Source organism: Sporosarcina sp. CAU 1771, assembly GCF_054482775.1.
Map to the genome: position 1 here is coordinate 1 of NZ_JBTLRN010000027.1, position 42,181 is coordinate 42,181.

General features: G+C 38.0%; 42 protein-coding genes. 12 read left to right on the forward strand and 30 right to left on the reverse strand.

Features of this window, described 5'->3' with window-relative positions; translation table 11 throughout:
• The first annotated feature begins 241 nt into the window (after window positions 1-241).
• Entirely contained in the window at window positions 242-1,441 is a 1,200-nt protein-coding gene (locus tag ACXYMX_RS14405) for an MFS transporter (protein WP_459044951.1), read from the forward strand.
• Window positions 1,442-1,721: 280 nt separating this feature from the next.
• Entirely contained in the window at window positions 1,722-2,153 is a 432-nt protein-coding gene (locus tag ACXYMX_RS14410) for a hypothetical protein (protein WP_459044952.1), read from the forward strand.
• 340 nt (window positions 2,154-2,493) lie between these two features.
• Here ACXYMX_RS14410 and ACXYMX_RS14415 read toward each other — a convergent pair whose 3' ends face one another.
• The 4 genes from ACXYMX_RS14415 to ACXYMX_RS14430 form a co-directional block, all read right to left on the reverse strand.
• Window positions 2,494-3,342, reverse strand: coding sequence for a DegV family protein (locus tag ACXYMX_RS14415; RefSeq protein WP_459044953.1), 849 nt, complete (start codon window positions 3,340-3,342; stop codon window positions 2,494-2,496).
• A gap of 210 nt (window positions 3,343-3,552) precedes the next feature.
• Window positions 3,553-4,083 (reverse strand): peptide-methionine (S)-S-oxide reductase MsrA, encoded by a 531-nt coding sequence (gene msrA, locus ACXYMX_RS14420; RefSeq protein WP_459044954.1) that lies wholly within the window; start codon window positions 4,081-4,083, stop codon window positions 3,553-3,555.
• Window positions 4,084-4,276: 193 nt separating this feature from the next.
• Entirely contained in the window at window positions 4,277-4,375 is a 99-nt protein-coding gene (locus ACXYMX_RS14425; protein WP_459044955.1) for a YjcZ family sporulation protein, read from the reverse strand.
• Window positions 4,376-4,530: 155 nt separating this feature from the next.
• Complete coding sequence (locus ACXYMX_RS14430; RefSeq protein WP_459044956.1) at window positions 4,531-5,097, reverse strand: biotin transporter BioY; 567 nt, start codon at window positions 5,095-5,097, stop codon at window positions 4,531-4,533.
• Between the two features lie 236 nt (window positions 5,098-5,333).
• Here ACXYMX_RS14430 and ACXYMX_RS14435 point away from each other — a divergent pair, with 236 nt between their 5' ends.
• The 3 genes from ACXYMX_RS14435 to ACXYMX_RS14445 all read left to right on the forward strand — a co-directional run bounded on the left by ACXYMX_RS14435 (window position 5,334) and on the right by ACXYMX_RS14445 (window position 8,090).
• Window positions 5,334-6,293: an LCP family protein gene (locus tag ACXYMX_RS14435; protein ID WP_459044957.1), complete on the forward strand. Its 960-nt coding sequence runs from the start codon at window positions 5,334-5,336 to the stop codon at window positions 6,291-6,293.
• A 27-nt stretch (window positions 6,294-6,320) separates the two neighbouring features.
• Window positions 6,321-7,532 carry an AI-2E family transporter gene (locus ACXYMX_RS14440; RefSeq protein ID WP_459044958.1) on the forward strand — a complete coding sequence of 404 codons (1,212 nt, stop codon included), beginning with the start codon at window positions 6,321-6,323 and terminating at the stop codon, window positions 7,530-7,532.
• A 144-nt stretch (window positions 7,533-7,676) separates the two neighbouring features.
• Complete coding sequence (locus ACXYMX_RS14445) at window positions 7,677-8,090, forward strand: MarR family winged helix-turn-helix transcriptional regulator (RefSeq protein ID WP_459044959.1); 414 nt, start codon at window positions 7,677-7,679, stop codon at window positions 8,088-8,090.
• 669 nt (window positions 8,091-8,759) lie between these two features.
• On the opposite strand, the gene ACXYMX_RS14450 is transcribed toward ACXYMX_RS14445, so the two are convergent.
• The 4 genes from ACXYMX_RS14450 to ACXYMX_RS14465 form a co-directional block, all read right to left on the reverse strand.
• Complete coding sequence (locus ACXYMX_RS14450) at window positions 8,760-9,902, reverse strand: glycosyl hydrolase family 18 protein (protein ID WP_459044960.1); 1,143 nt, start codon at window positions 9,900-9,902, stop codon at window positions 8,760-8,762.
• Window positions 9,903-9,952: 50 nt separating this feature from the next.
• Window positions 9,953-10,294 carry a hypothetical protein gene (locus tag ACXYMX_RS14455; RefSeq protein WP_459044961.1) on the reverse strand — a complete coding sequence of 114 codons (342 nt, stop codon included), beginning with the start codon at window positions 10,292-10,294 and terminating at the stop codon, window positions 9,953-9,955.
• Between the two features lie 204 nt (window positions 10,295-10,498).
• The gene (locus ACXYMX_RS14460; protein WP_459044989.1) at window positions 10,499-11,149 is read right to left on the reverse strand and encodes an MOSC domain-containing protein; all 651 of its coding nucleotides are present in this window, start codon (window positions 11,147-11,149) and stop codon (window positions 10,499-10,501) included.
• Between the two features lie 10 nt (window positions 11,150-11,159).
• A complete protein-coding gene (locus ACXYMX_RS14465; protein WP_459044990.1) occupies window positions 11,160-11,351 on the reverse strand; it encodes a cysteine-rich CWC family protein in 192 nt (63 codons plus the stop codon).
• Window positions 11,352-11,512: 161 nt separating this feature from the next.
• On the opposite strand from ACXYMX_RS14465, the gene ACXYMX_RS14470 reads away from it, so the two are divergent.
• The 4 genes from ACXYMX_RS14470 to ACXYMX_RS14485 all read left to right on the forward strand — a co-directional run bounded on the left by ACXYMX_RS14470 (window position 11,513) and on the right by ACXYMX_RS14485 (window position 13,883).
• Window positions 11,513-11,983: a hypothetical protein gene (locus ACXYMX_RS14470; protein ID WP_459044962.1), complete on the forward strand. Its 471-nt coding sequence runs from the start codon at window positions 11,513-11,515 to the stop codon at window positions 11,981-11,983.
• A gap of 158 nt (window positions 11,984-12,141) precedes the next feature.
• Window positions 12,142-12,516, forward strand: coding sequence for a hypothetical protein (locus tag ACXYMX_RS14475; RefSeq protein WP_459044963.1), 375 nt, complete (start codon window positions 12,142-12,144; stop codon window positions 12,514-12,516).
• Between the two features lie 191 nt (window positions 12,517-12,707).
• Entirely contained in the window at window positions 12,708-13,493 is a 786-nt protein-coding gene (locus ACXYMX_RS14480) for an LAGLIDADG family homing endonuclease (RefSeq protein ID WP_459044964.1), read from the forward strand.
• Between the two features lie 18 nt (window positions 13,494-13,511).
• Window positions 13,512-13,883, forward strand: a complete 372-nt coding sequence (locus tag ACXYMX_RS14485) for an rRNA methyltransferase (protein WP_459044965.1) — start codon at window positions 13,512-13,514, stop codon at window positions 13,881-13,883.
• A 202-nt stretch (window positions 13,884-14,085) separates the two neighbouring features.
• Here ACXYMX_RS14485 and ACXYMX_RS14490 read toward each other — a convergent pair whose 3' ends face one another.
• From ACXYMX_RS14490 to parE, 4 genes are all read right to left on the reverse strand, one after another.
• Window positions 14,086-14,223: a hypothetical protein gene (locus tag ACXYMX_RS14490; RefSeq protein WP_459044966.1), complete on the reverse strand. Its 138-nt coding sequence runs from the start codon at window positions 14,221-14,223 to the stop codon at window positions 14,086-14,088.
• 56 nt (window positions 14,224-14,279) lie between these two features.
• Complete coding sequence (locus ACXYMX_RS14495; RefSeq protein WP_459044967.1) at window positions 14,280-15,491, reverse strand: MFS transporter; 1,212 nt, start codon at window positions 15,489-15,491, stop codon at window positions 14,280-14,282.
• A gap of 101 nt (window positions 15,492-15,592) precedes the next feature.
• Complete coding sequence (gene parC / locus ACXYMX_RS14500; protein ID WP_459044968.1) at window positions 15,593-18,028, reverse strand: DNA topoisomerase IV subunit A; 2,436 nt, start codon at window positions 18,026-18,028, stop codon at window positions 15,593-15,595.
• The gene (parE, locus tag ACXYMX_RS14505) at window positions 18,025-19,980 is read right to left on the reverse strand and encodes a DNA topoisomerase IV subunit B (RefSeq protein ID WP_459044991.1); all 1,956 of its coding nucleotides are present in this window, start codon (window positions 19,978-19,980) and stop codon (window positions 18,025-18,027) included. The genes parC and parE overlap by 4 nt, the downstream gene beginning before the upstream one ends.
• Window positions 19,981-20,253: 273 nt before the next feature.
• Between parE and plsY the strand changes: the two genes are divergently transcribed.
• Window positions 20,254-20,856: a glycerol-3-phosphate 1-O-acyltransferase PlsY gene (gene plsY, locus ACXYMX_RS14510; protein WP_459044969.1), complete on the forward strand. Its 603-nt coding sequence runs from the start codon at window positions 20,254-20,256 to the stop codon at window positions 20,854-20,856.
• Between the two features lie 39 nt (window positions 20,857-20,895).
• Window positions 20,896-21,192 carry a HesB/YadR/YfhF family protein gene (locus tag ACXYMX_RS14515; RefSeq protein WP_459044970.1) on the forward strand — a complete coding sequence of 99 codons (297 nt, stop codon included), beginning with the start codon at window positions 20,896-20,898 and terminating at the stop codon, window positions 21,190-21,192.
• Window positions 21,193-21,250: 58 nt separating this feature from the next.
• Here ACXYMX_RS14515 and ACXYMX_RS14520 read toward each other — a convergent pair whose 3' ends face one another.
• The 15 genes from ACXYMX_RS14520 to ACXYMX_RS14590 form a co-directional block, all read right to left on the reverse strand.
• Window positions 21,251-22,726: an AMP-binding protein gene (locus tag ACXYMX_RS14520; RefSeq protein WP_459044971.1), complete on the reverse strand. Its 1,476-nt coding sequence runs from the start codon at window positions 22,724-22,726 to the stop codon at window positions 21,251-21,253.
• A 13-nt stretch (window positions 22,727-22,739) separates the two neighbouring features.
• Window positions 22,740-23,480 carry a 3-oxoacyl-ACP reductase FabG gene (fabG, locus tag ACXYMX_RS14525; RefSeq protein ID WP_459044972.1) on the reverse strand — a complete coding sequence of 247 codons (741 nt, stop codon included), beginning with the start codon at window positions 23,478-23,480 and terminating at the stop codon, window positions 22,740-22,742.
• A gap of 6 nt (window positions 23,481-23,486) precedes the next feature.
• On the reverse strand, window positions 23,487-24,377 hold the full coding sequence (phaZ, locus tag ACXYMX_RS14530; protein WP_459044973.1) for an intracellular short-chain-length polyhydroxyalkanoate depolymerase: 891 nt from the start codon (window positions 24,375-24,377) through the stop codon (window positions 23,487-23,489).
• A complete protein-coding gene (locus tag ACXYMX_RS14535; RefSeq protein ID WP_459044974.1) occupies window positions 24,374-25,402 on the reverse strand; it encodes a 3-oxoacyl-ACP synthase in 1,029 nt (342 codons plus the stop codon). The genes phaZ and ACXYMX_RS14535 overlap by 4 nt, the downstream gene beginning before the upstream one ends.
• Window positions 25,402-26,406, reverse strand: a complete 1,005-nt coding sequence (locus ACXYMX_RS14540) for a branched-chain amino acid ABC transporter permease (protein ID WP_459044975.1) — start codon at window positions 26,404-26,406, stop codon at window positions 25,402-25,404. Before ACXYMX_RS14540 ends, ACXYMX_RS14535 begins: the two co-directional genes overlap by 1 nt.
• Before the next feature lie 4 nt (window positions 26,407-26,410).
• A complete protein-coding gene (locus tag ACXYMX_RS14545) occupies window positions 26,411-27,271 on the reverse strand; it encodes a branched-chain amino acid ABC transporter permease (protein ID WP_459044976.1) in 861 nt (286 codons plus the stop codon).
• Window positions 27,272-27,283: 12 nt separating this feature from the next.
• Entirely contained in the window at window positions 27,284-27,991 is a 708-nt protein-coding gene (locus ACXYMX_RS14550) for an ABC transporter ATP-binding protein (RefSeq protein WP_459044977.1), read from the reverse strand.
• Window positions 27,969-28,742 (reverse strand): ABC transporter ATP-binding protein, encoded by a 774-nt coding sequence (locus ACXYMX_RS14555; RefSeq protein WP_459044978.1) that lies wholly within the window; start codon window positions 28,740-28,742, stop codon window positions 27,969-27,971. Before ACXYMX_RS14555 ends, ACXYMX_RS14550 begins: the two co-directional genes overlap by 23 nt.
• A 185-nt stretch (window positions 28,743-28,927) precedes the next feature.
• Window positions 28,928-30,211: a substrate-binding domain-containing protein gene (locus tag ACXYMX_RS14560; protein ID WP_459044979.1), complete on the reverse strand. Its 1,284-nt coding sequence runs from the start codon at window positions 30,209-30,211 to the stop codon at window positions 28,928-28,930.
• Window positions 30,212-30,321: 110 nt separating this feature from the next.
• Window positions 30,322-33,522, reverse strand: a complete 3,201-nt coding sequence (locus tag ACXYMX_RS14565) for a BTAD domain-containing putative transcriptional regulator (protein WP_459044980.1) — start codon at window positions 33,520-33,522, stop codon at window positions 30,322-30,324.
• A gap of 198 nt (window positions 33,523-33,720) precedes the next feature.
• Entirely contained in the window at window positions 33,721-34,029 is a 309-nt protein-coding gene (locus ACXYMX_RS14570; RefSeq protein ID WP_459044981.1) for a hypothetical protein, read from the reverse strand.
• Window positions 34,029-34,454 carry an acyl-CoA thioesterase gene (locus tag ACXYMX_RS14575; protein ID WP_459044982.1) on the reverse strand — a complete coding sequence of 142 codons (426 nt, stop codon included), beginning with the start codon at window positions 34,452-34,454 and terminating at the stop codon, window positions 34,029-34,031. The genes ACXYMX_RS14570 and ACXYMX_RS14575 overlap by 1 nt, the downstream gene beginning before the upstream one ends.
• A gap of 94 nt (window positions 34,455-34,548) precedes the next feature.
• Window positions 34,549-37,266: an aconitate hydratase AcnA gene (gene acnA, locus ACXYMX_RS14580; protein ID WP_459044983.1), complete on the reverse strand. Its 2,718-nt coding sequence runs from the start codon at window positions 37,264-37,266 to the stop codon at window positions 34,549-34,551.
• A gap of 171 nt (window positions 37,267-37,437) precedes the next feature.
• A complete protein-coding gene (locus ACXYMX_RS14585; protein ID WP_459044984.1) occupies window positions 37,438-38,760 on the reverse strand; it encodes a D-arabinono-1,4-lactone oxidase in 1,323 nt (440 codons plus the stop codon).
• The gene (locus ACXYMX_RS14590) at window positions 38,748-39,911 is read right to left on the reverse strand and encodes a type III PLP-dependent enzyme domain-containing protein (RefSeq protein WP_459044992.1); all 1,164 of its coding nucleotides are present in this window, start codon (window positions 39,909-39,911) and stop codon (window positions 38,748-38,750) included. The genes ACXYMX_RS14585 and ACXYMX_RS14590 overlap by 13 nt, the downstream gene beginning before the upstream one ends.
• A gap of 227 nt (window positions 39,912-40,138) precedes the next feature.
• Here ACXYMX_RS14590 and ACXYMX_RS14595 point away from each other — a divergent pair, with 227 nt between their 5' ends.
• Complete coding sequence (locus ACXYMX_RS14595; protein ID WP_459044985.1) at window positions 40,139-40,393, forward strand: GlsB/YeaQ/YmgE family stress response membrane protein; 255 nt, start codon at window positions 40,139-40,141, stop codon at window positions 40,391-40,393.
• 65 nt (window positions 40,394-40,458) lie between these two features.
• On the opposite strand, the gene ACXYMX_RS14600 is transcribed toward ACXYMX_RS14595, so the two are convergent.
• The 3 genes from ACXYMX_RS14600 to ACXYMX_RS14610 all read right to left on the reverse strand — a co-directional run bounded on the left by ACXYMX_RS14600 (window position 40,459) and on the right by ACXYMX_RS14610 (window position 42,028).
• The gene (locus tag ACXYMX_RS14600) at window positions 40,459-41,133 is read right to left on the reverse strand and encodes a lytic transglycosylase domain-containing protein (protein ID WP_459044986.1); all 675 of its coding nucleotides are present in this window, start codon (window positions 41,131-41,133) and stop codon (window positions 40,459-40,461) included.
• 31 nt (window positions 41,134-41,164) lie between these two features.
• Window positions 41,165-41,794 (reverse strand): SCO family protein, encoded by a 630-nt coding sequence (locus ACXYMX_RS14605; RefSeq protein WP_459044987.1) that lies wholly within the window; start codon window positions 41,792-41,794, stop codon window positions 41,165-41,167.
• Between the two features lie 105 nt (window positions 41,795-41,899).
• Window positions 41,900-42,028 carry a YvrJ family protein gene (locus ACXYMX_RS14610; RefSeq protein WP_459044988.1) on the reverse strand — a complete coding sequence of 43 codons (129 nt, stop codon included), beginning with the start codon at window positions 42,026-42,028 and terminating at the stop codon, window positions 41,900-41,902.
• Window positions 42,029-42,181: the final 153 nt, after the last annotated feature.

The window sequence follows — 42,181 nt, forward strand, 5'->3', positions numbered from 1 at the left end:
CCCTAAAGGGGCTTCAAGGTTTTTAAATTGTGAAATCAGCACTTTAACAATGGAAAAACAGCTAATGAAAACGCATTCACTAAAAACTATATGAACAAAGAAATATGCCCCCTAAAAATAACTCCCACAAAAACTTGACTCAATCTCTGCACTAGCTCTTATAAAATTTTCCGTTTACTATGATAGTATAAACTTAAAGTGTTGATAAATTGACACGGAAATGTCGAAGGAGATATTTTTTATGACTAGTAGGGAAGAGAAGAAGCAAGCATTTATAATAATCATCACGATATTCTTATTATCGATAAACCTCCGACCGGCAATAACCTCAATAGGTCCGATGCTTGATATTATTCGGGAAGATTTAGTACTTTCAAATACACAAGTGACTTTACTGACAGCACTACCCGTAATTTGTATGGGGATTTTTGCATCGCTCGCTCCTGTGTTGAATCGAAAGTTTGGTCTTAAGACCGTTATTTACGTAATGCTTACAATCATAGGGCTAGCGACAGCCTCACGGGGTCTTATTGGAGGTTATGCAGTATTAATTATTTCTGCACTCCTAGTAGGAATTGCAATCGCAGTTATTGGCCCACTTATTTCAGCGATGATAAAGCAACATTTTCCCGATCGAGCGGCTACTGTCATTGGTGTTTATTCGCTCGGAATGGGGGTTGGTTCCGCTGCGAGTGCCGGGCTGACTGTTGTTTTTTTTGAAATGACAGGTTCCTATCTGTTTGCACTTAGTATATGGTCCGTACTTGTTCTAGTTGTATTAATTTCATGGTTCTTCGCGATGAAAAGCCAAATAGAAGTTCGTCAGCAAGCACCTGAGATTGTAAAGGCCAAGCGTGGCCAAGCGTTGTCTCCATGGAAATCAAAGAAGAGTTGGCTCTATTTATTATTTTTCGGTTTGCAATCATCGGCATTCTTTTCAATAATTACATGGCTTGCCCCAATTGCAACTTCAGCAGGAATGACCTTATTGCAAGCGGGTTCACTTCTTAGTCTAATGACGGTTATTCAAATTGTCTTGAATATTACTTTACCGTTACTAATGGAACGGTTTCCTGCGCGAAAGTTTTGGTTGTTCTTCATGACAATCGCTGGAATGCTTGCTGTCGTCCTATTTTGGACAGGTATTCATCCACTCATGTGGGTAGGCGCATTCCTCATGGGAATCCCCCTTGGCGGTTTGTTCCCAGTTGCGTTGCTCTTACCATTAGACGAAACTGAGACGGCTGAGGAGGCTAGTACATGGACGGCAATGATGCAGACAGGGGGGTTCATTATCGGGGGACTCCTGCCACTCCTAATCGCCCTTGTCTTTGACTGGACGGCAAATCATAATTTTACGTTCATCATATTTATGGCATTATACATGATGATGTTTTTACTTTCCTTTATTATTGGGGACAAAAAGACTTCGACTACTTAATTTAAATAGAAATGGGTAATGGCAATTTGAATTACACGTAAGGAAACAAAAAAAGCGAGTAGGCTATATGAATTAGCCCGTTCAGTTCACTGGTACAAAAGTTGAATTAACAAGCGAAATAACATTGATTTAAAACAATGATCAGCATCCCAAATAGCGGTGCTTTTCTATATTAAAAAGGATTTATGTGGAAATAATGGTATAATACCTAGGTTAAATATATATTTACCATTCAACAAACGGGCCATTTTGTGAAAGTAAGCTACGGGGAGGTCGTTTTATGTATCGTTTATTGAGCACATTTGTTTTGTCAATATTCTTATTAGTGGGTTGTCAAACTGATAAAGACATTTCATCAACTACTCCTGAAGGGGCTTTGGATCAAATCCATTCTAAAGGATCTTATGCGAAACCTTCAGAAATTTACCAGGTTATTGAAATTGAAGAAGGAAGAGTTATTGCTGTATACAAAGGAGAAATAGATAATGCGGAAGATATGTATGTTGCCAATATCGAAAGTGACGATGGAAAATGGTTGGTAACTGACGCAATGAATATTGGTATGCCCTCTGCTGAAAAACTTGAACAAAGCTCTTTGACTGATAGGTTTGAAGCAGGTTATACAACAGATAAAATTAGCTCAAGTGGGGATATTCGAATAGTTAAATTTAATGATAGTGATTTTAATGTTTGGATTAAAGTATTCAAATAACATTTTTAAACCGTGCAAATCTTACAGTGATATGCTGTTAACGGGCGCGTTTGTGGAATAGTAAAAGTAAAAAAGGACCTTATGGTCCTTTTTTTATTTGGATAAGAAATGTAATATTGTGTTTTAACACACAAATTAACAATGGTATTAACACTTACATTAGCAGGGTTGTCAGTAAGGTGTCTAAAATAGGTGTGTTTTATTCACGAACGTTGATGCATAGGTAAAAGGAAAGAGTCCAATTCATATGTGATTTTGGACTCTACTAGTGTGTTTAATTGATGTTTTGTACCACTCAACTGAACGGGTTACTATATGAATAGCTTCTCGCTTTTTTGTATTAATAAGTAACCCAACTTAACCCGGTTGTTCCTTCGCCTGCATGAACACCCACACACACACTAAGTGATTCAACGTGTACCTTTAAATTCGGAAACTCTTTTAGAAGTTCGCTTTGCCAAATGGTTGCGTCTGTCGAATTGTTGCAATGAATTACAGCAACTTCTGGAACTTTACCTACTAGCATATCTTTGCGTAGTAAACTTGTCACATTGTTTTTAGCGCGATCATTCGTTCGAACTTTTTGTTTCAGTAAAGGTTTGCCATTTTCAAAACTAATCACAACTTTTATGTTCAACAAATTACTAATAAATGTTTGGGTGCCGGAGACACGGCCACTCTTATGCAATTGGTTAAGACTCGCGGGTATAAAGGATAATCTCGATTTAGAAGCCATATCTGTAATAGAAGCAATAACTTCTTCTGGATTTTGACCTTTGGCAAATAATTCATTTCCGTGTTCGATCATTTTCGTCATAGGAAAAGAGCCGATTTTTGAGTCGATTGTATATACTTTTAACTCAGTCATTTCAGATGCTGCTTGTGCACTCTCGAACGTGCCTGAAATTCCGCTCGATACGTGCAAGGCAACTACGACGTCGTAACCTTCCAATTGCAACTGGTCATATAAAGCCAGCCTCTCTCCAATAGCCGGCTGCGAAGTTTTAGGTGAGACTTTAGTTTTTTGCAATTTTTCGTAAAACTCTTTTTGTGTTAACTCAATTGATTCTTTATAGGATCCATCTGGAAAAACAACACTGAGGGGCAGGATATGTACATTATTCAACTTGATGAAGGCATCGTCTAGTTGCGCTGCAGTATCAGTAATCCAAGCTATTTTCTTACTCATAAGAACTTCTCCTCTTAATGTAATTTATTATCAGCATAATCGTACTACTATCGATAACTTACACTACTGAATAAGAGACTACTAGTGACAGTTGTCATATAAAGAAGAAATCCCAAAGTAACTGTCATAATTTGAACATATTCTGCATAACAATTTAACCTTACTTGAAAAGCTACACCCAACATTCTGTTTTTCATACATACTTATTCGTTAAGACCAGTGACTTTCAATGAATTCATCTCTTCCAGAACGGGCACGGTCTTCTTCATAATGCTCTTTTTCTTTTTCATAATAATCTTGATGATATTCTTCAGCTTTGTAAAACGTTACTGCTGGACGAATAGGGGTAACGATTGGCTTAGAAAAGAGTCCACTTGCCTCTAACTTTTCTTTAGACGATACTGCGAGTTCGCGTTGCTTATCGGTGTAGTAGAATATAGCAGTTGAATAGGAATGTCCACGATCTTGAAATTGACCATCTGCATCCGTAGGGTCTATTTGTTGCCAATAAACATCTACTAGTTTTTCAAAAGGAAATATAGTTGGATCATATGTAATTTCAACTACTTCCAGATGACCTGAGTCACCTTTTTTCACATCTTCGTATGTTGGATCTTTCACATGCCCACCCATATATCCCGACACAACGTCATGGATGCCTTCCCATTGTTTAAAAGGCTTGACCATACACCAAAAACACCCTCCAGCAAACGAAACTTTTTCTATCTTCTTTTCAGTCATCAATACCAGCTTCCTTCCATTCATCTTTATAGAAATATCATAACATATTGAATGGGTCTTCATAAATAAATGATGTACTACTCAAATCCAAAACAATAAAAACTGTCTGGATAGTCAGAAAATCTGACCTTCCAGACAGTCGCTTTGTTAGTAGGTGCCGGTGAGCGGCGGAGATTAGTTTAAAAGCAGCTGATTAATAGAGATAGCTCGCACCTATGATAATTAAAAGGATGAATAGTACTACAATCAAAGCGAACGAAGAACCTGCACCACGTCCATGTTCGTAACTCATATAAAACACCGCCTTTCTTTAAGAATCTATCTATAGCATATGCAGAACTTTCAGAAGGGAGTGGGGAATAGTCAGGTTGAATAATTGGAGTGTATTCTTAGTTAATAGAAAAATACCACTCTCATTGAATTATGAAAGTGGTATAATTATGAAGTTTACTTAGTTGTAGCCCATGCTGTTAACATGCTAGTTGATTTTAATCGATTTCTTACGGCAATACCTGCCCATGCTGCCATTCCGGCTTTAAGTAATCCTACGATTATAAATGGTGCAAAACCACCAGCAAAAGCCGCTGCCCATGAAAGATTTGCGCTAAACATAAGCCAAGCTGTCCCGAAAATTAATGCAATAAAAGTACCGATTATATTAGCAATAAGTGCGTTTTTCATATTAAACTTCGTTTTTTCTAAAATATAGCCAATAACAAAAGCTGTAGGTATAAATCCAATTAAATAACCACCTGTTGGTCCGAAGAGAATCCCTAATCCGCCTTTCATTTGTGCGAAAACAGGAAGTCCGATTGCGCCTAAACTTAAATATACTAGAACAGAAAGAGTTCCATATCTCGATCCTAGTATCGTAGCAGCGAGACCGATTGCAAGTGTTTGTCCCGTAATTGGAACAAGTGGTAATGGTACCGTAACTTGAGCTAATACACCAATGATTGCGGCGAAAAGTGCAGAGATAATCATCATTCTTAATTTGTAACTAGATGCTGTCATTTTCAATTCCTCCCTTTATTGTGTTAACCACAAAAATTTAATGGTTAACACAATTTAGTATATATCATATTATTGAATTTCGTCAACATTAAAAATAAACTTCGTACATATCTGAAGGAGAAAGACACAAACTATAGATGGAAAGAGTTTTCAAAGGTATACTTGGGACTATGGAGTGCAACCAATCCGATTTCACGGCGTCCTAAAAAGGAAATCATTTCTTGGAGGAATTACTTATGGAAAACTTTAATGATGAACCGATACCAAAAAGAAGAAGGAAAAGAAAACTACGCCTAGGTAGAGTCGTAATAACATTAATGACACTCGTTTTCATAGTGGCTGGATTTTATTCCTTTGTTCAATATAATGCAGGTAAATCCATTGCAGAAGGGAATCTGATTGATCCTGGTTTATTTAAAGGCGACGCAATCCACCCTAAATATCCTTCTGTTGAAAACTATTTATTACTAGGAATCGATGATGATGGCAGTGGTAAATCTCGTACAGATACGATGATGGTGTTGTCTTGGGATAAAGGAGATGGGACAATGCATGTCATTTCGTTTATGAGGGATATTTATGCCGAAATTCCAGGCTATAAATCGTATAAGCTAAATACTGCATACTATCTGAATGGCGTTCAAACTGCTAAAGACACAATTACTGGTATGTTCGGCATTCCGATTCATCATTATGCAGTTGTTGATTTTAATAACTTTGAATCGATTGTTGATATCGCATTTCCAAACGGAGTTGAAATTGACGTTAAAAAAGAAATGTCTGAGTATATTGGAGTTACATTAATGCCAGGGAAAAAAAGACTGAACGGTCAAGAATTACTTGGTTATGCTAGATTTCGTGCAGATAGTGAAGGAGATTTTGGACGCGTAGCACGTCAACAAGAGGTATTGTCGGCTATGAAGGAAGAAGCAATGCGACCAGGAATGATTGTTGCCGCCCCTAAACTTGCAGGAGCAATCTCTGGATTCGTATACACTGACCTTTCTTCTAAAGATGAAATTTCACGAGCAATCTCACTTATACTGAAAAAAGGTGCTGAGATACAGACGATGACAGTACCTATCGAAGGTACATATTCATTTAAGACATATTCTCACGCGGGTTCAGTTATCGAGCTTGATAAAGAAAAGAATAAAGAAGCGATTTCTGACTTTCTAAATTTACCCCTGAATTAACAATACTCTAGTGAAGGTGGAATAGAGATGGATGTAAATAATGAAAAGCAATCACAAAGAAATGGCAAGTTTACTACTAATATCATTAGTTTTCTTGGTGGACGCAACACATTATTCATCTTAGCATCAATCCTGCTAATCGGACTTATAATTCTAGTTTTCGATCAAATATCATTTGTATTCTATCCACTTAAAGTCTTTTTTTCTACTGTTGTTTTACCAGTTATCCTGGCAACCATATCCTATTACTTGTTGCGCCCCATTTTACGATTGCTCGAAAGATTACGCATTCCAAGAATTTGGGGAATATTGATTATTTTCTTAGGCGCGATAGGGTTAATTACATTGCTTACATTTCTAGTTTTGCCTTTTCTAAAATTACAGTTTACTAATCTTGTTGATGATTTCCCAACATATTTCAAAGAATTAATGATTACAATCGATAACTTCTTAAGCGCTTCATTGTTCTCCTCTTATTATGAAGCGCTTAATATAAATATTCCTGTCTTAATAGAAACACTTCCCGCAAATATAGGAAATATTTTTACTGATACAATTGGAGGTATCGCTGTCGGTGTTACTTCTTTTGTATCAGCATTAACCGGATTTATTCTTGCAATTGTAACAGTACCTTTCATCTTGTTTTATTTGTTAAAAGATGGCGAAAAGCTTCCGCAGTACTTTTTAAAAATATTGCCACCACGTATGCGAGATGATGCGAAAAACATTTTAAAAGATGCAGATCACCAAATTAGTTCCTATATACTTGGCCAGATTTTAGTAGCTATATCTATTGGTATAATGGTTTCGATTGGCTTTAAAATCATCGGTATGGAGTATGCTCTATTGCTAGGGGTTATTGCCATGTTTACAAGTGTAGTTCCTTACCTAGGTCCACTCATCGCAATTACACCTGCTGTTATTATTGCGATTGTATCTTCACCTTGGATGATTGTTAAGTTGGCAATTGTATGGACAGTTGTTCAATTAATCGACGGGAAATTTATATCTCCTCAAATAATGGGGAAATCACTTCAAATCCACCCGATTACGATTATATTTGTACTCTTAACTGCAGGCTCTATTTTCGGTGTGCCAGGGGTAATTTTGGGAATCCCTGGATATGCATTACTAAAAGTTTTTGTGACACACTTATTTAAGTTGTATAAAGGACGTTACAATAAGTATGAATCAAGCTCGGTTTTTTATTATGAAGATACTGATATTCCTAAACTTTAAGTCTAGTTATGAAAACAAAAGGTCGTAAAAACGAATAACGCTGTTTTTGTTGGATTGCTACTTGTCTAAGGTGTACGCACTCGTATAGCCCGGGTGCGTTTTTTATATGTATAATAAAAAGCAAACTGGCAGGGGGAATAGGCAATGGATAAAATGGTTCCGATTTTTCATTCTCTATCAAAAAGTCTTTATAATATACAAAAAAATAGTTGTGAAGATATTTCAGTTGTTCAGAGTTCGATCTTGTATCAGATTGACAAACATACAAAAGCCTCTATGCAAAAAGTGGCGGAGACTGTAGGAATGGATATTACGACTTTTTCAAGACAAATTGGAACGCTAGAAAAGAAAGAGTATGTAACTAGAACCCCATTAGAAGAAGATCGACGCATAAACATATTGTCGTTAACTCGAAAAGGAAAAGATGTTGTTGTTGCAATGAACGACCGCATCTCGTTGACGCTCGAGAAAGAGTTTAGTTCTTTGAGTGAATTTGAACGTGAAATCGTAAAACTTTCTATGAGTCTAATGGCGAAAAAGCTACGAAAAGGTGACTGACCAAGAATGAATAATCAGAAGAAAGACAATGCTTGCACCTTGCAAACAAGATTCCGAAAGATTGGTTGCAAAGTGCAAGTGTGGTCAGATTGTTTATTACAAGTTAAAAAAGTGAGTCTAGAGACACTTGATTCCTATGAACATTAACTCATCGTTTGCAAGTTGCAACTAAGTTTTTAACGATTCAAGTTGACATAACTATATTATGTTGCTTACGGAGGCATAATCTCTTACAGGCTTTACCTGTAGATTATGCTTTTTAAAATGTATAACCCTAAATTCATTATTATTTTTATAAAAAGAGCCCTGGAAAAAATGTTTTACGAATAAATACGTCACTTTTCCATATTCCATCATTTAATAAAGAGAACGAATAAGTTTCTTTAAAGGGGTGGATGGGTGTGACGAAAAGAAACAGAGGCAAAATATTAAATAAGCTACCTTCAAGCGGACGGGGATCCTGTCCATTATGTACGAGAGGCGGAGTTAAGTTATTGTATACCTGAAAAACGGATTCAAATGAGGTCGTTCAAGTATGCAAGTTCTGCCGAGAAAGAGACCACCAAGTGCATCAATGAGGACGGAACTCTTATCAAAAGTACATCACCAAAGTCTTTAAGTGATGTACTTTTGTTTTACCTTCACTATTTAAAGAGTACTTTTGGATTTCTACACTTTTTTTCGTATGATAAAGTTATCTTCGAGCAACAACCAGTTTTGTGGAAATGGATAACCAAGCACCCAGTAACTGATTCCTCGTAATTTGTACTCTTTTACGATGTTAAACTTCGCTTGTGCGCTACGCGCATCTTCAAACCATACTTCATGTTCACGACCTTCTTCATCTAAATATCTGAAATAGGGAGACTCAGCAACCGACTCATATTGAATCGCTACTTTATTCTTTATCGCTCTTCGCAAAGCTTCTTGCTGACTGAATGTTTCTGCTTCCTGTCCGTCCTTATGGGGAAGTAGCCAATCGCGTGCATAAATTTGAAAGCCGAAAAGGATTTTATCTCTTGGTATTACTGTCACAGCATAATCAAGAACTCGTTTTATTTCATTGAGTGGTGAAATTGCTTGAGGAGGGCCCAGTCTATACCCCCACTCATAGGTCATCAAGACAACAAAGTCTACGATTCTTCCATGTGCTTCGTAATCATGCGCCTCATATAACAGACCTTTTTGATCGCCACTAATCTTTGGTGCCAGAGCCGATGAAACAAAATAGCCCTCAGGATGTAGCTTTTCCACAGCCAACTTTAGAAACTGATTGTAATTTTCACGATCTGCTGGGAAGACGTTTTCGAAATCAACATTTAAGCCCTTATACCCTTTTTCTTTCATGACAGTTAGAATGTTTGCAAGTACTTTCTCCTGCAACTCCCGACTCGATAAGACAGTATGTGCAAGATTGGATCCAGCAGTAGTCGCACTGAAATTCGTTATGGCCATTACAGGAATAACCTTTTCTGCGGCGGCAACTTTTAAAAGTTCACTATCATCTAAGGTTGTTAACTCACCATTTTCATTTATGCCATAAACAAATGGCATGAGATAAGTCATGTCTGCGCCTACTTCTTGAACTTCTTTCGCTCCTGTTTCACCTGCATTGATAGTATACGCATTCACATCAATTACTGGCTTGGGAAGAGTGTTTTGAGCCTCTGTAGGGATTACAAGTGCCTGACCGACAACTAGCTCATTTGGATATTCTAATGCATTTGCTTCAATAATTTTATTGGTTGTTAACCCGTAGTGGTGGGACAGGGCGGATAATGTATCTCCTTTTTGTACTACATAAACCTGCACATCGTTTCTCTCCTTGTAATTCAATTCGATACACAAAAGAGCAGAAGTCATTACCATTGAAGCATAATATACATTCGGCAACATTCCCCTAGACGTTCCGAGTTGTCTAGTTCAATTCGAATACCAGATGGAGTGAAAGATGCTTTCACTTTTGATGTAATTCCTGTGGAGGTTATTAACTTCTCTACATTTTCTGTGTTTGAAAGTTGGGCTTCATTCATAAGTTTTACTGCAAAGTCGTCAGAATCTGCGATTTTTTCTATTAATAAATTAGCTTGACTCATTAACTTTTTAAACCTTCTGACAGACACATGAAACTTTTTCGTATCAACGTGTGGGAAAACACTCAGGGAATTGGTATCCAAATTCTTTTGGAGATGTAAATAATGCAATTGGAATACCTCCTTTTTATCTATACTATGTCTAATAGGATGAATAGAATGTATTTAAGAAATATATGATAGCGAGAGTATGTATAAATTAGTGAATGGGATAATTCACAATGAAATACCCCATCCTTGAGTTTTCACTCGCTAGATGGGGTATTTCACTTGATTACTTATTTGAATGCAACCTAAGGGATGAAACTTAATAATTTATTTCGTTAATTGGTTTAACCGCTTCTCTAATCGATCTCGCCAATCACTGGCTAATTCTTGTACGCTTAACACTTTATTTATCCCTTCACTATCCGTTCGATTGTGAAAGTATATTTGATTGGCATAGGAAACTGATACACGACTTGGATGCGGATTGATTAAAGTGATCTTGGAATCTCTTCTAACAGTTCCTTCCTCCAATACGCGACATAGATAACCCGTATATCCCGTCTCTATAATTCTTGCAAGAAGGAGAGGGATTTGTGTTCGCTTTGTAATTGTACTGCAAGGAATTCTACCTTGTGTAATTTGAATAAGCGCATCACCCAAACGAAAGGTGTCGCCAATATGGACCTGATGCTCATTCATATTCGTCACTGTAAGATTTTCTCCAAAGGCGGAGTGGGGGAGGGTAGTCTCAAATTCTTTATTCCAAAGCGAATAATGTTCTTGTGAATACACACATACTGCACGATCTGGACCGCCGTGAAAACGTATATCAGCAACACCATCACCTTGAAACCCCTGCTTTGTTAAGAAAGCTTCTTCAACAGTATCCTTACAAATAGCAGATTCTATTTCTTTTCCATTAGCGTAATCCATTTTTTTCGGTAAACCTATCGAAAAATTAATTAGTTTAATCATAATAAGCATAAACTCACTTTCCATTAGGATGTTTAAAACGTTCTAAACACTCTTTGCATATGCATGTTTTTCGTAAATGATCTACCGGAATTATTTCGAAGATATCCTTTGGGAATACCTCTTTGCTGCACCAACAAATACCGAGTGATTTATCCGTTGAGTTGCAGCAATTGTTATTTTGAAGACAAAGTGGACAGTATTCCATACTTTTTAAATTTGTAGGCAAGTTCTATCACCTTTTCTAATATATATAGTAGAAGCAATCTTTGATTCTTTTAGTATAACAGAAGTTCATTCGTATTCTTTACCTAATTTTAACCTTTGAATTTTATAATAAACAGACTACGATAAAAGAGGAGTGATCTTATGATTCAAGAGGTATTTAAACAGAACCTAATACTGGTACTTATAGCGCCTGTTGTTGCTTCTGTCGTTGCTTCTGTCGTCTTTGTATACTTATTTATGACTATTCCAGATTTTCCATTATGGGCAGCGCTTTTTTTCTTAATACCAATCATACTTTTAATTGCCGGTCTTCGAACAAAACTGATAGTAGAAAAAGACACACTGTTTTTTCAACGAGTTTTCGGCAGTGACAAAGCAATGGTGATGGATGTAGCTCATTTTGCATCAAGAGTAGACGTAACCTATGATAGTGATAACAAATCGAGTTCCAAGTTAGTTGTCGATGTGCACGACAAAACAGGTAATCGCCTTTTCTCATTTCCCGCAAATCTCATTAAAGGGAATAATAGACGGCGGTTCGAAGAAGTGATGACATCTGTTAATCCAGATATTAAGTTTGGTTGGACAACATTTAAAACCTTAGATAGATAATGTGTAACGATAAGTAAATATTGAAAGTACCAAAGGGATTCCATATTAGGAATCCCTTTTTGGTATACTTATACAATCAGAATATCAAAAGGAGCAATTCTTATTGAATAGGCGGCGCTCTAGCTAAAGAGGATTATATGTATAAAAGGGGTAATCAAATGAAGCTTATCATTCCTAAAGGCTGTAACAATGCACCTAGGAAACAAATAGTTTTAGACTTTACCGTTGCTGTATTAATGAAACAAAACGACGTCATAACAGAGTATGCGGATGAAACAATCGTATGGTGGAATATAAAAGACAATACAAAAATAGAAGGTCGTTCTTCATTAAGTTCTGCTTGGCAATCTACTGATAATGATCTTATTGACGTTATCGAAATTTACCAAGTAATAACTCACGGAAAATTTGCTTCAGTAAATGGATTGATTTCATTAACAAATGGTTCGAAAATCGATTTCTGTGATGTATATACGTTTAGCAGTGCTGCAAAATCTGGAAGAGTTATGGAAGTTAAGTCATACAGAGTCTAATTTCCAAAAAACATTGTTACGTATACTAACATAGGCGAATAGCCATTTTATAAGGTTTCTTTGGTTTCAAAATAACTTTAAAGTCTTATCTTCATTCTAAATATGCCCTTTTTGACAACTTGAACATTTGTTCGTATAATTAAGTGAGACTTATATTAATACGATAAACATCAAGTAGGGGAGGGCGAAGAATGGCAAGAAATCCCGGAATGACAGATGATGTAATCATTAAAATGTACAAGAGTGGTATGCCTTTTAAAGAAATGGCTCCAATCGTTGGGATTTCTGACCGAGGCATTAGAGATATCATGTACAAACACGGCGTGCCTATGAACCGTAAACAATATTCAGGACAACCAAGAAAGAACAAAGTAAATGAAGATTACTTTAAAATATGGTCTCATGAAATGGCCTGGGTGTTAGGACTATTTATTACAGATGGCCATGTTAATAACAAACTTCACACAATCTACTTTTCACAAAAAGATGAGAGAATACTTAAGTTAATTTCAAAATATATGGAAGCAGATTACATTCTAGCTCCTACTGGATCAACGAGAAATACACCTACATTAATTATTAATTCGAAGATAATAAAAAGTGATCTTGAGAAACTAGGTATTGGACCGAACAAATCAATGACAATAAAATTTCCGAATGTGCCAGATGAATTTTTATCTTCATTTGTTCGTGGTGTAATTGACGGGGACGGCTGGGTACAGAAAACAGGATATGTAATGAACATTACAACTGGTAGTAAAATTTTCGCTACTGAACTATTAGCATTATTTAAATCTTGGGAATTAAGATCCGAAATAACTAAAACAACTAGTCAAACAGGTCGCACAATTTATCGTACCTGGGTAAAAGGAAAAAATGATTTACCAAAACTCGCAAAGATAATATATCATAATATTTCATCTGATAATTATGTTATTGATAAAAAAATAAGAATGTCTCAACGACTGGACCAATAGAAAGGGAGAATTATTACTATGTGGAAAATGGTAAATGGAAAACTCGTACAAACAACTGATCAATCTAGAGTTAAGTTTAGAACAAACATTAGTGAAGAAGTTTTAGAAAAATTAAAGGTTATAGCTAATGAAAATAATACGCATGTTAATTACTTAATAGAAACAGGTTTAAAAGCCGTTTTAGAAAAAGATACAATATTATTCGATAAAAACTTAAGACCTAAAGATAGAATACAATTCAAAACAACATATGATAAAGAGTTGCTTGAAGATATTAAGAAATTTGCAAAACAAAACAACTATTTTTTAAACGATGTAATTGAGTACAGTGTAAATTATATTGACATTGATAGAAGCAAAAATAGTAGTTATAAACACAGGGTGGAGTAGAACAAGTAATTACTCCACCCCATAGAACGCCCCGAACATAATATAAATTATCGGAAGCTGCATATCATTCATAAGTATACTAGAGATAGTGAGATAAAACGAATAAAACCAATAAATCTATATGGATAAATTGTTGTGTGTATTTGCTGATTTGGTTAGCAAATTGCTGAGTCTAAAGTAATGATTCGCCGATAAGTTTGTTCTAGGCGTCGATATCTGCTCGTTGATCGTCGATAAATCCAACGAATATGACGATATCATCCGACTGAACGCCGATATACAGTGCTGAACCGCCGATATCCATTATCTTACTTAATCTAAACCAATACTTTCCGTACAATCAAAAAAACGATCCATTCTCTATGAATGAATCGTTTTTTGTTATTACTAGATTACTTAAATAGCTTCAGCTTGTGGCTCATCCAGGTTAATATTTCGCTTTTTCATTTGGACAAAAAATAATGCTGTCAAACTTAGGCTAATTACACCGAATACAATAACTACCAGTTGCAGTCCAATGATATCTAGCAAAGCTCCAGCGGATAGTAATACAACTTGGAATACTAAACGTTCTAACATGTTTCGAAACGAGAAAAATCTTCCATGAAACTCTTTTGGCATTTGCTTTTGAAAAATCACCATTGCTGTTGGGAAAAAACAACCTAATGCAAAACCTAATACCGAAAACGCAGTCAGTGTTATAACTGTACTTTCAGCAAAAAAGAGCATAAATTCAGCTACAGCTACCATTGTTGCAAAGAAGAATAAAATGGTCGTTGTTTTCCACTTCTTCCCTATATATTTAACAACAAAAGCTCCTAGCATGAAGGCAATTCCCTCAAATGTGTAGACGAGTCCTTTAATAGAGGCAGAATCTTGTATTTCACTTAAATTTATTACAATCAGATTAAATGATCCAATAAAAAGAAGTGGAATTAACGTCATAACAAGAGTCATACCAACTGCTGGGTAGGCTTTGAGTACTGGAAATACTTCCATAAAGCCCCCACTGTTTGACAAGTTCCTTACTCGGGCCTCGCTCCCCTTCTCTTCATCGATTTTCAGCATCATTGTAAAGAAAAACAATGCCGCATATGCGATCATTGAAGCTACATAAAGTGAGGTTAAAGACCAATACACAAGCATTATTCCTGCAAGTGCCGTACCTAAAACACGAGAAATTGTTGCAACGTTCATATGCAAACCATTCATCGTTAATAATTCTTTATCTTTAACAATTAATGGGATCGTCGATTGCAATGCTGGGAAATAAAATGTGGCCGCGAGCTGAATACTAATCAAATATGCAACCATCCACCATATTGAACCCGTGGCTATTGCGATAAGCATGAAAACTGTACTCAGTAACCTTCCTAAGCCAGATATGATAAGCACGGTTTTCTTCCGGGAGCGATCAATCACTTTACCCGCGAGTGGTCCTACTAGTAATCCTGCTAGCAATCCGAGAGACAATATTAAAGCTTTCACAAAGTCTGATGGAATTTTTTCTTGCATAAATTCAAGATTTCCAATAACTCCGGTCCATAATCCCAATCCTGCAATCATTTCACCTGATAAAATGATCCATATGTTTCTGTTTTTCCACATACATCTATCCCCGTTCTATTATTTCGCTTATCGAATTAGTATAAATGAGTAGAGAAAAAAAGTCACGAGGCAGAACTCTCGTGACAATCAATATTTTATATTTAATTTTCGATGATAGCTTTTGGATCCTTATATATGTGAGTTATATTGCCATCTGTTTTCTCATCTGCTATAAAACTTCCGTTTGAATAGCGATCCACAGGCCTTAATGATCCTGCTAACACTGGTATCTTATGATCTTTTTCTGACGCAAGTACGATTATTTCATCATTTGTAACGATTTTAGCGCCTATCACACGGTGTGGGTTGGACTTTAACTCTTTCAACACAACAACACCACGTTGAGCTCTTGAGGCTGGCTCAAATTCTTTTAAGCCCATTCGTTTAACTGAGCCACGTTGAGTAGCTAGTACGATGGATGTACTTGCCTCATCACCAACAACTTCCATAGCTACGAGTTGGTCATCTTTTTTCAAGTTGATGCCTCTGACACCTGCTGTCCGAATTCCTGTAACTGCAATTTCAGACATCGGGAAACAAAGTGCATATGCTTGATGAGTAAAGAGAATAATATTTTCATCGCCTCGAATTAACTTTGCGTCAATCATCTCATCTCCTGCTTTGATACCCATACCCCGAAACGTTCTTGTAAAGCGTTTTACTGGATAATCCGCAAGCTTTGATTGTTTAATTAAACCATTTGCAGAAACGGTTACGATTTGAGCTTCCTCATCAAAATTCTCAAGACCAATCACCGCTATAATAGATTCGTTTTGCTCTAATGGAATGATACTTGAAATATGTTGACCAAGGTCTCTCCATCGAATGTCAGGCAGTTCATGAACTGGTTGATACATATAATTACCTAATGAAGTAAACAGCAGGAGATGATGCTGTGTGTTCATTGGTGACTCGTACAACATAAAGTCTGATTCTTTCATATCATGTCCAGTTCCGTTCGATGCACTGTATGAGCGAACGCTCGTGCGTTTAATATAGCCATCTTTAGTTACAGAAACAACTACTTCCTCACTTGGAACTAAAATATCCAAATCAACTTTAATTTCTTCGATTTTACTTTCAATGTCTGATCTACGTGGCTCTGCAAATTGCTTTCGGATAGCCAGAAGTTCTTTTTTAATGACATTAGAAAGTTTTTTATCACTTTTCAATATTGCGTCGAGTAATTCGATAGATTTACGAAGTTCCTCATCTTCTTTCTGTAATTCAGTAATATCTGTATTGGTCAATCTATAAAGTTGCAAGGATACAATCGCTTCAGCTTGGATTTCTGAAAAATCGAAGCCTTTGATTATATTATTCTTTGCATCTCTCTTATCTTTAGATGCACGGATTGTTTTAATGACTTCGTCTAAGACAGACAAGGCCTTCATAAGACCTTCAACAATATGCAAGCGATCTTTCGCTTTACCAATATCAAAACGTGTTCTGCGCGTAACGACATCTTTTTGATGGCCGATATAAGCATCGAGAAGCATTGGAAGCGACATTAACATCGGTCTGCGTCCAGAAATTGCAATCATATTAAAGTTGTAGGTAACTTGTAAGTCCGTATTTTTCAGCATATATTGCAAGATACCATTCGCATCTGTATCTTTTTTAAGTTCAATAACTACTCTTAGACCTGTTCGATCTGATTCATCACGAACTTCTGCGATACCGTCTAGTTTTCGGTCGAGTCGTAGCTCGTCCATACGCTTTACCATATTCGCCTTGTTGACATCATAAGGTATTTCAGTAATTACGATTTGTGATTTTCCACCTTTTAGCGGCTCAATAAAGCTTTTTGCACGAATAATACATCTACCTTTACCCGTTTCATAGGCTTGTTTAATGCCATCTGTCCCTTGGATTGTTGCTCCTGTAGGAAAGTCAGGCCCTTTTATAACCGTCATTAATTCGTCTACAGATACATTTGGCTTATCCATACGCATTAATACAGCATCTAGAACTTCATGTAATGCGTGTGGTGGAATATCTGTTGCATATCCAGCAGATATTCCTGTTGAACCATTGACCAATAGATTTGGAAATCTTGAAGGCAATACAGTTGGCTCTGGTTCTGTCTCATCAAAGTTTGGTATGAAATCAACCGTTTCTTTTCGAATATCACGAAGCATTTCTCCAGCGATTGCCGACAATCGTGCTTCTGTGTAACGCATTGCTGCTGCAGAATCACCATCTACGGAACCATTGTTTCCATGCATTTCAATCATCATATGACGAAGTTTCCAGTCTTGACTCATCCTTACCATAGCTTCATAAACTGAAGAGTCACCATGAGGATGGTAGTTACCAATTACGTTACCGACCGTCTTTGCAGACTTTCGAAACGCTTTTTCATGTGTGTTCCCTTCATGAAACATTGCATATAGAATACGTCTTTGAACCGGTTTTAAGCCATCTCTAGCATCAGGTAATGCCCGATCCTGAATAATATATTTACTATACCTTCCAAATCGATCGCCTACTACTTCTTCTAAGGAAAGGTCTTGAATACGTTCAGTTCCTGTCACTCAAAATCCCCCTCAACATGTATAAATTCATTGTCTAATATGTTGTGATCTTCGGATTGTCCAAAATCAACATTCTCTTCGATCCAACGACGTCTTGGTTCTACTTTATCACCCATAAGTGTAGTAATTCGACGTTCAGACCTTGCTCCATCATCAATAGTAACTCGAATAAGGGTACGGGTTTCGGGATTCATTGTAGTATCCCATAATTGATCGGCATTCATTTCCCCTAGACCTTTATATCGCTGGATTAGGTAATTTGCTCCTACTTCTTCAATTGCTCCTTCTAAATCGGTTTCAGTCCAAGCATAAGCAAACTTTTCCTTCTTTCCGACTCCTCTAGAAACTTTAAAGAGTGGTGGGAGCGCAATAAATACTTTTCCTGCATCCATTAGCGGTTTCATATATCGGTAGAAAAATGTCAGAAGTAGGACTTGGATATGAGCTCCATCAGTATCCGCATCGGTCATAATAATGATTTTATCGTAAGCAATGTCTTCGACTGAGAATTCTGAACCAACACCGCCGCCTATTGCATGAATTATCGTATTGATTTCTTCGTTTTTCAATATATCTTCCAACTTGGCCTTTTCAGTATTCAGAACTTTACCACGTAATGGTAATATCGCTTGGAATACTCGGTCCCGACCTTGTTTTGCGGATCCTCCAGCAGAATCACCCTCGACCAAATACAATTCATTTTTTGCTGCATTTCGTGACTGAGCAGGTGTTAATTTTCCTGAAAGAAGTGTGTCCGATTTTTTTCTTTTCTTCCCAGATCTTGCATCTTCACGTGCTTTTCGCGCAGCTTCTCTTGCTTGCTGTGCGCGGATTGCCTTTCGGACAAGCGAAGCACTTAACTCCGCATTTTCCTCTAGAAAGTATAATAGTTTTTGAGAGACGACTGAATCCGTTACGGTCCTTGCTTCGCTTGTTCCTAGTTTCCCTTTGGTTTGACCTTCAAATTGAAGTATCTCCTCAGGAATTCGGACAGATATGATTGCAGAAATTCCTTCACGAATATCTGATCCATCTAGGTTTTTATCTTTTTCTTTAAGCAAGCCAGTTTTTCTGGCGTATTCATTAAAAACACGTGTCATAGCAGATCTTGCACCGGTTTCGTGTGTACCGCCGTCTTTTGTCCGAACGTTATTGACGAATGAAAGAATCGTTTCAGAGTATCCGTCACTAAATTGGAATGCATACTCTACTTCAATCCCGTCAGATTCTCCTTCTAGAAATGCAACTTCGTGAAGTACGTCCTTTTCTTCATTTAAATAGGATACAAATGCTTCGATTCCTGTTTCATAAAAGAAAGTCTCTTCTTTCTCTGAGCTTTCTTCAATTAGGTTAATTTTTAGGCCTTTTAAAAGAAAGGCGGACTCGCGTAGACGTTCACTGATCGTCTCATATTGATATTTTAACGTCGAAAAAATCGTTGGATCCGGTTTAAAATGGATCAACGTTCCTTTTTCACGTGTTGTACCGATTTGTTCAAGAGTTGTGGCTGGCTTGCCGCCATTTTCAAATCGTTGACGAAACTTCTTTCCATCTCGGAAAATAGTTACGACCAACAACTCCGATAGGGCGTTTACAACTGCAGCACCAACCCCATGTAGTCCACCACTCGTTTTGTAGCCCCCCTGGCCGAACTTTCCACCAGCATGAAGTATCGTTAATATAACTTCAACTGTAGGCTTCCCTGTCTGATGAATCCCTGTTGGCATACCGCGACCGTAGTCACGTATCGAAACACTTCCGTCAGAATGAAGAGTTACATCTATTTCTGAGCCATGTCCTGCCAAAGCTTCATCTACAGCGTTATCTACAATTTCATAAACGAGGTGATGCAAACCTCGAGTATCTGTAGATCCTATATACATACCAGGCCGTTTTCGAACTGCATCTAATCCTTCAAGAACTTGTATTGAATTGTCATCGTATGTGTTCATTACTTGTTTTTTTGACAAAATGCCGCCCCCATCAAACGAATGTTCTTTATTATATAATCGTACTGCTTCCTTTAAAGGTTGTCAAATCAACGTTTAACGAAGTCTGCTGAATTAATTGTATAGAACCAAATCAAATATTGCAATGAAGAGAGAAAATAATGGGTATTGAGATTGAAGAAATCCATTCCTATTTTCAACAAAAGATGCATTGTCGAGCGCACTTCGTTCTGATAGACTAAAAGCATAATATGGCTCGTAATAAAGGGGTATAAAATGGAACTCATACTAATATTATTAATTGCATATGTACTCGGCTCGATTCCATTCGCCTTATGGGTGGGGAAAGTTTTCTATAAAATTGATATACGTGAACATGGCAGCGGCAACTTAGGAGGAACGAATACTTTTCGAGTTTTAGGTAAAAAAGCTGGGTTACTTGTTACTTCCCTAGATATTCTAAAAGGGACAGCAGCAACCCTCTTGCCAATGTTGCCTTTGTTTGACACGATTGGCATCAACCCACTCCTTATAGGGCTGTTTGCGGTCGTTGGCCACATGTATCCGATCTTTGCTCGATTCAAAGGCGGGAAAGCTGTAGCGACATCAGGTGGAGTTATACTTGGCTATAACTGGCCTTTCTTCGTCTTCGTTCTAATCGCGTTTTTCATTTTCTTGAAATTAACGAAAATGGTTTCATTATCCTCCATGCTTGTTTCAATTGTAGGATTTATTTATTCAGTTTACTATTTCACAGTTACTGGGGATTATTTCTTAATGATTGCTGTTGGAAGCTTTGCTGCTTTTATTTTTTATAGGCATCGAGCAAACATCTCAAGAATAAAAGCCGGGACTGAGCCTAAAGTAAAGTGGTTGTAGTATACTTTATTCATACTCACTCAAAGGCAGGTGGTCTACATGAAAATTATCATTTCAAAAGATGCGCAAGACTGGTTCGAAAATGAAATGGATGTTGTGCCAGGTGATGAAATTCGGTTTTTCGCGAGATACGGTGGATCTAGTCCACTTCACGAATCGTTTTCCCTAGGGGTTACAAAGGAATCACCGGACGAGGCAGTAATTACTACAGAGCAAAATGGGGCAATTTACTACATAGAAAGTCGAGATCAATGGTATTTCCTTGAACATGACCTTCATGTAAATGTAGATTTAAAACTTGGTGAACTTATTTATTCTTATGAACAAAATAGCTGAAACCTAGAAAAAGCGTGCTACTTTGCACGCTTTTGTCTTTTATAAGCTTTTATTGAATTCATAAATAGGATTGAAGCGCTTTTTTATCTATTTTACCAACATGAGTTTTTGGCATTTCTGGTATCACAATTATTTCTTTCGGTATTTTATATTTACCAAGAAACTTTTCACAATGTACAAACGCCTCAGAGCAATTGAATGAAGCACCCTCTACTTTCGTAATAAATGCAATGACAATCTCTCCCCACCGTTCATCTTTTTTTGCAATGACCGCAACTTCATTAATCGATTCAAAGTTACTTAAACACTGCTCAACCTCTTGTGGATACACGTTTTCTCCACCGGTAATAATAATCTCTTTTTTTCTACCTACAATAAAATAATCGCCGTCTTCATCATATTTTGCTAAATCACCCGTACGTAGCCATCCATTTTCTAACGCTTCCGCCGTTACCTTCTCATTATCCCAGTAATAACTAAACACATGTGGACCTGTTATGTACAGTTCTCCAATCTTATTCACTTCACATAAATCTCCATTTGTATCTACTACCTTTACGGAGTTTAGTAGCATAGCTTTACCAACAGACCCCATTTTTTTATATGACTCTTCCGGTCGTATAAAAAAATTATTAGGTCCAGCTTCTGTTAAGCCATACCCTTCTTTAAAAGGATGTCCCTTTTTATAGAACTCTTTATATATAGTTGTTGGACATGGAGCTCCTCCTGATAAGAACGCCTTCATTGATAAAAATTTACTTTCGTGAAAATAGGGATGTTTAATCATCGACTGATACATTGTAGGGACAAACAGCGAAATCGTCGCGTTGTACTCATCCGTTGCCCGCATCGCCTCTTCAGCATCAAATTGATTGCCGATGACAACCTTCCCACCCGCCATAAGAACAGGGATAGCGAGTGCATTAATGCCGCCTGTATGAAAAAGTGGCATATAATTAATTGTTGTGTCGGTTTCTGTTATCCCCCATGTAGCAATGGTGTTAAGGGCATTCGAATTTACTGCGTCAGTAGACAGTACAACACCTTTAGGCTTACCCGTAGTCCCGCCTGTATAAATCATCATCCATGGCTTTCCTGTATTCACTTTTTTGTTACCAACGTCTAATACATCGAAATTTAAAGTCCCGACAGATTCCAAGGAGGTTGCCTTGTTGACGCCTAAATCCAAAACAAGATCCTTGTAGTTAACGTTATAGAGTAGTTCCGAGGGTTTGCAGTCTTGCAATAAAGTAGAAATTTCAAAAGCGCTTAATCGCCAGTTAATCGGCACATAAATCAATTCTTTAAGTTCGCATGCAAATAGAACTGCAAATAACTCGGGGGAATTTGGTGCTATAATTGCTATCCGTTCACCTTTGGAATAACCTTCGGTAGAAAAATAGGCAACCCATTGCAAAACTCTATTTTTCAGAGTGGTATATGTCCACGAAATCTTTGTATGAACATCGACAAGTGCAATCTTATTGAGAGAAAGTGTAGCTCTTTTCAGTATCCATCCAGTTTCGTTGAACATGTACTACACCCCCTTACATCATAATTCCGCCGTCGATATGCAAGACATGGCCGTGAACGTAATTGGATTCATCGCTTGCTAGAAATAAATAAGCGTTTGCGATATCTTCGGGATTGCCAAGTCTTTGTAACGATACGACAGATTTCATTTGATCGATTACTTTTTCAGGCATTTTACTAACCATGGCGGTAGAAATGAAACCCGGCGCTACTGCATTGACATTAATTTCTTTGCGTCCGAATTCTTTTGCCCAGGTTTTGGTCATCCCTATGACTGCCGCTTTTGTAGCTGCGTAATTTGTTTGACCAAAGTTTCCGTGAACACCTACCACTGAAGATGTATTAATAATTTTCCCTTGCCCTTTTTCAACCATATAAGGCACAACTGCTTGCGTACAGTTAAAAACACCAGTTAAATTCACATCAAGTACACGTTGAAAGTCTTCAGGTGCCATTTTGAGAAGGGTTGCATCGCGAGTAATTCCAGCATTGTTGATCAATACATCGATTTGTCCATGAAGTTTCAGCGTTTGCTCGACTAAATTTGCTACACTTTCTCTGTCTGCAACATCAACTTGTATGAATGTAACATCTTGATTTTTAGACTTGAAATTTCCCTCTTGTGTTGCCCCAGCTTCTTTGTCGAAATCTGCCATAATGACACGGGCACCTTCTGCTGCGAAACGTTCACATGCCGCAAGCCCAATCCCATTTGCCCCACCTGTTATGATGGCTACTTTATCTTCTAATCTCACTATCCTTCACTCCTCATTCAAAAATACTTCTATATGTTCTTTTAGGGCTCCTAAATCATCAATTAGTGGTGAATGTCCTGCATTGACTAAAGGGACATAAACCGCGCTATCTCCTAAATCTGCAACGATTTCATGCGTCATCTCTTCTGTAATAACATAATCTCTATCGCCTCTTAAAATAAGTACTGGAATCGTAATGTTTTTGGCCTGATTGGTTCCATCTTTTAATCCATTGCTTACTGAACTTATGTTGAAAGTGTTTAAAGCCTGATACACATCCGCTAAATTCCGTTGGGTTAGCATGTCATTCAGGTATTCTTTGTATTTCTCTTCTTCAGGTTGGTTATGTGTATAGATGAGCGCATTCCAAACTGCTTGCAGTCCTTCACGATTTTCAGTGTCATACATTCCTTGTACTGCGATTGTCCTAGCTGGATCTTGTTCTACTTCTTCTATCGTTTGCAGTCGCCTGTCTAAATCTAAGGTGCCATCAACGTTCGAACCGAAAAATGGATACCCGCGTGTAGAAGCGGATGCAAGAAGCACAAGTTTCTGACAAAGTCCCGGATAGTCTACTTCAAATTGCAAACAGACCGCTCCGCCTGTAGACCACCCTATCAAATTGAAATCCTTTAAATCTAGTGCATCAACAAAGCCTTTGAGATCATCTGAAAAATCCTTAATTTGTGTAATACGTGTATGATAGGAAGACCCACCAAAACCACGTAAATCTAACGCATACACCGTATATTTGGAATCGATTGCATCCATTAAAACATCCCAGTGTTTAGACGAAGTCATATTTCCATGGACAAGAAGTATTGTTTCAATTCCACCGTCCTTCTTACGATAAGCGATTGTTTCTCCATTAGTTAAAGCCACTTGTTGAAGTGTCATACCTGATCTCCCCCTTTAGATTTCCCCCATTGTACCGTAATGGCTCCCCATGCATACCCTATTCCAGCACTAACAAGAACCGCGATGTCTCCGTCATGTAATTTCCCTTCCTTTTGCGCTAGCTCGAGCGAAAGGATTTGATCCATTTGACCAATATGACCGTAGTTATGAAGATAAATAGACTTCTCATGGGAAACACCGAGTTCATTTAAAACGAAGTCATGAGCAGATTTTTTCATATGCAAAATCGCTAAGTAATCAATGTCTTGTTGCGAATATCCACTTTTTTCTAATGAAGTACGAACTACTTTTAAAAAGTTTTGCATCGATTTTTGCTCTAGTCTAGCTTTCATTCCAACTGGATCTAGTACATCCAATCGATACAATCCGTTTTGTAAGTCCTCTGGAGTCAGTGGATTCTTTGTTCCACCGACAGGTACAACAACATCTTCTGAAAAAGAACCATCCGTCATTATGTCAGATTCTAATATAATGTTTTCGTGATGATCTCGTTTGAGGATCATAGCTGCTCCACCAGCACCTAAATTAAACATAAAGCGCGTCCGTTCGTTCGTATAATCAATTAAATCTCCGTTTCTATACCCACCAGCAAGTAACACAGTACTCAATGAGGCATCTGACTCCATCATGCTTTTGGCTACTTTCATAGCCATGATCGTCGTCCCACAACGTTGCGCTACATCAAATCCCCAAGCATGGTAGGCTCCAATTTCCTCCTGAATCTTAATAGCCGCAGTCCAAAGAGGATACTCCTTATGTTCTTCTCCTATATAAATGATTAAATCTATATGTTTCGGATCAATATTTCCTTTTCGTAACGCTTCTCTGGCCGCCCATATCCCCATAGCAACCGTGTGATCGTCCTCCCCTGGAATTGGTTTTTCAGTGATCCCCATCTTCTTAGTAACAACTTCAATAGGGATACCGGATAATTTCGCAATTTCTTCAGCGTTTATCTTGGTTTCAGGAATATATACGCCTGTACTGACAATGCCAATCGCCATTACGAAACCTCCTTTGTAGACTCATCTACAGAAACTTTGGTATTCTTCGTTTTTCTTTTCCATAGTTTCTCCCGAATTGTTCCAACGACACCTTTTGGGAAAAAGATGACGACTAAAATGAATGTAATTCCAAAGAAGATAATCCATCTTTCAAAAATAGGATACTCTTTTGCCAGTCCTGATAAATAGTGTTGGGTCAATTCAATTACACCTGCCCCAAGAATGGGACCAATTAGCGTTCCAACACCACCAATTATAGTCATTAGGAGCGCATCCAAGGTGATATCGAGAGACATGACACTCGTGTTAACAAAACGAAGTGAAACCGCATACAAGGAACCTGCTAAACTTGCAACTACACCTGCAACTACTGAAGCGATTACTTTATAATGAAGTGTATTGAATCCAAGAGACAGCGTCCGTTGTTCGTTTTCCCTTACAGCAACGAGTACTCTTCCAAAAGGTGAGTTGACAAATCGACGTAAGAAAAAGTAGACAAGAACTAAACAGAGTAACGTAACACAATAAAACATAATTCGATCCTTAAAGAATTCAGGGGCTTTAAACGTAAAACCATCATTTCCATAAGTTACTGTACGCCATTTTTCGGCTAACACTAAAAACAAACCGGAAATGGCTAAGGTAAACATAGCGAAGAAGTGCGTTTTCAAACGTAACGTTAATAATCCAATAAAGAAACTGACAATGCCGGCAAGTACCATTCCAGCACCTATTGATAAAATGAATATCCCCATGGAAGGGGCGATTTGTTTTAACATAACAGCTGTCGTATAAGCACCAATCCCAAAAAACATCGCGTGTCCGAATGAAACGATTCCTGTGTAACCTAATAATATATCATAGCTCATTGCAAGTATTGAAAAAATAAATATTTGGGTGAGCAATATCGTCCACGTTCTTGAATCTGTAATGAACGGAAGGACCGCAAGTGCAACGATAATGATTCCTAGAAACAAATTATTCCATTGAAAGGTTCTTTTCATGTCGTCACTCCTTTGCTGTGAAAAGACCTTGCGGGCGGAAAATTAATACGATTGCCATAAGAATCATATTGACCGCAAGTGAGAGAACGGGCACATAATAAGCCATATAACTTCCTGTTAGGCCTACTAGTATTGCTGCAATTAATGAACCTGGAAAACTTCCCATACCACCAATAACAACAACGATAAAGGCAAGTATAGCGAATTCCATACCCATTTCTGCATAAATAACTCCTGAATAAGGTGCGAATAAGACGCCGCCTAAAGCAGCGAGTGCAGAACCCGTCATGAAGACAAGTAAGAAAACCCGTTTAATATTAATGCCTAAAGCTTGAACCATGTCTTTATTTATAACTCCCGCACGCACGATAAGGCCAATCTTTGTGCGTTTCAAGATATATTGGAAGATACCAAACACCAAGAAACCAACAATGATGATAAATAGCCGATATTTAATAATGAGTACGTCTCCAAACTCCCAACTTCCTGCTAAATAAGGGGGCACTTTTGCCGCTATTTGATTCGGTCCAAAAACAACTTTCAACATTTCAGTCAAGACCATCATAAATCCAAGTGTTATTAAAATTTGTTGAACATGATTTCCATAAACGGGTCGAATGATTAATTTTTCAGTTACAAAACCAAGAGCAGCCCCTGTTAAAATTGCACCTAAAATACCTAAGAAAAAGCTTCCTGTAGCCCCATAAAACCAGATCCCCGAAAATGCACCCCATGCAAAGAGTCCACCGTGTGCAAAGTTTAACACGCTCATCAATCCGAAAATTAAAGTGAGTCCTGAAGCAAGAAGGAAGATGAGCATGCCTGTTGCCAACCCGTTTATTGTTAAGTTAATAATCAGTTCCATCGTGCAGCCTCCTCATCCAATACCTAAATACTTACGTTTAATTTCCTCATTTTGAACTAACTCTTGCATTTTTCCAGAATGTACTGTTTCTCCATCATCAATGAGTGTGTATGTATCGCCGATACGGCTAGCCATGATGAAATTTTGTTCCACGAGTACGATTGTTGTTCTCTTCTTCATTTCTGTAATCGCTTCCATAACGATTTCAATTACTATTGGTGCAAGACCTTTCGAGGGTTCGTCAATGAGCAGAAGTTTGCTATCATTCACAAATGCTCTAGCCATTGCAAGCATTTGTTTTTGTCCCCCTGAAAGATGTCCTGCATCTTTTTTCCAAAACTTTTTTAAATCAGGGAAAAGCTCTAAAACATAATCTTGCCGTTTATAAGCTTCTTCATTTTCGATTCTCATAGCCACTTTCATATTTTCTTCTACGGACAATGATCCGAAAACACCTTGATCTTCTGGAACATAACCAATCCCTAAATTGGCTATTTCAAAAGTAGCTTTGCGTGTAATATCCTGTTTTTCAAACGTCACCGAACCTTTAGAGGCAGGTGTCAATCCCATTATTGTTTTTAACGTTGTTGTCTTACCAGCACCATTTCGTCCAAGGAGTACACTAACTTCACCCAACCGAGCTTCAAAAGATATTCCTTGTAAAATATGATATTGCTCGATATGGGTATGCGCATTTTCAACTTTCAGCAAGGTTGTCATCGTATAAACCTCCTAAATATGCATTTTGAACGGTTTCATTGTCCATAATTTCTTTAGGGCTTCCATCCGCTAATAACTTGCCGTTAAATAGGACCATAATCGAATCAGACAGATCAAGAATCATATCCATTTTGTGTTCGATTAACAAAATTTTTTTCTCCCCAGTATCTTTAATGTGACGTATAACATCTAGAATTGCAGGTACTTCTTCCAAAGACATTCCTGCCGTGGGTTCATCGAGGAGTAGAACTTCTGTATCAAGCGCAAGCAACATCGCAATTTCTAATTTTCTTTTTTCACCGTGGGAAAGGTCACTAGCAAAAACAAATTCTTTTCCTGAGAGTAGAACAAGGTCCAATAATTCCTCTGCTTTTTCAGTCAACTTTGTATAGCTTACAAAATGTTTAATCATCTGATATCTAATTTTTTCTTTTGACTTAACTGCCAACCTTACATTTTCAAGGACGGTTAAATTCGGAAAGACATTCGTAATTTGGAATGAACGCCCCAAGCCTTTCCGGGTTCTTTCAACTGCAGATGAATTGGATAAAGCTTCACCTCTGAAGTATACTTCTCCTTCCGTCGGCTTTAGTTCTCCACTAATCAAATTGAAAAATGTCGTCTTTCCTGCACCGTTAGGGCCGATAATGGATTTAAAGTGTTTTTCCGGCATTTCAAAATTAACGTGATCAACTGCTGTATGCCCACCAAACTTTATTGTTAAGTTTTCTGTTTTTAATATTGGCTCCATCATTATACCTCCTTACCTATTCCTCTCCATCGGATAAAAGGTGTTTCATCCGATGGAGAGAGACAGGTCCAATGTTCTTGGACTGTTCTCAAAGCTTTTCCGCAATTGCTTATTGTCTAGTCTCCAGCGCCTAGCTGCTCGGGGTCACAAGTCGCAGCTGAGCAGCTAGGCGCTTCAGCTTTTCGTTATTGATTCATAATCGGCGGTTCTGTTTCACTTGGTGATAACTCCCGAATGAGTACGGGTACTGGATAATCTACGCCATCTTGCTTTTCAAGTTTGATAGAGTAGAGAGTTTGAAGTGCTTGGTGGTCTTCTGGACGGAATGTCATTGTCCCTTTAGGTGTTTCAAATGACATACCTTCCATGATTTTAATTAGCTTATTGCCATCTGCATCGCCTTCTGACTTTTTCAACGCTTCAACAATTGAAATTGCCGCAGACATTCCGCCTGGCGTAAAGAGGTCAGGAACATCCCCATTGAAACGTTCCATATGTTCTTTTACAAGCCAATCATTTACTTCGTTGTCTGGAAGGGTATGGTAGTAAACTGTAAATCCTTCCATTCCTACTAGTGGTTCCATAACAGAAAGTGCCGGAATATCAGGTGCGCCAGTTGAAATTTTGATTCCTTTTTCTTGCATCTTTAAGTCTGAGATTTGGTTCCAAGGTGAATTGGCTCCTGCCCAAACTACAAACATATAATCCGGTTTTGCTTCAACAACTTTTTGAAGATTCGAAGTGAAATCCGTTGCTGCAGGATCTGCAAACTCCTCTAGTATAACTTCTGCACCTAGTGCTTCCGCAGCCTTTTTAAATGCCGCAATACCGTCCCAGCCAAATGAATAATCCGGCGCGAAAGTAGCGATTGTTACTCCTGGTGCTGCAATTGCCGCTGCACCAGCTACCGCATCTTGTGAAGAGTTACGTGATGTTCTGAAAATGTATGGGTTGAACTCAGCACCTGTAATACTATCTGCAACTGCAGGTTCTACGACCATAATTTTTTCGTATTCTTCAGCTAGCGGAAGAACGGCTAGTGTATCACCTGAACTTGAAGAGCCAACTAAGAAATCGACCTCGTCTTCTTCAAGTAATTTCGTCGCTTTTTGAACAGCTACTTCTGGTTTTGTTTCTGTATCTTCGAAAACAACTTCAATTTTTTTACCTGCAACTTCCATTGTCCCATTCGTTGCATATTCTAAGCCGAGCTCAAATCCTTGTCGAGTTTGTTTTCCGTATGATTCGAGCGCACCGGTAAGTGAAGCAAGGACACCAATTTTTATTGTGCCTCCTTCTTCAGCAGTTGCATTGTCTTCCTCATCCTCTTTATCATCGTCATTTTCCACGACGTTCTCTTCCTCTTTATCAACTGGCTGATCTTCGTCTTTGCCAGAATCATTGCCGCATGCGACACTTACTACCAAGACAAGCGCTAGTAACATAAGTAACCATAAATTCTTTTTCATGAATAAACCCCTCTCCTTCAAACGAATTTGTAAACGCTTTCTTACTAACTCTTACTCTACAAAACTAGAGTTACAAACTAGTTACAAATTAACATGCAAAGAATTGATGACTAGGATTCATTCATTATTATTTTGTACATTTGCTCCGTCGTTTCCATTGGTTTAAGCAATAGTTCAGCATCCAGGACTTGGACGCATTTGTTATACCACTTCACAGATCCCGCTCGATTACCAAGCTGATAATGTGCAAACATTAATAATCTGTAAGCTTCCTCCCACGTATAATCAATTCGCAGTATTTTTTCTGCCCAATATATTGTTCTTCTAAATTCTTGTAACCTCGTATATGTTTGGGCCAACCTTTCTATCATTTGAATATATAAACCCTCCAGGCTTTCTCGTTCCTTTTCAAGCCACTCAATATCCAATCGTTCTTCAAATAATAGTCCTTTATATAATGATGCCGCTTTTAGAAGCTTTTCGGAAGCTAGTTTCGGATTTTTTTCCTCTAATCCAGTTTTTACATACGCACGAAAACGATCAAGGTCACTTGTAACGAGCGCCATTGGGTTAATCCTGTACATCGTTTGCTTGCGTATGATGAAGAAAGAAGTTTCTCTCGGTGCGCGATAAGGTTCTATGGTTTTTAGTAGTGCGTTCAAAACTACTTTAAAGTCTCGATCCGCAGTTTTTCCATCTGTGTCTCGCCACAGTTCACTAATGATTTCTTCTTTTGAAACATAGCGATTCCGATGCAGTAATAAAAAAACAAAAAGTTCTTTCGATTTGTCTCTTTGCCATTTACGTTCATTCAGTTTATCTAAGCCTAGAGATATCGAAAATGGACCCATTAATTGAACAGTAATTGTATAGCCTGGGTGTGTATTCAATTCTTCTATATTCATGTATCTAGCAATCTTCTTTAATTCATTATTATCCGGCTCTTCATTTGTCGCACGTATAAATAATGGGTATATTTCTTGCATATCAAAAGGACTAAACAGCGTTCTTTTTGTAAGAAAGAAGTGATACTTATAAAGATTACATAGTCTTGCAACCACGACTGCCTTAGACATAAATAATGATGTATCAGTAGTTTTACTGTACGCTGACATCATCCAATAAGAAGCGACCATTTCTCCGTAAGTATCCCCACATTCCTTAAACAAAAGGGTCGCACTATTCGAATGGTGTAGTGATTGGGTATATTCTTTCGAGTAAAAATATACAATTGAAAGGCCGATTTGAATTAATCCTGACAACCATCCGTCATTTACTTTTTCGGTTTCACGTAATCCCTCTTCACCGTATTTAACAGCTTCTAAATAATACCCCTGCATTGCCTTAAGTATAGACAACCCCATTAGTGGTTCAGCCTTACCTCTAGAGACATTGAGTTCATCCATTCGAGCAATTGATTGGAGATAATCTTGTTCAGGAATGATTAAATCATAAGGATCAGCTAAAATCTTCGCATGACCAAGCCGTATCCAACCAACAGCCTCTGCGAACCCAGACTTTTCCTTCACCCCCAACCGGATGCCCTTTAGCGCACTTGTCATAGCCTCTTCAACATCTCCAGTCATTGCGTATATGAGAAAGATTAGCACATCTGTTTCACGATGTGCATCCGGTAAGCTATATTGGTCGGTCATCTTCTCATCCAAAAGCGTTTTAGCTTCGTTCAACTTACCAGTTCTAAGTAATATTCTGGCATCTAGATTCCCTTCGCGAAGTATTTTCGTGCCCATCTTTTCCGCGTCTATCCATTGAGTAGCTTCTTTCGCTTTTCCTAGATTGACAAGATTTTCCGCGAATTGTCTTTTTAACATTTCCATTTCATGAACACTCATTGTCGAACTACTTTGTCCGAGTGCAATCGCTTCAACTAAAAATGGTTTAGCCATCCCAGGTTGGATCGTATCTAAATAAATATGAGCAATTCCTGCATTTGCCCTGCTTGAAAAAAGAGGATCTTCTTTGATTGATGAAAAATTAAGGCACAGTAAATAAGATTGCCTAGCCCTTTCATAAAAAGCTCTGTAACGATGTGCTTCTCCTTCATAATAATAAAGTGAATAATATCTTTCTTTTACGTCTTGAGGTAACTCTTTAAGTGTTTCTAATAACCACTCAAACTGACCGGACTTTATTAGTACCGCCCCAAAATTAGCTGCAGTTTTTCCAATAAACCAATAATCGCCACTCTTAATCGCGTGGAAAAGAGCTTGCGATGGATTACCGGTATAAAAGTTTGTCGCTTTTTTATGGTATTCAATAAATTGTTCTACATCAGTTTCAATCCACTTCTCCTCAAGAAATTGTTGAAAAAGCGAATGGAATCGATATGTTCCTTCTTCAGTAAAGGCTTGAATAAACACATGTTTCTCGGCAAGTTCGAGCAATTGCTTTTCAGCCTCCGCACCGTAAAACTCAGTCACCAATTGTGTTGAAAATACCGGAAAAATAGAAAAAGACAATAACCACATTCGATCTTCTTCCGACATATTCTTGTAAACTTCTTCCGATAAGTAGGAGAATAGCTCATGTAAAGCCGGTTTCAACACGGAAGTAAAAGTGAATTCAGTATCAGACATATGCATAGCCATTAGATTAACGGCAATTGCCCATCCCTCCGTCATTTCCACGATCTTTTCTGCTTCATTTGACGATAAAGGTGTATCAAAATAATCTTCAAAAAAAACGATGATTTCTTCTTCGGTAAAAATAAAGTCTTGTTCTATAATTTCACACAGCTGTGATGTTAACTTTAACTTATTAAGACTTGCCCACCTCGGTCTGTTTCTAGTAGAAATAACAAAGTGAACATGAGAGGGTAAATAGTCAATAATTTTCTCCATCATGTAATTGATGTGAAAAACATGATCAACAAGATGGAAATCATCAATAATAATTGTTATGGGTTCCCCAATTCCACATAATTCATTGATAAACAATGCAATCCATCGATTTAGATCTTCTCCTTTTGGATACATTAATGGTGTTTCCCATTCATCCAGAGAACGTCCAAAGTTTGGTGTTATACGTTCAATACTAAGTTGTAAATGGGTGATAAATGGTGAAATGTCATCATCTTCGGCGGTAACTGTATACCATGAATACATCGAACGGCTATCTGAAAAATAGGATGCTAATCCTGAACTTTTACCATATCCTGCACCACTATGCAAGAGTGTCAATTTAACACGCTCGGATGTTTTTATTTTTTTAATGAATGAGGATCTTCTCATATATGTAGACGTTGGGACCGAAGATATAATTTTTGTTTGAAGAATAGGCATCTGAACCATAGAACCATCCCCTTTAAACTACTAATATCCTTAGTCTAGCACACCAGTATTCAGAATTGGTTGACAATAGTTGTCGAAAGGTCAATAATCCCTGCGAAATGAAGCATTCAAAATTCAGTTTCAGAACCAAAATTTAAAACTCAAAAAGGAGTGTATGTCTCCTCACACACTCCTTTAAGTAAGCAATATAGAATAACTTCAATTTCTAACTAAATTGAATCGAATAATTTGCTCAGTTAATCCTTCATTCAACAAAATATCGTACTCATACTCACCAAACAAATCAAAATGCGGAAAGTGATCTCGCATGTCAATCCACTCTTTTTTTAGTCCGTATTGCTTTCCCCATTCAGCAAGTTTTTCTAAATCGGAACAACCGACCTTCGTAACAGTTTTGGATCCAGGGAAACGATCGTCTATCCAGTAATGTGTTAAAAATGCGATTTCTCCATTGCGAACCGTTTTTTTCCATGCATTCAATTCATCTCTTTTAATTCCAAAAGCCATTAGTCTTTCATTCTTTGTATTTCTTTATATTTGGCGTCCCATACCGGATCTACTTTTTGTAAGGAAACAGGTCGAAACGATTCCTTTTTGACTAGTACATGTTCGGATGTAGCTGTGGCGGCAATTGTTCCGTCTTCGTGAACAATTTCATAGCCATACACAGTCCTTAGTCTTCCATGTGATTCAATCCATGTCCGAACAAGCGCTTTCTGTCCGTATTTCATCGAAGCTTTATACTGGATAGATAAATCGACAACAGGAGATAAATAACCATCCGCCTCTAATTGCGCATATGTGTAACCTAACTCTTTAATAATGTGTGTTCTACCAATTTCCATCCAGACTAAATAGTTTGCATGATATACTACACCCATTTGGTCTGTTTCTGCATATCTGATTTCTACTTCTTTCTCGCTAACAAACATTCTAATCACCTCAATTACTAGTATACAAAAAATCGTTAGAAAAAGATGCTCCACCCATTAAAGGGATGGAGCATCTTCTAATGAATTTAAGTTCTTATGCTTTCATTTTGTCGCGAAGAACCATTTGTAGAATACCACCATGACGGTAGTAATCTACCTCTACGTCTGAATCGAAACGTGCAAGAACGTCGAATTCTTTTACAGAACCGTCTGTTGCAGTTGCAGTTACTTTCAGAATGTCGCGAGGTTTAACGCCTTCCGCTATGTTTACGCTAATAGCTTCTTCACCTGTTAAGCCAAGTGTTTTCGCACTATCGCCAGCCATAAATTGAAGTGGAAGTACGCCCATCATAACAAGGTTTGAACGGTGAATACGCTCATAACTTTCAGCGATAACTGTACGGATACCAAGAAGTGACGTACCTTTAGCAGCCCAGTCACGTGAAGAACCCATTCCGTAGTCCTGTCCTGTAATGATCGCTAGACCCGTTCCATCTTCTTGATACTTCATAGCAGCATCATAGATTGGCATAACTTCTTTTGTTGGCCAGTAAGTTGTATATCCACCTTCTGTACCTTTTGCAATTTGGTTACGAATACGAATGTTCGCAAACGTTCCGCGCATCATTACTTCATGGTTTCCACGACGTGAACCATATGAGTTAAAGTAACGTGGCGTTACGCCGTTATCAAGTAAATATTTTCCTGCAGGTGTATCTTTACCGATTGCACCAGCTGGTGAAATATGGTCTGTTGTAATTGAATCACCGAATTTACCGATGACACGAAGATTTGAAAGTGCCCCGATATCTTTAGGTTCTTTTGCAAGACCTTCAAAGAACGGTGGGTTTTGAATATACGTTGATTTGTCATCGAAATTATATAATGACTCATCAGTTGTTTCAATCGCATTCCAAGTTTCGTTTTCAGTAAATACGCGAGCATACTCCTTGCGGAAAAGTTCAGGTGTAACAGTAGAATGTACTGCTTCTGAAACTTCTTCCGTTGTCGGCCAGATGTCTTTAAAGTATACGTTATTCCCATCTTGATCTTGACCAATAGGGTCGTTTTGAAGATCGATATCAACAGTTCCAGCAAGAGCATATGCGACTACTAGTGGTGGTGAAGCCAAGTAGTTCGCTTTTACTAATGGGTGAATACGCCCTTCAAAGTTTCTGTTACCCGAAAGTACAGATGAAAGAAGCATATCGTTTTCAATTGCTACTTTTTCAATTTCAGGAAGTAGTGGTCCTGAGTTACCGATACAAGTTGTACAACCATATCCAACTGTATTGAAGCCGATTTGATCTAAATACTTATTTAGACCTGAAGCTTCTAGGTAACCCGTAACAACTTTTGATCCTGGAGCAAGTGAAGTTTTAACGTATGCTGGTGGCATAAGTCCTTTTTCTACTGCTTTTTTAGCAACTAGTCCAGCACCTAACATAACGTATGGGTTAGATGTGTTTGTACAAGATGTGATTGCTGCAATAGCAAGGTCACCTGTTTTGATGTCAACAGAACGGCCATCGTTAAATTCAATAGTCGCTTGTTGTTCTAGTTTTTTCTGAGTTAAACCAAAACCTTGGTTCCCTTCAGGTGCAGTAACTGCGTCATTAAATTCACGCTGCATTTGTGAAAGTGGAATCAAGTCTTGTGGACGTTTTGGTCCAGCAAGGTTTGGTTCAATCTCAGAAAGATTTACTTCAACAACTTCTGTGTAAGTTGGTTCTTCATTGTCAACAGTAAAGAACATACCGTTTTCAATTAAGTATTGCTTAACAACAGCAATTTGCTCTTCTTCACGTCCTGTAAGGCGCATATAGTTTAATGTTTCTTCGTCAACTGGGAAGAATCCACAAGTCGCACCGTATTCAGGAGCCATGTTTGCAATTGTTGCACGGTCAGCAAGTGGCAACTGAGCAACACCCGGTCCAAAGAATTCAACGAATTTATTTACAACACCATGTGAACGAAGTGTTTGTGTTACTTTTAGTGCAAGGTCTGTTGCAGTCGTTCCGTTAGGAAGATCTCCAACAAGTTTTACTCCTACAACTTGAGGAATTGGGAAAAATGAAGGTTGACCAAGCATTCCTGCTTCAGCTTCAATACCACCAACACCCCATCCAAGAATACCCATACCGTTAATCATCGTTGTATGTGAATCTGTACCAACGAGTGTATCTGGGTATGTTTCAAACGAACCGTCTTCATTTTCAATTGCATGAACAACGCTAGCAAGGTACTCAAGGTTAACTTGGTGAACGATGCCTGTTGCAGGTGGTACTGCACGGTAGTTATCGTATGCTTTTTGTGCCCAGCTTAGGAACTGGTAACGTTCAGCGTTACGTTCAAACTCTAAATCCATGTTTAATTGAAGTGAATTCTGATTTCCGTAGTTATCAACTTGTACTGAGTGGTCAATAACAAGGTCGACTGGAATTTCAGGGTTGATTTTATTAGGATCTCCACCCATTTCAGCCATTGCTGAACGAAGTGCTGCAAGATCTACAACAACTGGTACACCTGTGAAGTCTTGTAAAATTACGCGTGAAGGTTTGAACGGTACTTCTGCTTCTGCATCCGCACTTGCATCTTGTCCCCACTTCGCAAGATTTTCAACGTGATCGTCTTTGATGACATACCCATCATGTTGTCTTAAAACAGATTCAAGTAGTACTCTGATTGAATATGGTAGTTTAGAAACATCAGCAACGCCTGCTTCTTCGAGTGCTTTCAAACGATAATAATTATACGTTTTTCCACCAAGCTCGAAAGAACTACGGCTGTTGTGTAAATTACTTTTAGCCATTATTAAATTCCTCCTTCTATTTAACTGAAAAGGCTTATAAATGAGCGTCTCTTCTCTATTACATCATATAATAACTACGTGCATAAGTAAAATACATTAACTTTATAGTCTTTCATAAGTAAATGTAATGACCTCATATATTTGGATGAAGAAAATCAAAACTTCTAGTGTCTATTCATAGAATAGTTGCTTGAAATAATCAGTCATGAAAATTTGATTCGGGTCAGATTCTTCACGAACTGCTAAAAACCGATCTACGTCTGGGTATAATTTCCTTAATTTCCTGTTGGTAAGATCATTCATCTTTCCAAAGTGTGGTCTTCCGTTGTACTTTTCCATAAGCCTATGAACCCACTTGAAATAAGGACCGTTGTCCATACCCTTGTACATATGGAATGCGATAAACGCCGACTTATTTCCTTGAGTCGGACTAAGGAAAGCATCTTCCCCAGTAGTTACCCTGCATTCAATTGGAAAATGCACATAAAATGGATGGGCACGAAAAAAGCAATGAATTTCCTCAAGACATTCCTCAAAACGACGAAGCGGTATTGCGTACTCTGTTTCTGTAAAACGAACTAATCTTGGCGTCGGAAGAATTTCATGATAGATTCCTTCTTTTGTTCCGACAGGTATGCTTTTTGCTGAAAGTGCTGTCATTTTTCTCGACATTCGAGGTTGGACTCTACATATTTCTGAAATCACCTTAAAAGCAGCGGTTTCGACAACACCATTTTTAAAAAAGTCAATGGTTTTTGATTTCACGTTTTGGCGAACAAGCGGCACCATATTCGTTTTTTTAACTTGTACATTGTCCTTACCTGGAAAGTAAAACCACTCTAAATGACGATTTCGTTGAAGTTCAATTTGCCAGTTTGCAACGGCATCGTCAAAAGAACTTCGGTAGCTCTCTACTAGTAAACTATATAAAGGAACGGTTCGAATTGTAACATCTATTAATACCCCCATCATTCCAAGCGAAAGGCTTAACGCTTTAGATAGTTCATCATCTGCTCGGCGATGTTGTCTAATTTCACCCTTTCCATCAACCCATGTCCACGCTATTACTTGCGCTGATAACGAGCCAAGCTTTAACCCCGTTCCGTGAGTCCCTGTACTAATCGCTCCTGCTATTGTTTGCTCCTGGATATCCCCCATATTTTCAAAAGCCATACCGACCGATTCTAAAAGTGGTGCCGCGGTATACAAATGTGTACCTGCCCAAAAACGAGCTTCCATAACTTCGCTATCAAATGAAATCAATCCACTTAGCTTGTCAAGCGTCATGGCGTCGCTGTCGGGTTTTGCAACAGGACTAAACGAATGGGAGGCTCCAACAGTGCGGAGAGTTGCTCCACGTATACGACAACTGTCAACAACCTCTTGGATGTCACCAACATTTTCAGGATAATGAAAATAATCCGGTTTCCCTGTCACATTGCGCGACCAATTCGACCACATATGCTCTTTTTTAAGTACATTTATAGATAACATCCCCCGTCCCCCCTATACGTAGTGAATGAACCAACATATTGCGCACCTCTTCTAGCATGTAGTTCAGGAAAACGTTCACATAACTCCCCAGCTTTTGCATGCCTAAAATAAACCGTTTCACCAATTTTAAGCACTTCATCTTTATCGTAAAGCGGTGTTTGAACTTCCCCTGCACCTTCATTTTTTAATAGCGATAAATTACTTGGCCAAACAGGGACTGGATTTTTGTCTTCACCAACTGTTCCTGATGCAATATAGCCTCCACCATGGCAAACAACTACATTTTTTGTAGGCTTTCTTGTTACTCGAAGGGCGAACGCAGTTGCCGGCTCAAGAGGAAGATTTTTATATCTAGAAAAAAGTGCGGAAAAATAATAGGCAGATCCAATAGTAATCTCGGTCACTTCATCTTCTCTTGATGTAAAATCTACGCTACCTGAACCTCCACCATTGACAAAGCGCAGTGACCCAACTTGTCGGTGTATGAGCTTAACTGAATTTTTTCTGAATACGCGTATCCGCTTATAGGATCTTTTTTTCATCAACTTAATAAGAGGAGCTTGCCATTTAAGATTTGGTAGATCTGGAACACCTGCAATTTGTGCTTCATAACCCATTACACTTGATAGCTTTGTATATCTAAATGATTTAGTTTTATTCATTAATGAGCGCACGTCTTTAATCGTACTCAAGGAAGAGCGTTTTGTTCCGAAATAAATAAGTTTGAAATCAGTTGAAAGGTTTAAATCAACACAAATTTCGAGTACTGTTTTATGGTGCTCACCTATTTTTTCTAACCAGAGCCAGTGCTCGTATGTATCAACCATGAAAATTACTGTTCTTCCACGTTTGATAAATTCAATTAGTTCACTCATTGGCCCAACCTCGAGTTGAGGGTAGCCAATAAGCAAATTATCGAAACCTGAATTCAATAGATGACTAGTTTCTTTTAAATCGAAAGTCATCCATCCTGAATGATTTGGAACTCTATCCGCTATATACTTCAGCATCTCTATCGATCGTACAGACTTTGTTGCGATTCTAATTTTCTTACCTCTCGATGCTCTATTCATAAATGAAATATTTCTATCCAACGCATTCAGGTCAATACAAGCAAATGGTCTTGATAAATGTGCATACGCTTTCTCCATATCTTTCAAACCAAATCCCCCTAAGTTGGTAGCAGTTTGGAAACCTTATTAATTATAAGTATATTCTGTTATCTATGTACGAGCAATTATTTTCCACTATTCTGTTTGTTTGTAAACTATAAGGATATAAAATTTATTCCTTTTATAGGTTTGTATGTTCATCAATCCGGTAATACATACTATATAGAATTCTTGTTATTTTAAAAAATTAAGGAGATGTTGAAGTTATGAGTTTTTTATGGTTTTTAATCATTGGTGGTATTATAGGTTGGTTTGCAGGAATGATATTAGGAAAGGATATTCCCGGTGGGATTATAGGAAATATTATCGCAGGAATACTAGGCGCATGGGTTGGAGGCAAATTACTTGGTGAATGGGGTTGGAAAGTTTCCGACTTTTATGTATTCCCAGCGCTGATTGGTGCGGTAATTTTAGTATTTGTCGTAAGTCTGATTTTAAAATCAATGAGAAAAGTAGTTTGATGATAAAAAAACGATGGAGCGCCTTTATGGCGACTCCATCGTTTTTTATGAAATGGAACTACTTCTTAGTTAGCGGCCTCTAATTCTGTACGTTGCAGTTCAAACTCATCAAAAAATCGAAGGACATCATTCACATACTTTTCACTACGGTTGTAATTGAAAATGGCTTTTTCAAGATCGCCGTCCGCAGCACCGCTTTTCGATAAGTATTTAGCTGCACTATGCATCGCATCTTCGATATCATATGGATCTGCAACGCCATCATTGTTTGCATCTACACCATACCCACCATATTGCTCAATAATTTCTGGGTTTGTTTTATCATTCTCAGGTATATCACCCTGCCCTAATCCCCCACAACCCGGATATTTCCATCCAACAAAAGTACATGGCATAAATTGCATATGGCCTTCTGCACCAACAGGTGATAATAACGGATCCATTGTTGAAAATCGAGTCTCAATACGGTGATGAGCTGCAAGTAATGTCCACGGAATACCGTATGCATCTGCTGCTTCTATATAAATAGGGATATACTCTTCTGGAATTTTTGTTCCACTGTGCTGATTTTGAAAATCCAACAACGTATTAGCCGATTTTCGGATTAAATCTGGATTTTTCCAACTAACCCAAGCAATCGTACTCAGTGTAAAAACGACAACTGTAACTGGAATCAGTAAGACAATAAGTAGCGCCTTCGTTTTTAGTGAAAGGCCTTTTTTTCGGTTTCTATTCGCCATCTTATCGTCACTTCCTATCATTCCAATCCAATTATGAACCTGATTTAATCAGAGCCTTCATATCTTTTACAATTTGTTCATAGGGAACATCTTCTACACCGTTGTAAGACTTAACAACTTGTCCATCTTGATTTACAAGTGAGAAAAGTACACCATGTATGACTTGGTCTGCTTCAGGATGAGATGGTGGATAAGAAGCAACCATTAGTTTAAATGATTTTGTCGAAAGTTGTACGATTTCATCTTCAGTATATCCAGTTAGCATTTCCCATTTCGATTCATCCCACTTCTTTTCAGGATCATTCGGCTCTACTGCATATAAGTCTAGATATTCTTGCAATGCTTCAGGCGTATCATTCTTTGGATCGACGGTGAAAGATACGATTTTATAATCTTCCACACCTTCATTAATTAAATCGTCCTGTAGCAAAGTCATATTATGCATCATTGGTCCGCAAACAGTTGTACAATTCGTAAATACAAACTGCGCCAACCATACTTGGCCTTTTAAATCCTCTAGTGAAACTTGTTCATTATGTTGGTTTGTGAATTCAAAAGGAAGTACCTCATATTTATGGTCTGCTTTAAACCCACTATTTGAACAAGCACTCAGAACAATTGAAATCAACAGTACAAATGGCAGTGTTAATAATTTACGCATAATTCTCCTCCAAAATGATAATACCTTAATCATATCTGAATGGCCCTTCCTAAACAAGCGAGGGGCCAATGGGCTTTTGACGATTCCTTGACGATTATGTGAACTTCATTTCACTTTCAGTGTGATCAATACATCGTGAATTGCAACGCGTTTGGTTTCGAGTCGGTGCAATAGATAAAACGATACAATTATTGGGAATCCAAGTTCTTGTATGAGATCTAGCCATTGTTCCATTTCGATTCCCTCCCTCTATAAACATTGATATATCAACGGTTTAAGCCGTTGTAGGGTGTCGGAAAAATATTTTTCGACACGTTGGTTAACCTCGTTTTATTGTTATGTGAATATTCAAACAGAGTTGGATACGCTACGCGGTCATCGTTGGAT

Excerpts from the sequence above, each read along its gene's own strand:
- ACXYMX_RS14405 (WP_459044951.1), top strand. The coding sequence starts at position 242 with ATGACTAGTAGGGAAGAGAAGAAGCAAGCATTTATAATAATCATCACG.
- ACXYMX_RS14410 (WP_459044952.1), top strand. The coding sequence starts at position 1,722 with ATGTATCGTTTATTGAGCACATTTGTTTTGTCAATATTCTTATTAGTG.
- ACXYMX_RS14415 (WP_459044953.1), bottom strand. The coding sequence starts at position 3,342 with ATGAGTAAGAAAATAGCTTGGATTACTGATACTGCAGCGCAACTAGAC.
- msrA (WP_459044954.1), bottom strand. The coding sequence starts at position 4,083 with ATGACTGAAAAGAAGATAGAAAAAGTTTCGTTTGCTGGAGGGTGTTTT.
- ACXYMX_RS14425 (WP_459044955.1), bottom strand. The coding sequence starts at position 4,375 with ATGAGTTACGAACATGGACGTGGTGCAGGTTCTTCGTTCGCTTTGATT.
- ACXYMX_RS14430 (WP_459044956.1), bottom strand. The coding sequence starts at position 5,097 with ATGACAGCATCTAGTTACAAATTAAGAATGATGATTATCTCTGCACTT.
- ACXYMX_RS14435 (WP_459044957.1), top strand. The coding sequence starts at position 5,334 with ATGGAAAACTTTAATGATGAACCGATACCAAAAAGAAGAAGGAAAAGA.
- ACXYMX_RS14440 (WP_459044958.1), top strand. The coding sequence starts at position 6,321 with ATGGATGTAAATAATGAAAAGCAATCACAAAGAAATGGCAAGTTTACT.
- ACXYMX_RS14445 (WP_459044959.1), top strand. The coding sequence starts at position 7,677 with ATGGATAAAATGGTTCCGATTTTTCATTCTCTATCAAAAAGTCTTTAT.
- ACXYMX_RS14465 (WP_459044990.1), bottom strand. The coding sequence starts at position 11,351 with ATGGAATACTGTCCACTTTGTCTTCAAAATAACAATTGCTGCAACTCA.
- ACXYMX_RS14470 (WP_459044962.1), top strand. The coding sequence starts at position 11,513 with ATGATTCAAGAGGTATTTAAACAGAACCTAATACTGGTACTTATAGCG.
- ACXYMX_RS14475 (WP_459044963.1), top strand. The coding sequence starts at position 12,142 with ATGAAGCTTATCATTCCTAAAGGCTGTAACAATGCACCTAGGAAACAA.
- ACXYMX_RS14480 (WP_459044964.1), top strand. The coding sequence starts at position 12,708 with ATGGCAAGAAATCCCGGAATGACAGATGATGTAATCATTAAAATGTAC.
- ACXYMX_RS14485 (WP_459044965.1), top strand. The coding sequence starts at position 13,512 with ATGTGGAAAATGGTAAATGGAAAACTCGTACAAACAACTGATCAATCT.
- ACXYMX_RS14495 (WP_459044967.1), bottom strand. The coding sequence starts at position 15,491 with ATGTGGAAAAACAGAAACATATGGATCATTTTATCAGGTGAAATGATT.
- parE (WP_459044991.1), bottom strand. The coding sequence starts at position 19,980 with ATGAACACATACGATGACAATTCAATACAAGTTCTTGAAGGATTAGAT.
- plsY (WP_459044969.1), top strand. The coding sequence starts at position 20,254 with ATGGAACTCATACTAATATTATTAATTGCATATGTACTCGGCTCGATT.
- ACXYMX_RS14515 (WP_459044970.1), top strand. The coding sequence starts at position 20,896 with ATGAAAATTATCATTTCAAAAGATGCGCAAGACTGGTTCGAAAATGAA.
- ACXYMX_RS14520 (WP_459044971.1), bottom strand. The coding sequence starts at position 22,726 with ATGTTCAACGAAACTGGATGGATACTGAAAAGAGCTACACTTTCTCTC.
- phaZ (WP_459044973.1), bottom strand. The coding sequence starts at position 24,377 with ATGACACTTCAACAAGTGGCTTTAACTAATGGAGAAACAATCGCTTAT.
- ACXYMX_RS14535 (WP_459044974.1), bottom strand. The coding sequence starts at position 25,402 with ATGGCGATTGGCATTGTCAGTACAGGCGTATATATTCCTGAAACCAAG.
- ACXYMX_RS14540 (WP_459044975.1), bottom strand. The coding sequence starts at position 26,406 with ATGAAAAGAACCTTTCAATGGAATAATTTGTTTCTAGGAATCATTATC.
- ACXYMX_RS14545 (WP_459044976.1), bottom strand. The coding sequence starts at position 27,271 with ATGGAACTGATTATTAACTTAACAATAAACGGGTTGGCAACAGGCATG.
- ACXYMX_RS14550 (WP_459044977.1), bottom strand. The coding sequence starts at position 27,991 with ATGACAACCTTGCTGAAAGTTGAAAATGCGCATACCCATATCGAGCAA.
- ACXYMX_RS14555 (WP_459044978.1), bottom strand. The coding sequence starts at position 28,742 with ATGGAGCCAATATTAAAAACAGAAAACTTAACAATAAAGTTTGGTGGG.
- ACXYMX_RS14560 (WP_459044979.1), bottom strand. The coding sequence starts at position 30,211 with ATGAAAAAGAATTTATGGTTACTTATGTTACTAGCGCTTGTCTTGGTA.
- ACXYMX_RS14565 (WP_459044980.1), bottom strand. The coding sequence starts at position 33,522 with ATGGTTCAGATGCCTATTCTTCAAACAAAAATTATATCTTCGGTCCCA.
- ACXYMX_RS14570 (WP_459044981.1), bottom strand. The coding sequence starts at position 34,029 with ATGGCTTTTGGAATTAAAAGAGATGAATTGAATGCATGGAAAAAAACG.
- ACXYMX_RS14575 (WP_459044982.1), bottom strand. The coding sequence starts at position 34,454 with ATGTTTGTTAGCGAGAAAGAAGTAGAAATCAGATATGCAGAAACAGAC.
- acnA (WP_459044983.1), bottom strand. The coding sequence starts at position 37,266 with ATGGCTAAAAGTAATTTACACAACAGCCGTAGTTCTTTCGAGCTTGGT.
- ACXYMX_RS14585 (WP_459044984.1), bottom strand. The coding sequence starts at position 38,760 with ATGTTATCTATAAATGTACTTAAAAAAGAGCATATGTGGTCGAATTGG.
- ACXYMX_RS14590 (WP_459044992.1), bottom strand. The coding sequence starts at position 39,911 with ATGGAGAAAGCGTATGCACATTTATCAAGACCATTTGCTTGTATTGAC.
- ACXYMX_RS14595 (WP_459044985.1), top strand. The coding sequence starts at position 40,139 with ATGAGTTTTTTATGGTTTTTAATCATTGGTGGTATTATAGGTTGGTTT.
- ACXYMX_RS14600 (WP_459044986.1), bottom strand. The coding sequence starts at position 41,133 with ATGGCGAATAGAAACCGAAAAAAAGGCCTTTCACTAAAAACGAAGGCG.
- ACXYMX_RS14605 (WP_459044987.1), bottom strand. The coding sequence starts at position 41,794 with ATGCGTAAATTATTAACACTGCCATTTGTACTGTTGATTTCAATTGTT.
- ACXYMX_RS14610 (WP_459044988.1), bottom strand. The coding sequence starts at position 42,028 with ATGGAACAATGGCTAGATCTCATACAAGAACTTGGATTCCCAATAATT.